Genomic DNA, 56,272 nt, shown 5'->3' on the forward strand with positions numbered 1-56,272 from the left:
TGAATGTCGCTTCCTCGCCATGTCCCGTACCCCTCTCGCGGCCAATGTAATGGCTCAGTTCTAGGGGGGAAGGACACAGGCGTCTGTCTTGTCGGTCTTGTTGCGCATCGCCGACAGCGCGGCATTCACCTGGCGCGCTTCCTTGCAAACGACATCGAAACCAGCTTTCTTGAGCCCAAAGAAAAGGTGCTGTTTCATGGCACCAGACTCAAATCCCACGAGACACCGCCCAAGCGGCACATCGCGCAGACAGGCCTGAATATCCTCTTTCTCACACGCCACAGACCGCTCGAAGATGCGCTTGCCATTCGCGTCTATGGCGCAAGCTGCGACCGACCGAAGTGACACGCACAAACCAACATAGTAATCCATTTCGTTCTCCTCAAATTGCAGAAACCTCTGCAACCATATCAAGAACCTGACCCATCAACCTGGTCAGCCCGATTACCCATGCTTTGTCCCGCATTGTGTGAATTTGCTCACCACCTGATCTTGCGGTTGCGGCGAATGTCGGCAATGCGGGCTTCGGCAGCAGCATTGCCGAGAGTCGATCAATGTCCGGTTGGGGCCGGCTAACCTCGCGACATCTCTTTCACGAGTTCACTAGTTTCTGGTCGCCCCGATTGATGTCGGTATCTGAGCGCTACGACATCTCTTTGAATGTCCATGTCTTTGATCGGCATAGTCTTCAGCGCAGCATCGGCTGGGATCGCTGTTTCAGGTAGTATGACGGCACCAGAGCCTTGGCGTGCCAAATCAATAAGCCAATCGACACGGTTGGAGCGATAGGAGGCGTAAAGCGAATGTCCGAGGTCAGAACAGGTCGAATGAAGAGTGTCCCGCATCTCGCAGTTTGGTCGATCCAACATTGTTGTTTTCGCCAGATCGCCAAGAGTTACGGCGCTTAATTTGCTTAGATCATGACCTTTCTCGACCACCACCCGGTATTCCTCACTATAGAGATGGTCTATTCTATATAGTTCCGGACTTACGACTGCCGCGACCACAACGACATCCAATTGGCCCTCGCGAAGCTGTGCGAGCAGGTCGTCAGTCGTGCCGACAATCAATTCGATCTCCGCCTGCGGCAGACGTACCCGAAACCTTTCCACCGCAGCCGCGATCTTGCTGTTACCTATCGTTTCTCCAACGCCGATGCCTATGGGAACACGCTCCAGTCTTGTGTGTCTCACGGCTTCGGCCTTGGCCTCGCGCGTTTCTGACTGAACCCTTTCCAACCGCGGTTTTACAAGCTGACCCAGCGGAGTGAGGCGACAACCTGCGCGATCCCGAATGAACAACGCACCGCCAAGTTCAACCTCAAGTTTCTTTATCGCAGTCGTGAGCGACGGTTGCGACACGTTGGACGCACTCGCAGCATGCGTGAAGTTCCGGTGTTCGCAAACCGCAAGGAAATAGCGAACCTGGTTCATCTCCATTTTTCACACCCTTTCACGCTTCACCCTCTAAAGCCCACTTCTAACCATAGCTTCTGGCTATCGTAAAATAGAATCTCGGGATTGGAGATGAAGACATTGGTCGTGGGAAAAGAGCGCATCGAAACAAGCTCGGAAGAACTCAAAGCCAGGAGACGACCAATGAAAACGCAAATCCTTAGCAGACTGACCGCAATCGCGTTGATCGCAACAACAACAACTTCTCACGCACAGGAAAACGTCATGGACAACTACACGGCAAGTTACATCGCCATGCCGGCCGCAGATGGGCAAATCGAAGCTTTCGCCGAGTTTCTTGTTAGTGCGGCCCCCTTGGTGAAAGAAACCGAGCCAGGAACCGAACTTTGGTTCGCCCTGCAAGACAACGACACGCTGGCCATCTTCGACGTCTTTGTAGATGAAGGGGCACGCAACACGCACTTCTCAGGCGTTGTCGCAGATGCGCTGAACGAGAACGCCGACGCTCTTGTCGCTGGAGGCTGGGACGCGGGCGTTGTCGCCAACATCAACACCTCGAACGTGCTGTCGGCGAAGGCACCGGTTGATCTCTACAGCGCGACCACAGCCACATATATCTCTATCGAGGCCGCGCCAGGCAAAGCTGGCGAATTGGCAGCGCTGTTGACCGCAGCAGGTCCAATTGTCGCTGAAACAGAACCGAAGACCTTGTTCTGGGTGGCCCTTCAGATCGACGAAAACAACTTCGCAATCTACGACATCTTCGCCGACAACTCAGGCCGCGAAACCCACTTCGCCGGTGAGGTCGCAGGTCTTCTGAAGGCGCAGGCCTCTGACCTGGTCAAAGGGGGATGGGAAGACGGAGTCGTCGCCAATGTGAGAAACTTTGACATTCTGGCGATCAAGTAATTCCTACAGCGAAAGTCATAGGAGCCCGGCCATGGATTGCCGGGCTCCATTTTTCTTTGCTGCTTAAGCGCATGATCAAAGTCCGCTATGGAGAAGCAGCGCTGCGGCGAGTAGCATATTGGCAGGTGTCCGGTTTGGGCCGAGCCCGTTAGATGCGCAAAATCCGATCAAGATGGTCGCGGGGCTCGCGTCTCACGATGGTTTTCGGTGGCGGATCGTCTCCAATATCAATTGCGGGGTTGGCAGACGAACCTGCGTCCCAACCGTTCTTATCAGATCGATCTACCTCCTTCCGATGTCTACTTCACTCCTCACTGATCATGGCGGGAACTCATATCAGGCGGTGGCCTCTAATCTTGCAAGCAATGCCCGCTTCGGTTCCCGAAACGGGCATTGCTGAAAACTATAACAACCAATTCTCCAGACAGAACGGTTGCCCCTGTTTCAATCGGAACTGAACATGCAGCCCAAGGCCCAGAAAGAATAGCAGGAGAATTCCCATCACTGATGTATGCGACACTCAGTGCCGCTGCGATCAGCTATTTCGGAGTGGACCCCTCCAACTTACCTCGCCTGATCATCAGCCGCACGGACGGACATATATCGAAATGCGTCTCCATCTTCTTCTGAGCACGCTTGAGGGCACCGATCGCAATCAAACTCGACTCATCCTGTTCAAACACCACATCGTTCCTGCCGGACCCGTAGGCCCAGAGCTCGGGAGTTGTGCCGATGGGAGAGTCGAACTTTGAGTGTGGGGTCTCATTCTCGATCGGAATCTCGGTCTCGTTTGTACTGACCGCCTTGCCATTCAAACCACGTTGATTGAGTGGGATCGTCAAAATGCTGGAGACCGGGGCGTCGTTTGCCTTCAATTCCTTGGTCAATTCATTGATGAACGCCTTCCCCAGCGCCGAGGCAGCGCCACCCACCGGACCGAGCAGATTCTTAAGCACTGTATCCGCCAACTTTCCTGCTAACGCCTTGGCCTTATTCTCGATCTGAGACATGGCGACGCGGCTCACGAACGGTGTTTTCGTCGCGCCCGCCGGTATTGGCTCAAGGACAAGAAAGGCATCGACCAGATAGTAGCGCAGATCCTCATGGATGTGATTGCCCAACAGGGCCAGGGTCTTCAGACCCTTTGAGCGATCATCATCGTTGACATATTGCTGGCGTTGCGCCTTGATTTCATCCTTTGACAGAACTTCTCCGGATTTTGCCACCGCCAGTGGATCGTACCCGGCAATATGCGTGAAGCGGTGGAAGGTGCCTTTCGCGACCTCTTTTGGAAAAGACTTATGCCGGTCGGAATGCAGGATTGGGTCCAACTTGCCCGGGAATTCACCGTTGACCCGTGTAAATGTATAGTCTTGCCCATCGCTATAGAGCTTCACAGCCCCGGCGTTTTGCCGCCGGATCAGTTGGGCGAAGGGTTCTTCCATTCCCGGAAGCCGAGCCTCAATTACGAAGAACACATGAGCAGAATAGTCACGGTCCTCGATCCATGTCAGGCCTCGCCGATCGGGCGTTACAATGGTGTTCACGGTCGACCTCCACGGAATCGTCAGCCCTGAGATGTGCAGTGCATCCGTGTAGAGTTCAGAGAACAACGAAACGAAACTTGGCGGCCAATAGGCTGGAAGCTCCGGCCAGTTCACTGCGAAGGCGTTGAAGGATTCGCGCATTGCAGGGGCGATTTCCTTGATGTCTTGGGAAACGTATTGCAGGTCCTCGGCCTTCATTTTGGCGAGTAGAGCCATCTGCGGATCGCTCTCGATCAGATCGGGCTCGAGTTCCGCAAGCATACGCACCTGTGCCAAGAGTCCCGCCGCATCGGCCATGGCGACTCGGGAGGCAAAATCGGACGGGGATGGATCGGTCGGGTTCGTCGCGCGCCGCTCCTCTAGGACGGTAATTTCACTGGGATTGATGCGCCGCGGTGGAATAAATGCTTCAGTCATAACTAATATCCTCTTGTTTACAATCGACCCGGACAATCCGAACAAATGTTCTTTCCGGATCAACCAAGTATCGAATGCAGCACCAGAAAAGTTTCAGCCAAGCGGTAACGAATCCGTGATCAACCATTTCTGGTGCAATCAGGCTCTTGCGCTCTGCCTTCTCACCTTTTTCGTGACTTTGGTCGCCTTGGACTGGATCAATTTTGCGAAAGCTCCAATATTGGATGCCTCTTGGGGGTCAGCACCAACGCCGATTGCGATTGACAAAGCGGACCATTGCCTGGCCGTAGCGACCGGCCGCTCCGTCCCATGGTGCGGCTTCCAGACGACATCAAGATTGCGCGCGCGCAGCTAATGTCGACAACGCGGGCTGCACGTGTAGAATTTGAGGACTGTGCTCAAGGTCGACTTTGGACCGTTAATGCCGACATTTGCATTTGCAGCACAAAAGTAACTCAGAGTTCTGGGACTGTATTGTGTTCTGCCCAGAAACGGTCCTTTCCCGCCAACCTTGGGGAAGTTGGGAGTTGGTATGTACTTGTTTGGTTTAAGAATGGCGTGGTCGACGGCGTGTTTGGTGCAACTCGAGACAAGTGCTATTCAAGCATCGTTTGAAACGTATTTGATCATGTCCGTCGTCAGGGTTTTTCAACAAGGTAAGCCCAGAATACATAAGGCAAAATACGCCAATTTGATACTCGCCTGCAGTCTAAACCAATCAGCCTTCGCCAAACACGACGCGGTTCATAGGCAGTTGCACCATCTGCAAGCGCAAAAGCCAGTAATTCTTACGTGCCATCGCTTACTAGCCGAATCACACAACTCACACTTCTAATCGCCCAACCCCAGAGCTTTCTTGCGATCCGATGCCCACTTCAGGATCGTCAGGTCGAATGTCAAAGCCATCAGCGAGACACAAATTCCCAGCACGAAGTTCTTGCCTAGGTCCGTTCCGGCCAGCGTGCGTTACAACTCCTGCCCCCAAATCCTGCGTCCCGATGAAAGCGGCGATGATGACCATGAAGAAGGCGAACTTTCCCGCCGTTTGCTTGCTGGACGCAAATGTCCAGTATAGTATTTTCCCATGGAGAAGCTGGAGCGCGACCCGGTCATTGATGAGCTGCATCACATCATAGCTTCTAGGCTTAGCGCTTTAGGTGAAGCTTCGCCTTACGCTGCGGATGCCAACGAGCCTGACCCACGTTACCTCGGATATGGCGTCAGAGCCCCGGAAATGAAGCGGGAAATAACTGATCTCAAAACTGACTTTGCACTTTTGGACGTAGAACAGAAGATTGAGTTGGCCAAGCGTCTTATCTGCTCCGGATACGGCGAACAAAAGACTGTCGCACTGGCGTTGCTTGAACAGGTGTCGGACTATTTTTCACCCAACCAATTTGGTCTTTTAGAAGAATTGATCAGAGGTCTTCATGGGTGGAGCAAGATCGATGCGTATACCGGGTCACTTCTGAGGCTGATTCTGCAGGCCCATGATGCTGAACTGATTAACCTGCTGAGATCTTGGAACAACGACAATGATCCCTGGCTACGACGGGCAAGTGTCGTCATCTTCACCCGCAAGGTTGCCAAGTCAAGATTGTACAAGGATGTGGCGCTGGCGAACTGTGACTCTCTGATCAACGACCGGGAACATCTGGTACAGACTGGCGTAGGCTGGTGCCTGCGAGACCTTATGCGGTGGGATAAGGAAGAATTGTTAAGCTATGTCGTCGGCCTACGGAACAAAGGTGTAAGCAGTACAATTACGCTTTACGCATTGCGCGATATCAAAGGTGAGGAACGCCAAGCCGTTTTCAATCGACTCATTTAGTAAACGCATTTGACGCTCTACAACGCCGAATAGCAGACATCCACGCCGCCTGAAACATTAGGTCGCAGCATTGGAAAAACCGCATGCGACAATCAGTTATGAGGCTATCAGCAAGAAGGGCAAGTTAAATTAAAGAGCAAAAACAATGTCTTGCCAGAAGGGTTTCGAGGCCGTGAGGCGGCAATGAGAGCCTCAGAGTGACACTGCAAATCACAGGGATGGGATTTGAAAGAATAGGAGCCAATGACTGCTTTCGAGCCAAGCTGTACCTCTACAAGTTGCTCATTTTTTTCTTTCGCTACGTGCGATACGATTAGCGATAACGCCCAAGAAGGTGATCAAATAGAGAAAAAGACCGTCAATTGCGTACCAGACGAAGGATCTAGATTCTTCTTCAGCCAATGTACCAGCGAGCAATAGTAGTGCGAAAGCGCCGCCCACAGCTATGCCTTGCCAAGACGTCTTCCATTCATCGCGGGACGGTGGTTGTAAGACATGAATTAGAAATCTGAGCATTTACGTTTCCGCTGTTTGCCCTACACGGCGACCCCATTTGGAAAGACTGCAAGACTTTAACGTGATTGGATTGGACTCAGGCATGCCTATGAGCGCCTAGCTTTTCAAGTGGGCAAGTTTTTGCGGTGCGGAATGGGAGCTTCTTTGGTGGCTTGTAAATTATCGGAATTGAACGTCGGCTTCCTACCGTTCGCCTGACGCAACTGTCGCTGAGGTGCTCCGTCAAACCAACCATTCGCTGCAGTCGCAAAGGTTAGAACTGGTCGAACTCATGCAATGCTGGACTTAGCTGCCATACTCCGCCCTTGCCCTTATGCCTCACCTGATGCAAACTTGTATGCGTAGGAGGGATGTCTGTTTCACCGCTGGGTCTTTGGCAAACGGACCATCGCGGTGCCATGCTTTGGGAGGAGTGTGTCATGATGTCCAAGACCGCAGGTTCCAAACCACCGGAAAATCTGACGCCGCCGCAGGGAGCCATGCCCAAGGTCAATAAGGTGACCGCGCATGATATCACCGCGTCGCTGAAGGCCGGATTTTCGGACTTTCTGGCGCGCCCCTTCATGAGCGGCTTCTTCGGCCTGTTCTATGCGATTTTCGGAATCCTGTTTGTTTGGTGCCTGGTCTGGCTCGAAAAGATCTGGATGATCATTCCCGCCGTCGTCGGCTTTCCGCTGGTAGCACCCTTCGCCGCCGCCGGGCTTTATGAAATGTCCCGTCGGTTGCAGAGGGGAGAAAGTTTCGGCTGGCCTGAAATCCTCACCGTCATGGCCAATCAACGCAAGCGCGAAATGGGCTGGATGGCCTTTGTCACGCTGTTCATTTTTTGGGTGTGGGTGTATCAGTTCCGAACCGTACTGGTGATCGTCCTGCAGGATTCATCCTTCTCTGATTTCGATGGATTTTTGAACACCGTGTTCTTCACACCACAGGGCTGGACCTTCCTTGCCATTGGCGCCTGCGTCGGCGCACTCCTGTCGGCTGTACTGTTCTCGGTGACCGTCGTCGCCATGCCCCTGTTGCTCGATCGGGAAACCAATTTCGTTTCTGCCATGATAACATCTGTTCGCGTCGTCACGGAAAACCCCGTGGTGATGCTCACCTGGGCGGCGATCATCTCGGTCACCATGCTGTTGTCGCTGGCTCCGGCGTTTCTGGGCCTGATCTTCACCCTGCCGATTCTTGGCCACACAACATGGCATCTCTATCAGCGGGCCGTGCAACCAGCGGAGGGGTGATCAATCCATCACTCCCCTCGAGTAGCTGCGTGTTTTTGTCCGCAGGAAAGTAGAGCTCGGTTTTCAGTCGTCGGAGAGCAAGTCCTTGGTCGTATCGAATTGAGCACCGGCAGCAAACGGCGACAGGTTTACATCGCGGATCCTGAAGATGGCAGGAACAACCGGACCGAGTGTGTCAGAGGTCCCATCCTCCCTGCGGGGCGGGGCCGGGTCGATCCTCCAAGGCGCATGCCCATCCGGTCATAGGCGTCGGTTGCTTTGAAGCGCGCACTCTTAAACCGTTCGAGCGCCTGTTTGGTAAATCTGCTTTCTTGCGACCCCATGACGAAGGATGTGGCGCTTGCTGTGCAAAAATCAGGTCTCGGGATTTCGCCCTCCCGGTCGTCGCGCACAGCCTGCTAAAGACGCCCAACCCATTGCAAAGCTGCTCGGCTTGAATACCTTCTACTTTCAGGTCATTCGAAGGCCCTTCGATCATTGGTTCTGGCTCAAGAATAAGTACCCAGAAGTGCTCGTACGAAGGTGCGATCATCCGTTGCTCGGTCGCTGGGCCAATTCTAATCGGCCTGGGGTTGTCCGCAGTCGGTTTCTGACGCGCTCTCCTAAATCCAGCGGTCGAGATCCAATATCTTCCGGTTATCGTGCGTGCGCAGTAAGAGCTTCTGCTTCATTCCATAACGGATCGGAAGCTTGTAAATGGGTGGCAGGATAGTGTTCATCGCGCGCCAAACCAGCGGATTGCAGAAAGCGGCTGGCAACTCAATTCGTCGGGGGAAATCAGATAATCACCCGCTGTCATCTAATTTTCACAAACGCTTCATGACACTTTAATCACAGTTTTATGACACCCGCAGACATCGACCTTTAACTTCTTCAGGAAGGGCACCCGCATTGTGCGGCGCCGTCAGAAGGAGCGATCGGATGATGATACATGACACCTCGCTTGACCAATTGAGCCCGCGCCCTGCGAACAGCGCCCCCCGCGTCGCTTTGTATTCTCATGACACCCTCGGCTTCGGTCATTTGCGCCGTAACCTTTTGCTGGCCCGCGCTCTGAAGTCGCTGCCATGTCCCCCAGATGTCCTACTGATCGCCGGCATGCATGAGGCAGGGGCGTTTGATATTCCAGATGGCGTCGATCTGATCACCCTGCCCGCCTACGCCAAGCAGAGCGATGGCAGCTACCGGTCGCGCAAGCTGTCTATCGATCTGCGCCATTTGGCCGATATGCGGGCCCGGATGATCCATGCCGCTGTCAAAGGGTTCCGCCCGGATCTGATAATCGTCGACAATGTCCCGCGGGGCGCGCAGGGGGAGTTGGAGCCAACTCTGTCCTGGCTCGCCCGTAAAACGGATGCGCGTGTCGTTCTGGGTCTGCGCGATGTCATTGATACGCGCGACAAGGTGCGTCGCCAATGGTTACGGCAGTGCAATTTCGAGGCGATCTCAGCCTATTATTCTGACATCTGGATCTATGGCGACCCAAACTTCTACAATCTGATCGACGAATATCAGCTTGGCGATCTGATCAGCGCCAAGGCCCGGTTCACCGGATATCTGCAGCGCGACATTGCGCCCGTCGCGGCGCAGGCGGAGGCGTCCCAGCGCCAGGTGATTGGCGACGATGATCGGCCTTATGTGCTCTGCACCGTTGGCGGGGGGCGTGACGGTGTTCCCCTCTGCAGGGCTTTCCTTCAGGCGCGTCTGCCAGACGGGCATCGGGGCATCCTGATCACCGGAACCCAGCTGGATGCCCAAAGCCGTGCAGACATTGCACAACTGGCCAAATCGCACCCAGAGGTGAGTGTTGTCGACTTCTTGTCCGAACCGATGGGCCTGATGCAGAACGCCGCGCGGATCATCGCGATGGGTGGCTATAATACCATTTGCGAGGTCCTGTCGCTGAGACGCCCAGCCTTGATTGTGCCACGTGTCGCCCCGCGACGCGAACAGATCCTGCGGGCCGAACCGCTCGCCGCGCGCGGTCTGATCGACATGATCGCCCCCGACGATCTGACCCCTGCCGCCCTGACCCGCTGGATGGCCCGCGAGACCGCAGCGGGTGCTGTCGCGGGCCGTCTTGATCTGGACGGTCTCTCCCGTTTCAAGGATTTCGCCACGCAGGCGCTCACCCCGGCAAAGGCCCAGTCGGGTCCGCTCGCCGCATAGTCATTAGAAAGAAAACAGATGCTACATCCCTCTCTTTCCGGCAAAAAAATTGCCTATGTCTGCAAACGATATCCACGCTTTTCCGAAACCTTCGTGGTGAATGAAATCCTTGCTCATGAGGCGGCGGGCCTGTCCCTTGAGGTATTTGCCCTGCGCGCGGTCGCGGAAACCCATTTTCAGGACCAGATTTCCCGCGTCCGCGCCCCTGTGACCCATATCCCGACCAAGCTGCGGCATCCGCAAGAATTCTGGAGCCTGATCCGTGCGGTCGAGGCGGAATTTCCCCATAGCGTCATGCCCCTAAGCAGTATGGAGCATGCAGAGGCAAATGATATCGCCCAGGCCATCATTCTGGCACTGGCCTGCAAGGAAAGGGGGATCACCCATTTGCACGCGCACTTCGGCACAGCTGCTACCACCGTCGCCCGGATCGCGGGTGCCATCGCCGGGATCACCTATAGTTTCACGGCGCATGCCAAGGATATCTATCACGAATATGACGACCCGACGCGGCTGGACCTCAAGCTTCGGGACGCGGCCACTGTTGTGACGGTATCGGAATACAACCTCGACCATCTGCGCAGGACCTACCATGCCGATAACGTGCGCCGCATCTATAATGGCATCGATCTGACGCGCTTTGGCTATGCTCCGCCGAAACCCGCCGATACCGGCATATTGGCCGTCGGGCGGCTGGTGGAAAAGAAGGGCTTTCACATCTTGCTGGAGGCCATTTCCCTGATGCGTGAGCGCGGAGAGTCCCCGCATTGCACCATCATCGGCGCGGGGGAAGAAGAGGCGAACCTGCGTGCACAGATAGCGGCCAGCAACCTGTCGGACGCGGTCACCATGACGGGGCCCATGCCGCAGCCGCAGGTGATCGCTGCGATGCAGGATGCGGCCGTGATCGCCTGCCCCTGCGTCGTGGGGCGCGATGGCAACCGTGACGGGCTGCCCACGGTCCTGCTTGAGGCGATGGCACTTGGCACGCCCTGTGTGGCAACCGCAGTCACAGGTATCCCCGAGCTTGTGCGCGACGAGAAAACAGGTCTGTGCGTGCCGGAGGGTGACCCAAGCGCGCTCGCCGATGCGCTGTCCCGTATGACCCATGATCGTGCGCTCAGGTCCAGCGTGTCCACCAGAGCGCGCGCCCTGATCGAAGCGGAATTCGACATTGTGCAAAGTGCGGCGCGCCTACGGGATGTATTTGACAAGGCGATTGCGTCGCAAAGCACGGTCAAAGGGGCGGCATGATGCGGATTGCATATGTCTCAACTGATCCGGGCATTCCTGTGTTCGGGTGCAAGGGTGCCTCTGTTCACCTGCAGGAAATGGTGCGCGCCTTTTTGGCCAAAGGGGCAGAAGTCACGCTGTTTTCCCCGCGTATGGAGGGTGTCCCACCACAAGATCTGACAGCAGCCCGACAGCACTCGCTGCCGCCAGTGCTCAAGGGCGACGCCGACGCGCGCGCGCGCGACCAAATCGCGCTGAACCGCGATGTTGCGCAAACCCTTGAGGCGCAAGGACCGTTCGATCTGATCTATGAACGTCATGCGCTCTTCGCGCATGCCGCGATGGACTATGCCCGCAAACAGCACATTCCGTCCGTTCTTGAGGTGAATGCGCCGCTGATTGACGAACAATCGCGACACCGTTCGCTTGAGCGGATCGATGACGCGCTGTTTTTGGCGTGCCGGGCATTTGCTGCGGCCAAACAGGTCGTCGCCGTCAGCCCACAGGTCGCAGACTACGCAAGAGATATGGGCACACCAGCCGACCGGGTCACGGTTGAGCCGAACGCGGTGAACCCCGCGCGGTTTCCCGACCCGGCCAAGTTTGCCGACGCGTTTTGCGTGGGCTTTCTGGGAACGCTCAAACCCTGGCATGATGTGTCCCTGATCATCCACGCCTTCGCAATCCTTCGGCAAACCATGCCCACGGCCAAACTGTTGATCGTTGGTGATGGCCCGGAACGGCGCAGGCTGACGGTTCAGGCGGACGCGGCAGGCGTCATTGACGCGGTGCATTTTACAGGCGCTGTTCCGGCGGAGCAGGTGCCCTCTTGGTTGGCCCGGATGCATGTGGGGCTTGCCACCTATCGTGGCAGCGATCCTTTCTATTTCTCCCCCCTGAAGCTCTACGAATATATGGCAGCGGGCCTGCCGTCCGTGGTCAGCCGGGTGGGCACTTTGCCGGATGCGATTGAAGAGGGTAAAACCGGCCTCAGCGTGCCGCCCGACGACGCGGAGGCTCTCGCCGCGGCACTGGCCAAATTGGCCAACGATCCTGGAATGGTCCGGGCGATGGGACACACGGCGCGCGCCCGCGTTCTGGCCACGCAGACATGGGATGATGTGGCAGACCGCGTTTTGCTGCGGGCAGGTCTTGCGCCAGCACGCATGGACGGAGCCGCCTGATGGCCAAACGCGGCCATCGCCAGACCTCGTTGCGCAAGACCCTGCCGGGACTGCGCCGCGTCCTGATCCGAATGGCACCTTATTTGCGGCGCCATCGCGGGTTGGTGGCCGGGGGCAGCGCTGCCCTTGTCGCGTCCGTTCTCGCAAAGCTGCTGGAGCCCTGGCCGCTGAAATTTGTGATCGACCAGGTGGTGCAGGTTGGCGACGGGACGGCGGGATCTGGGATCGCCTTTGTGGATGGACTGCCGTTGCAAACACTACTGCTGGGCTGCGCCATCGCCCTTGTCGGGATCATCGCGCTTAGAGCTCTATGCGAATACACCGCCACCATCGCCTTCGCGCTTGCCGGCAACCGGGTGCTCACACGTGTACGCGGGGACCTGTTTCGACACTTGCTGTCCTTGCCCATGGCCTTCCATGCAAAGTCGAAAACCGGCGATGTGACCATGCGCCTGATCAGCGATGTTGGCATCCTGAAAGAAACGGCTGTGACCGCAGCGCTGCCCCTGGCGGTGAATACGCTGATCCTCTTCGGCATGGTCAGCGTCATGCTGGTCATCAACTGGGAATTGACCCTGATCGCTCTGCTACCACTGCCGTTGCTGTGGCTCAGTTCGCTGCGCATGGGCAAGAAGATTCAGACCGTCAGCCGCAAACAGCGCCGCAACCAGGGTGAAATGGCCGCCACTGCCGCCGAGATGATGACCGCCATGCGCACCGTGCAGGCGCTGGGGATCGAGGAGGAGGTCGCGGACGATTTCGCGGGTGATAACGAAAAGAGCATGAAAGAAGGCGTCAAGGCCAAGCGGCTGGCCGCGGGTCTGGAACGTCTGGTTGATGTGCTTGTCGCGGTTTCAACCGCGCTGATCCTGTATTTCGGCACGCTGTTCGTGCTGGACGCTCGGATGACCCCCGGCGATCTGCTGGTCTTCATCACCTATCTGAAAAACATGTTCCGACCGGTGCGAGACTACGCCAAATACGCCGCCCGACTGGCCAAGGCCACGGCGGGCGGTGAACGGGTGATCGAATTGCTGGACGCCCCCGTCACCATTGCCAGCAAGGCAGACGCGAAACCGGCGACGATCACCGACGGGCGGATCACCCTGACGAACCTGACCTTTGGCTATGAGGCCGATGCCGCACCCGTCTTGAACAACGTCTCGACCGTGATTGAGCCGGGCCAGAGCGTTGTGATCACCGGCGCGTCTGGCGCGGGCAAATCCACGTTCGTCAGCCTGTTGCTGCGCCTTTACGATCCCACGCGCGGGGAAATCGCCATCGATGGCACCGATCTGCGCAATCTGAAGCTTGCGAGCCTGCGGCGCCAGATCAGCTTCGTGCCGCAAGAGACGTTGCTGTTTCGCGCCAGTGTGCGGGATAATCTGATGCTAGGGGCCGGACGGCAGGTTGACGAGGGCGCCATTATGGCGGCTGCCCGGCTGGCCAACGCACATGACTTCATCATGGCTCTGCCGCAGGGTTATGACACCGAACTGACCGAACGCGGCGGTTCACTGTCGGCCGGCCAGCGGCAGCGCATCGCGCTGGCCCGTGCCTGCCTGCGGACAAGCCCCATCCTGATCCTGGATGAACCAACGGTCGGTCTGGACAACACCAACGAGGCCGCCGTGTCGCAGGCGATCTGGCGGTTGGCAAAGGATCGCACGACGCTGCTGATCACCCACGATCTGCGGTTGGCGACCAAGGCAGACCGGGTGCTGTGCCTTGATGGGGGCGATATCGCCGAAGACGGCACCCATGCCGATCTGATCCAGCAAAACGGACCTTATGCAAAACTCTGGAACCAGTTGAGCGGAGATGGCCATGTCCTTGCAGCCGAGTAGCTTTGAGCTCGCCCGAGACGACGAATCTCTGCCGGGCCTTCAGCTGTTGCTGGATGAGGCGGCACTGGCGCGAGAGTTAGGTGCTGCCAAGGTCACGCGCACCTATCTGCGATACAAACCCGGTGTCAGCTGTGTCGCGGGGCTGTGCGTCACGGACGCGCGCGGAGAGGAGTCATGGCTCTGCGCCAAGGCCTATCCAGAAGACCGTTTTCAAGAGATCAAAGGGCGAAAGCATTGGCGCTCTGGTCCCTGGCCGGTCGCTTTGCTGGACGACATTTGTGTGGCCTTCATTCCGCCCCAGCGCGACCGGAAACTCAAAACACTAGCGAAACTTCTGGACCCGGACAGAAGCGCCAAGGTCCTGACAAAAATCATGGATCCATCGTTTACAGCGCCAAAGCTGAACATCCTGCGGTACAAGCCGAACCGCCGCCTTGTGGCGCAGGTCGTCGATCATGCCAGCGGGCGGCAGGCGATCCTGAAAATTCAATCCCTCGGTGCCTTTGATGCCGCCAAGCGCGGGGCGGAAGCAGCGATGATGCTGGGCGGTCCAAAGGTCATCGCGACCGACCCCAAGCGTGGTGCTGTGGCTTGCGACTGGATTCCGGGGGCCGCTCTTTGCCTGACAAATGGTAAGGCTGACCCTGCACTTTACAGGAAGGCAGGACAGCTGCTTGCCAAACACCATCTCACATCGCTCAAGCTGCCAGATTTGCCCAGATCTTCGGAGATACGTGCCCTCAAAGATGTGACGGCAGACCTGTCAAAGATTCTGCCGCACCATGCCAGCCGCCTGAGCGTGCTCGCATGGAAATTGACAAAAGCGCTTTTGAAACAGCCAACAACAAGCGGGCTCATCCACGGCGATTTCAGCGCCGATCAGATTGTGCATGGTGCGAACGGTGTCAGCATCATCGATTGGGACAGGGCCGCCACCGGGGATCAGGGCCGCGACATTGGCAGTTTTCTGGCGCGGCTGGATATGCAGGAACTGGCCGGGCTGTGTGATGGCAACACCGCGAAGGCCCTGAGGGCGGCCTTTCTGGAGGGGTACCAAGAACAGCGCCTGCTCCCCGCAAGCTACCCGCTCCAGCACATCTGCCATCTCGCCTTGCTGCTGACCGAGCCCTTTCGGACGCAGACGCTTGGGTGGCAAGGGCAGGTTTGCGCGTTGATGAATGACATCGAGGCCCGGCTCGCCAAGCCTCTGATATCGCTCACCGATCCAGCTCTCCCGCATCTGGCGGATGCGCTCGACAGAGACGCTGCCGGAGCGCTGCTCAAGCAGCAAGCGGGCCTCATCCTGACAGCACCACCGACGCTTTACCGGCACAAACCCGGCAAGCGCGCGATGGTCCGATATGAATGTCAGACGGGTGATGACACAACCCAAACGCTCCTGGGCAAGATGCGCAGTCGGGGCCAAGGTGCGCAGACTCCAGCCCTGCATACCGCTTTCCGGACCGCGGGTCTGGACGGACACGGGCCGGTTGGCGTGCCCCGCGTGATCGATCTGCCCAACGACTGGAACATGTGGTTTATGGAAGAGGTGCCGGGCACATGCCTGCGTGATCTGCAGGACGATCCTCAAACAGATCCCTTCGTTCGGACCGGCGCCGCCCTGGGGCATCTGCATGGGTGCGGTGTCCTGCCCACCCGGCGTTGGACTCAGGCGCAGGAACTGGACGTTTTGACCGCCGCGCTTGGCAAGGCCGGTGAAGCAATGCCCCGCTGGCGACCGCGGCTGCAAGCGCTGGTGACACAGGCCGAGGTGCTACTGGACGCCCTCCCCAATCAAGATCTCACCTGTATCCATCGGGACTTCTATCCCGATCAGGTCATTGTAGATGTGGATCAGGTCTGGGTTGTCGACCTCGATCTTGTGGCACTGGGTGACCCTGCCATCGATGTCGGCAATTTCCTTGCCCATCTAACCGAATATGCGATGCGGACCACCGGATCATCAGACGCGTCCAAGAGGTTGGAGGCGGCTTTCCTGCGCGGGTATCAAAGCACCGGGCCAGACCTTTGCCAACACCGTATCAGGGTGTTCAGAACCATATCGCTTCTGCGTCACATCCATATTTCGCGGCGCTTCAAGGATCGAAAGCACATAACCAAGCTTCTGCTTGAGGAAGGTGAAACACTGCTGGCTCAGCTTTGATAGCGCAGGTTCGCCGACATCCTGAAAACCTCTGTTCATTAAAGCAGTCTCCAACGATGTTCTTGAGCGAATGCAGCGCCCGCCCGGCAGCCAGTTAACGCCTATTTTACAACGCATCGGCAAATTTTTTCTGGTGGCATGACGTGTTCATAAGCTCAAAATGAACAGTCAATGAACTCTGCATTAAGGGAAAATTCTACCCCTGTTGCGCGCCCGTGTTCTCCTTATCTCTCAGGCATATCGACGAAGCCATGATCACGAATTGATCTTGGTCCGTCCACGGATAGCGACACCGTGGCCTTCGGGTCTGCGACCGCCGCCATTGCCGCAACCTTCGCGCGGCCACGGGTTCTGAAGCGCCTTGATGCAGCAGAAAGGAAAGAAGGTGACAACATGGAGATTTTCGAGACGACCTTGAGGGATGGTGAGCAGCAGGCCTTCCTCCACTTTACGGCCCGGCAGAAAGGGGACCTTGCCGTTTTGCTCGAACAGCTCGGCGTTGATGTGATCGATGCCGGGTTTCCCGCCGCCAGCGCGGTGGACATGGACGGTGTCATGCAGATCGCTGATCGGACAGACACCGTCAAACTCAGCGTTCTGTCCCGACCGATCAAGAAGGACATCAAACGCGCCTTTGAGGCCCTGAAAGGGGCAGAGCATCGATCTCGGATCGCGACATCCGCACGGCCTTTCGATCTTCTGTCATCGTCCGCAGGTTGGGCTGGTCGCGCCTACAGCAAGACGATTGATCGCTCTTGTGATCTGATGAGCGAAGCGCGCAGCTACTTTCCGGAAGCGCAATACTATCTGATTTGCGCCGGAAACCGCGATCCGTCTTTTCTCATGGATCTGAGTGCGTCAGCCGCCTACGCGGGGGCCACGAACATTGTGGTTGCCGACACGCTCAGCACCATGGAGCCCAATGGGTTTGCCAAGTTGGTTGGCCGCATCAAGGCTGCCTTGCCCCCCGGTACGACGCTGGGCGTTCATTGCCATAACCTGCTGGGGCTGAGCCTCGCAAACTCGATTACCGGGATCAGGGCGGGTGCGACCCAGGCCGAGGTAACCATCGGCAATACCGGCGATGGCGGCGGCAATACTGCTCTGGAGCAGCTCCTGGCCTATGCCGCCTATTTTGAAGCCGACGATCCGCGGTTCGCCAATGGCTGCAAAACACAGATGATGGCCGAGGTCGTGCAGGCGTTCAAGGAACATACCGGGATGCAGTTTTCGCCGAACAAACCCCTGGTCGGCGATATCAGTTTTCTGGTCGAAACCGGGATCCACCAATCCATTCCGGCAGAGATCATGCAGGATGTGTTCTCCCCAGAAACAATCGGCCGTCGTGCAGAGATCGTCATCGGGCGACATAGCGGCATTGCCGGCATTCTGGATCAACTCGACAGGATGAACCTGCACCCCGCGAATGTGGACCGACAACTGCTCTACCAGCACGTCATGCGCGCCGCTCAGAAGAATGGGTCCGTCCCAAATCGCGAACTGGGTCAGATCGCAAAATCGCTCATTACAGAAACCAACCTCGAAAGACCCTGATCTCTGTCTGATCAGGCGTCGTTACACCGGAGGACCCGACATGGCCAAGAAATCTGCGAAGTCACAAGAACCGGAAGACCTCAAGCTGATGCGCGATCTGCGCCGCTTTATCCGGACCCGGGGCACCGCATATCTGAGGGACCCAAATGTCACGTCGATTGGCATCGGGCGCAAGAATGGTGACGGGGAGATCAGCGTTGTTTTCACCGTGCGCGAAAAGCTTGGCGTGTCCGCATTGGAGAACCTGGGGTCAAAGGCGCTTCCCGAACGGATCGATACAAACGGGCGGTCTGTTCCGACCGACGTCGTGCAGCGCAGCTTCAAACCGGCCTACAGTATCGTCAAGCGTGGCCCTGAATCTGTGCTCAAATCGCGGCTCGATCCCTTGGTGCCGGGGGCCAGTGTCAGTCATCCCGATGGAACGGCGGGGACGCTGGGGGCGATCGTGTTCGACGCGGCCAGCGGCGCAGCCTGCATCCTGTCAAACTGGCATGTTTTGCATGGTGAGACCGGCCAGATCGGCGACAAGATAGTTCAACCCGGCCCCTTCGATGACAACAACACCGAAGGCAACACCTGCGGCACGCTGTTGCGCAGCCATTTGGGGGTCGCCGGGGATTGCGCGCTTGCCCGGATCGCAGAGCGCGACTTTGAACGCACGGTCTACGGTCTTGATACCGTCCTTACACAAATGGCCGATGTCGATCTGGGCGATACCGTTGTAAAGACGGGACGCACCACCGAGACGACATATGGCATCGTTCGGCGGACGGATGTGATCGTTCAGATTGATTTCGGAGATGCCGTTGGCGCTCAGAATATTGGCTGTTTTGAGATCGGACCGAACCCCGATCTTCCCGCCGCTGACGGTGAAATAAGCATGGGCGGAGATTCCGGCGCAGTCTGGATCATCTCTGAAGAGGAAAAAGCGACGGATATCTTCGCGGGGTTGCATTTCGCCGGAGAGGGCGACGCCAGTCCCGATGAGCATGCGCTGGCCTGCTATCCGGCCTCGGTTCAGAGCAAGCTTGGCTTCACGCTGGTCCCAGCGAACGCGCAATCGTCAAAGGATCACGCGCTGCCTCAGGAGGACACCCTCGGCTACGACGCGGACTTTCTGGGGCTTCCCGCGCCGATGCCGGAACTGTCGCTTGCGCTGAAACGCGATGCCGTGAATTTCGGAAAAGGACAGACGATCCCCTACATGCATTTTTCGGTCTGCCTGAGTGCCGCCCGCCGACTGGCACGGTTTGTTGCCTGGAACACCGATGGCGCGCGGAAAGTGCAACTTGGGCGCCATGGTTTTCGGCTGGATGATCGTATTGAAGCGAAATACCAGCTCGATGACACACTTTATGCGGACAACAAACTTGATCGCGGGCACATCGCACGCCGCGCCGATCTGGCCTGGGGAGAGATCGAAGACGCGAAGCGGGCCAATCGGGAATCCTTTTGTTTCACGAACATCGCGCCACAGCACGAGAGCTTTAACCAATCCGGACGGGGCGGCATTTGGGGACGCCTTGAAGATCTGATACTGGAAGAAGCCGATGTTCAGGACATCCGCATTTCTGTTCTGGCGGGACCCTTGTTCGATGATGACGATCCCAGCTACCGCAATGCCCTGATCCCCCGCAGCTTCTGGAAGCTGATCGCCTACCGCGGCACGGATGAGGCTCTTCGGTCAGCGTGCTTTATCCTGTCGCAAAGCGATTTATTGAACGACATCGAAAGCCTCGATTTTGACCCATTTCGGCTCTTTCAGGTTTCTGTTTCAGAACTCGCTCAACAAACTGGGCTGGGGTTCGATGCCTATCAGAATGCAGATATCACGCGTCACCCCGAACGACTGAGTGACGCCAGCGCCGAAACCCTAAGTGATATCAAAATTGGTGTCGCGATGCGGGAAATCAGGCATCAGAAAGATCTGGCATTTTAGGTGTTTGTTCAGCAATTCGGTACCGGAACGCCGCGAGATAGCCTGTCCTCGGCCACCGGACGGCTGCTGCTACGCATCATAGCAAAATGACATCTTTTCCCAGCACCACTACGCTTTGCGATCTGATCGTGGTTAGTGGGTAGTCCGGAAATGTGGAGTTTTACCTCAGACTGATCGAGCCAGAACCAGGGCTTCAACGCCTGTTGATTCAATTTTCCAGCAAGCACAGCAGCCGCGGATTAGGCCTGATCAATTATACTACGGACACTTGCAACCAGATGCACCCGCAGGTCCATGACGCTCATTTACCCATGATCCTCTTGCGGCGTTCCTGCATTTTCTCATTGGCCTGGATCGTGCCGTCATGGAACGACCCGAACCACTTGTCCCAAGGGATCTCAAGGCTGCCATAGTTACATTCGAAATAGCGATGATGCATTTGGTGATGGAAGGTGCCAAGCGCGAGGCGGTTTTTGTCGTTCACCAGCAAACCCTGAAAGCCCGTATGGGTCGTGATGGCCGTCAGGAAGTAATACTGCAGATGGAAGATGATATGCAGCGGGTGAGCCCCGATCAATAGATGGATGAATACCGAACCGAGAAAAATCATCTGCTCAATCGGGTGTTGTGACATCCCCGACCATGGTCCCACGTTGATGTTGCGGTGATGCAGATAGTGAACGTGTTTATACAGGAACGGAATGTGGATCGCGCGGTGAATGATGTAGAAGTAAAAGCTTTCCCACACCGGTATAAAGAAAAAAATTGCCACAAACCAAAAGGGATTGGCGTCCCAGCTGATCATCGAGATATGCCCATTGGCGAGGGCCCAGAACAAGACGGACTCATAGACAGTCCAGACAATCACCCCGGTGCCAAGCGTCCAGAACATGTTGTCCCGCACCTGCCCCCCCAGCGTAAATTGCCGCCCACTCACCATAAGCGGCCGGGGGTCATACTTCAGCTGTTTGCCTTGCGCGGAGTATGTGTAGAACCAAAGATGCAATGATCCCGCGACCAGAAGCGTCAGCAGAAAGTTCCGCACGTAAATCTGTGTAATCCAGCCAATTTCGAACGTTTTGGTGGTTTCGAGTGACGGCTGGAACCACAAGTAACAGGCAACGGCAATCCCGACGATAATCAACCGCTCAGAGATCAAAAACCAGGAATTCCAGAACCAAGTTGCGATTTCGACCGGCTTGGGCGGCCAGACAAACACGGGCGAGACCTTGAGCGGTAATTCGGGCAGATGGTTCCACCCTTTCAACTGTTCCTCGGACATTCGCATCTCGCTTTGATTTACAGGGCAAAGATTGACGGATTTCAGTTCATGCGGCAAACAGAATGAAATGATGAATAACATCTGATTTTCAGAGGTATTATGACGGTTTCCCTACGTAGCATGCGATATTTCAACGCTGTCGTGGCACATGGCAGCATTGCGCAGGCGGCGGCTGAGTTGAACATTGCGGCTTCTGCAGTTTCGGCTGCCGTTGATCAGATTGAGGAGCAGTTCCAACTCAAGCTGCTCAACCGGTTCCGCTCTCGCGGGATTACGGTAACGGCAAGCGGCAAAGTGATGGAACGTAAGTTCGCCCGCCTTCTTGAAGAATATGACGCAGTTTTGACCGAAGGATCAGAATTGAAAAATGCCCTGAAGGGAGATCTTCGGATCGGGTATTACGCACCCGTTGCGCCCGCATTTTTGCCAGAAATCCTGCTGTCCCTTACGCAGTCGCATTTTCAGACAACCATTCATTTGGAAGAATGTGACAATAACCGTGCACAGGAAGGCCAATTGGCGGGCGAATACGACGCAATCCTGTTTGTCTCAGACGGCGCATTGCCGCAAATCGAGTATGATGTATTGATCGAAGCACCTGCATATTGCCTCGTGCCAGCAGACCATCCACTTTCCCAAAAGATATCGGTAAGCCTGAGAGAGCTGGCAAAGTCGAACTTGATCGTTCTCAATCGCCCGTTCGCTGTGGACTATTATCGACAGCTCTTTGGCGTAGCTGAAAATGCGCCGGAAACGATTGCATACGCAAACTCAACAGAAATGGTGCGCAGTTTGGTTGGCGCGGGCCATGGCGTGGCCGTGCTAAACATGTTGCCCTCAACAGATGTGAGCTATGCAGGTGACCAGCTTGTTGCACGACCGATCACCGACCCGCTGCCACCCCTCACTCTCTCATTGGGCTACGACAAATCCAACCCACGTCGGATCGTCGAGCAATTTGTGGAAAGCTGCAAAAGTTACTTTCTCAATGCTGACGGCCGTAGACATATTGTTGCTACCTAGCCGACCGATTAGACTTCGATCAAAATCTGACCATGCACTTCAATCGCTTCAATGCGCATATCGTGGAAAGCGCGGCGTCACAAAGCGCACCGCGCTTTCAGCCCGTCAAAGCATCACTTTTGTGTCGCGACAGCAAAGAATGGGGTTCTGTCTGCTTCCAACAGCACCCAGCATCCACGCAATGCGAATACCGTCCAAAAGAAGATGCCGAAAAGCTTCCCCGAGCCATCCATCATCGGCACATGGAATTGCGTGCCTTCGAGCATATCGCCGACGATGCTGCAGGCAAATCCCAACCCCGACAGAATAAGCAGACCAGCGCCGATGAATGAAATAACAGCGCGAAAAGTTCCGACCCAAAGGCCAACGAGGCAGATGTAAACAGCAAAGATAACGACCTCATCTATCCCGAAACGAGGGTAGACCATCTCATGCATCAACAAGAGATCATCGGCCACCAAAATGCCGGTGATCACACTCTGAGACAGCAGGAACAGACCAAGCCTAATTGCGCGCTTGTGAAACATAACGAGAGAAATAAAACCCGTGACGGCCCAGGCGGCGCACCAAATGACGATCCCTAGGTTTGATACGATGCCCAGGTAGGGCGGGAATTGTCCGGTTCTCATTCTTCTAACGGCTGAGTAGGTGTCGCGGAATGCTTGGCCGCGCATCTCAACCGATTGGTTGGCGAGAATGATGATCACGAAAAGCGGCACGACGGCGGCCAGCACGAACAGCCACAGAGGTGTGACATGGGCTTTCTCAGATGATGATTGAAGGTGTTGTGAAACCACTCGGAATTCGTTCTCCATTGCCTAGGGTGATGAGGAAAAAATAATTTACTTCAAGCAGTTAAGTAAGTCAAACAATGCTCACCGAAACGGGTGAGCGTGCCCGTATGCCACCTCTGATTTCCGGAACGCTTCGGGCTCAAGGCGACAGTCCAATGGAGCCACTCAAATTAGCTCGATAGCGATCTCTTTTTGTGGGTCACTTTACATTTCTTGGGATTTATCTGCCGGGCTTCAACTGACATCCTCATGCTCGAACAACCATCTTGTTCCTTGGCAAACACAAAGTCATCTTGCTGGAAATTTGCCATATCGGCAGTATTAGGGCCATGGATAACTAGCGAATTGTCACCGCATGACACAGTCAAGTCGCCCTACAAGCCTTGCTCGCTCAACCGTTCATAGGTGTTAATTCCCAAAGCGACAGGTCAAGTGTGTCAATCCCGGGCTCAAAATCAAAGGTTTGATCAAACACACCGCCGTCATCAATTGACCCGGAAAGGAACAGGGTCTGAACCACCCCAGAGCTACTGAACCGCCGTAAATCAGTGCGCGCGCATCACAGCTGCACGCCTTTGGTCAGCGCGCCGTCGATCACGAGGTTCGTTCCGGTCGTAAAGCTTGAACAAGGGGCCGAGAGAAAGGCGACGCCGGCGGCGATCTCCTCCGGCGTGCCCATGCGGCCGGTGGGGTTCAGTGACATGGCCTCGGCGAATAGCTCCGGATTACCCTCTTCGATCTGCGCCCAGATACCGCCGGGAAAATAGGTGTTGCCGGGGGAGACGGTATTGGCCCGAATGCCATGCCCCGCCAGCTTGTAGGCCAGCCCTTGCGCATAATGCACCAACGCGCCCTTGAACGCGCCGTAGGCCGGACCGGTGAAATCGATCTCGCGGCCAGAGACGGAGGAGATCAGCGTAATCGCCGCATGATCGGATTTTTCCAGCCAGGGCATCGCGGCATTCACCAGCCGCACCGAATGCATCATGTCCGTCTCGAAGCCCGCTTGCCACGCGGCCTCGTCATCAGCCACCGCCAGGGCGGAGACATTTGCGATCACGATATCGATCCCACCCAGGGCGTCGGCGCTTTCGGACACCCAGGCTTCCAACGCGCCCTTGTCGGCCACATCCACCGCCGCACCAAAACAGGTGGTGCCATGAGCCTTCAACCCTGCCACCACGGCGTCAACCTCCTCTGCCTTGCGCGCGCAGATCGCCACATTGGCGCCCTCGCGCGCCATCAAATCGGCACAGCGCTGCCCGATCCCCTTGCTGCCACCGGTGATGAGGACATTCAGTCCCTTCAATCCCAAATCCATGATTTTTCCTCATTCAAACCAGATAGCGTTTCAGAATGGAGGCCCCGACCGAGTATTTCGGATCAACCATATTGCCCAACCGGACCTTGCCGCACATGGTCAGCAGCATATAGGCCTCCTCCTCCGATTGGCCGGTTTCAGCCGCGACCCAGCGGACCAGCTCGCGATACGCGATGCGCGCGGCGTCCTCCAGTGGGCGGGCACTGCCGATGAACATCATCGCCTCTTCCGTCTCCAACTGCGGCCAGGCATTGCCATGGCCTTTGATCAGGTCGATCTGCAGCACAACCGTTGCGGGGATTTCCAGCGCGACACCGCAAAGCTCTCCATCGCCTTGAATGGCGTGGCAGTCGCCCACGTATAGATAGCCGCCAGGCGTGTTCACCGGCAGGTAGATGATCGCGCCCGGTGCGACATCCGGCAGGTCCATGTTGCCGCCGTAGTAGTCGGGCTGCAGCGAGGAGATCGCCTCGATCTCAGGTGCCGTGCCGATGGTGCCGATAAAGGGTTCATAGGGCAACGTCAGCGTATCAGACCAATGCACGCCCGCCTCATCAACCACCACTTTCTTGACGATTTCGGGCAAGGGCGCGTTCAACATCGCGGTCTGACCGGTTGAGACAAGACCGCCAAATTCCGGGATCAGACAGGTGGTGCCGACAGGCTGCGGCCCCCGCGGGCTGACAGAAATGATCCGTACCGCGAGCGCGTCACCCTTTTCCGCCCCGCGCACGTGGATCGGGCCTGATTGCGGATTGAGAAACGGGAATTGCAGGATTTCTGACGGTTTGTCCGCCGCGCTGAGGATCTTGCCCTCAAAGGCGTCGTGGGTCTCCACCGTGACAACCGCACCGGGATCAACCTCCAGCACGGGATCGGCGTAGGGTCCGTAAACATAGTGAAACGTCTTCTGATCCTCGATGGTTAAGCTGTGTGCCGCCCCTGCGACACCAGCCGCCACGCCCTTTTTGCCCATGAGTGAGTGATCGAGCCAGTCCATATGTCAGCCTCCCTTGATTGATCGTTGTGCCGTCGTCCATTTCATCTGCTGCGAAGAAGGCCTCCCCATGATCGCAGCGCAATCGGGTGCCCGCATTCACGCCACCTCCACGGGAAAACGCTCACCCGCTACCGGTGCGCGCCCGGGCAGCCATGTCTCATGAATATGCGACCAAGCGACGCCAAGCGGTGCATTTTCATCGGCAGTGTAGAGCGCGGTGGAAAGCCTGGCCGAGCTTTCATCGCCCAGATCATGCCTCTCCTCGTAACTCACCAGTGCATGGTCGCCCCATTGGCGCAGCACCAGCGCATTTTCGACGCGGATCACAAAGGCATTGCCCTGCGCAGCAAGTACGCCATGTATGGCCTCGAACTCCGTGAGCAATTCGGCGCGTTCCGTAATCGTCCCGAGCGGGCTGACCACCCGGCACGGATCGGCCAGCGCGTCGGCAAAGGGCGCGAAACCTTCAGCGGTGCGTGGCAGCGTGCCGCGCAGCCAGTCTTGCAACACAACATGAAGCCGGTGCGCCTCTTGCACGCAACGCTCGGCAAAATCATCCACCGGCGGTGACCTCCTGGCAGGTATGCAGGATCGCCTCGCCCTCGATCAGCACCTCAGCTTGCGCAAAGAACCGGGCGACAGCGTCTGATGCGTTATGGACATCCTTGGCCGCCTTCGTGGCAAACCGCTCATAGGTCGTGAAAACAGCTGGGTCATCAAGGCTTTGCGAGACATGAAACCCGAGCGTCTCAGGCTCATGAGCGGCGACGTGGTCTGCCACCTCCAGAAGTGCGCGGCGCAAGGCGGCTTCCTGACCTGATTTGGCGCGGATGATGGCCGTGATGGTGATCATAAGGTCTTCTCTGCAGGTTCTGCCCCGGGCCAATCGCAACGCTGATCGGCCCGGGGCGTTTGCCTTATTGTGCGGGCGTCAATTCGGGCGACGCCGAAGCGGGTTTGGCCACCGTCCCCGTCCAGTCCACTGTCGCCTCAAAGGCCGCGGCCGCGGCATAGATCGTGCTTTCGGTGTAATCCGCACCCGTCAGCATCAGGCCCACTGGCAGACCATCGACCTCACCGCAGGGGATCGACATCGACGGATGTCCCGTCACATCAAACTGCGAGGTATTCGCGATCATCTCAAAGGCGCGGGCGATCACTTCGGAGATGGGCGCGCCCGGTTCCGGCAGTTTGGACGCGGTGATCGGCAGGGTTGGCATCAACAACAGATCGTAGTCGGCAAAGACCGCATCATAAGCCGCTTTGACCTTGCGCGACAGGTTCTGCGCCTTGGCATAGTAGCGCCCGTTGTAATGATCGATCCCGTATTGACCGATCAGCATGCAGATCTTCAGGCTCTCGGAGAGGTCATCCGCCTTGCCGCGCCAACCGGCATGGAAGTCCATCAGACCAACGTCATAGGCGCCTTTCCAATTCATTCCCATGCCGTTGCCCTGCATCATCTGCCACTGCAGCCCTTCGATCGCAATCGGGCCCCAGACGGCAGCGGCCAGCAGATGCTCGGGGATCGAGATTTCTTCGACCGTGGCACCCAATCCGCGATAGGTCTCGGCCGCCTCCTTCACCGCATCTGCCACGCCCGGCATCATGTTGCCCGCGACAAACCCTTCCTTCAACACGCCGATTTTCATGCCCGCCACGCCGCGATCCAGCGCGTCGGTGTAGCTGTCGACCTTCGGCGCGTATTGGCGCGGGTCCAGCCCGTCCGCGCCCGCCAGCACTTCAAGCATCAGCGCATTGTCAGCAACGGACATGGTCATCGGGCCGGTGTGATCGATCGTACTCTCGATGGGCATGACGCCGGTATAGGGTACAAGCCCGTGGGTCGGCTTCATGCCCGCAATCCCGCAGTAGGACGCGGGCATTCGGATGGAGCCGCCCTGATCACCGCCGATGGCCATATCGACCTCGCCCGCCGCGACTAAGGCCGCGCTGCCCGAGGAGGAACCGCCCGCAGAATACCCCATCTTGCGCGGATTATGCACCATGGAGGGTTTCGAGGTGTGGCTGCCCCCCGAAAGGCAGAAATATTCGCAAACGGCCTTGCCTTCGATGGTGGCACCTTCGTCCAACATCCGCGTCACAATGGTCGCATCCGCCACCGGCACGAAGCCTTCGAGTGTCGAGGCGCCGTTCGTCATCGGTACGCCCGCCAGCGCCACATTGTCCTTGAGCGCGACCGTCTTGCCCTTGAGCTTGCCGTCCGCCGCGCCCTTCACCTCGACCCTGCGGGCCCAGGCGCCGAAGGGGTTTTCGGCGGCGGATGGCGCATAGCCGGAAGTCCGAGGATAGGCCACGGGCGGCGTGAAATCAGGCTCGGCATCAACAACATCATAGGCATCCAGGTTGGGCTGCATCAGCGTGTGATACTCCTCCGCCTCGGCCCGCGTCAGGGTCATCCCCAGCCCCTCCGCTATCTCTAGAACCTTTTCAACTGTGGGTCTCGTGATGGTCATGGATTGTCTCCTCTGGGTCAGTTTCGGGTCGTCATGGCGGCTGGTGCACCGCCGGATCAGATGCTCAGGCCGTTGTCATCCCGACGAATTCGGCAACGGTTTCCGGGTTCTTGAGGTCGTGTGGCATAAGCTCGCCGGTGATCGCGCCTTTCTGGATGATCAGCACGCGGCCGGACAAGGCGGCGATGAAATCGAGGTTTTGCTCCACCAGCACCAGCGACAGCCCGCGGCTGCGCAGCGTTTTCAGCGTCTCCACGATCTCCTCCAGGATTGAGGGCTGAATGCCCTCCGTCGGCTCATCGAGCAGCATCAGTTTTGGCCGGGCGCAAAGACACCGGGCGAGTGCCAGCAGCTGCTGTTCTCCGCCTGACAGCGCGCCGCCTCGCCGGTCGAGCAGCCGCTGCAGGCGCGGAAAAAGGCTCAGGATGTCATCGAGCAGAGCGGGGTCTTCCTCCGAACTGCCCGCCATGCCCATGCGCAGGTTTTCGTGCACGCTGAGGTCTGGGAAGATCTGCCGCCCCTGCGGCACCAGCCCCAGCCCTGCCAAGGCGCGTTTGTGCGGCGGCAGCCCCGTGATGTCCTGTCCGTTGAACCGGACCGTCCCGCCCGTCGCAGGCAAATGGCCCATCAGCGTGTTCATCAGCGTGGTCTTGCCCATGCCGTTGTGGCCCAGAATGCCGAGGAACTCACCCTCAGCGACATTCAGCGTCACACCTGCGAGGATCGGAATGCGGCCATAGCCGGACCTGAGCGCGTCGACGTCCAAAATCATGCCGCCAGCCCCTTGCCCAGATAGACATCGCGCACGCGAGCGTCTTCGAGCACGCGCGCCACGTCATCTTCGATCAGCACCGCTCCCTGATGCAGCACCGTCACCGTCCTGGCGATCATCTTGATGAATTGCATGTCATGCTCGACCACGATCAGCGCGCGCGACTTGTTGATCTCCAGGATCAGCTCGGCTGTCCGCTCCACCTCCTCGTGGGTCATGCCGGCTGCTGGTTCATCCAGCAGGATCAGCTCCGGCTCGCCAGCCAGAACGGTCCCGATCTCCACCCATTGCCGCTGCCCGTGCGCGAGTTGGCCAACCTCTTTGGTCGCGATCCCGGTTAGGTGCAGTTGGGTCAGGATCTTCTCCGTCAGCTCGGTGGCAAATCCCGGCGTATGTTTGTGACGTGCGGCAATCCACAGGTTTTCCTGCACGCTCAGCGCGTTGAAGACATTGGGCACCTGGGTCTTGATCCCCACGCCCTGACGCGCGATTTCATGTGGGCGGGCGCCGGAAATATCCTGACCGCGTAGGTGCACATGCCCTTCTGACGGATGCAATTGACCGGTGAGAAGTTTGAAGAAGGTGGACTTGCCCGCGCCATTCGGCCCGATCAGGCAGCGCAGCTCGGATTCCTTGAGGGTGAAATCCACCCCATCGACCGCGGTGACCCCGCCAAAGCGGATTGTGAGACCGCTGGTTTGCAACAACGGCGCGCTCATGTCTTCACCTTCACGCTGACCTCGGGCGGGGCCGTTTTTTCTTGCCCCAAGCGCAACATCACCAGATCGCGCAGGGTCGGCGCGATGCCCTTGGGCACAAGCAATACAAAGACGATCAGGATCGCCCCAAGGATGAAATTGGCATCCAGCGCCTGTTGCGCGCCGATCTCGGTGACCATCCATTGCAGCAGCAAACAGCCGATGACCGGTCCGATCAACGTACCGCGTCCGCCGATGATGACCCAGATGATGATCTGCGCGGAGAGGCCGAGAGCAAAGATCGTGGGGCTGACGAAGGCACCCCAATTCACGTAGAGCGCACCAGCAAACCCGGCGATGGCCCCGCCGATCATGAAGGTGATGAGTTTGTAGATGCGTGGGTCATAGCCCAGCAGCGCCGCCCGGGTCTCGTTTTCACGGATGGCGATGATGATGCGGCCAAAGGAGCTGGCGATCAGCAGACGCAGCCCCAGATAGACCAGGATCAGCGCGATGCCCGTGACCATCCAGGCCTGCTCCGGCGTGAGGATGTAGCCCGGGTTGCCCGGCAGGTTGAAGGTCGGCACCCCCGGCATGCCGTTGAATCCGCCAAGCCGCGCATCCCCGATCTTGTAGAAATCGCCCGCCGTGGAATTAACCAGATTAAACAGGATCAATGAGACCGTGAGGGTGATCACCCCTAGATAGACGTCACTGATCCCACCGTAGATCATGAAATAGCCCAGAAGCGCCGCAAAGATCACAGGCACCAGAATGGCCAGTAGAATCGCAGGCGTGCTGTCGCCGAAATTGATCGCCGAGACCGCGTACGCGTAGGCGCCTAGACCAAAAAAAGATGTCTGACCAAAGCAGAGGATGCCGCCGTAGCCCCAGATGAACCCGAGGCTGAGCGCCAGGACGGCCATGGCCGCAAAGACGGTTAGCTGCATGATCTGGAAAAGATCGACGTAGAGCGGCGCGGTGAGGATGAAGGCCGCAGCCACCGCGGATCCGACAAGTGCCCCGATCATGCCGTTGAGAAGATGCATCACAAACGTCCTTTGAAAAATCGGCCTGAAATGCCGGTGGGCAACATCCGGATCAGGATCACAGCAGCGATGAACAGGATCACCTCGCCAAAGACCGGTGTGGTCAGGAAGGCCGCGATCTGGTTGATGAAGCCGAAAAGGCCAGAGGCCGAGATCAACCCCCAGAGGATCGAGGTACCGCCGCCGACAACGGTGATGAAGGCCTTGGCGATATAGGCGGCCCCCATGGTCGGGACCACGCCTGCGACCGGGGCAAGAAGACCGCCCGCAAGCCCCGACATCGCCGCCCCGGCGCCGAAAGTGGCCATATAGATCCGGGCCGGATTGACCCCCAGCGTCGCCGCCATATCGGGGTTCTGCATCACCGCGCGGGCGATGAGACCAGCTCGGGTATAGCGCATGACGGCCCAGACAGCGGTCATCAGCAGGATGGCCATAAGCGCCAGAAACGGCGTGTAGAGGCTCGATTGATAGGCCCCGACCTGGAAACCGCCCAAGGGTGAGGACACCCCCACGATCGTATTACCAAAAATCATCGTCGTGCCGCCGACGATCACAAGACTGAGACCCCATGTCGCCAGCATCGTATCCACCAGTCGGCCATAGAGAAACTGGATCAGGCATCGCTCGACGATCACACCGACAAGCCCGACGAAAACCGGCGCGATGACCAGCATCGCAAACCAGATGTTCACCCCCGCCGAGACCGACAGCACCGTGGCATAGGCCCCGAGCATGAGGAATTCCCCATGCGCGAGATTGATGATTTTCATCATGCCAAAGATCACCGCAAGACCAGCGCTGATCAGCACCAAGGAGGCAATGCCACTGATGACGTCGAGCCCGACGATGATGGCGATGTCCATAGCCCGCCCCTCAGATATCGATGATGTAGTGGGTGGTGTCGTTCGGATTCGCTTCGAGATCGCAGACTGCCGCAGTATCCAACGGCTCCTGTTGCTCAAAGGTCTCCAGCACGTTCCACTGGCTGTTTTCAACTTCGGCGAGGAAGGTATTCCGCGTCACGTGGTGGGTCTTGGGATCCACCACCACCTTGCCGCTCGGCCCGTCGAACGAGAGCCCCGTTTCCAGTGCTTCGATCACTGCCATCCGGTCGACCGAGCCCGCCATTTTGACCCCTTCGGCCCAGAGGTGCACGCCCTCATAGCTCGCCGCCGCCAGTTCACTGACATAGGGCGTCTGTGCGCCATGCCGGTCTTTGATCGCTGTGACGAAGGCCTGGCTTGCCGGTGTCTGCAGCTCTTCGAAATAGCCGTAACTGCCCAGCACACCCTTGCTTTCGGACGCTTCCAGTGTCGCGGGCTCGTTCACCAAACCGAAGGTCGTAGAGGCAATGGGAATCTCATCCTTCAGTCCCGCAGCAGCCCACTGACGATAGAACGCGGTGTGGTTGCCGCCGACCATCGCCGACAAGAGCAGGTCCGGTCCGGCCGCCTGGATCCGCGAGATCGACGGTCCGAAGTTGGTCACGTCGAGCGGGAAGAAATCGGTTGAGAGCACCTCGCCGCCATGGTCTTCGACGTATTTGCGCATCCACTTCGCGGTGATCTGGCCATAATTGTAGTCCGCCGCGATGATGTAGGCTTTCTTGCCCCAGAGGTTCATCGCGTAAGGCACCAGTTTTTCCACCGTCTGGGCGGGGGTCGTGCCAGTGTTGAACGTGTTGCGGTCGCAGACGCCGCCCTCATAAAGCGTGTTGTAGAAGTAGAGGGTCCGGAACCGGCTGAAGATCGGACGGATCGCTTCGCGCGAGGCGGAGGTAATGCCGCCGTGGATCACATCGACCTTGTCGCGTACCGCAAGCTGCTGCGCGAATTGCGAGTATAGCTGGATGTTGGATTGCGTGTCATAGTTGATCAGCTCGACCTCACGCCCCAGCAATCCGCCTGCGGCATTGATCTCCTCAACCGCCAGCATGATGGCATAGACCATGGGCTCGCCGGTGGCCGCCAGCGGCCCGGCCAGATCGTGCAGGCTGCCCAGTTTGATGGGGCCATCCTGCGCCCGCGCCATGCTGCCGATGAGCGAAGGCGCTGCGAGCGCGACCCCACCAGCGGCAGAATTCCGGATAAATTTACGGCGTGAGAGTGTCATCTACGTTTCCCTTTTGTTGGTCGGCGTCTCTTGGTCTGCTGAGACTGTTCTGTGATGGATCGTCCGCCCTGCGCCGGGAGCAGACCCGTTGGCGCAGGACCGTTTCAGCGGCGGTGTCACTCCGCCGTCATTTTTTGAAAGGAGAGCTGTTCGACCGCAGCAGCGGCCCGGTAGAGCGTTTTTTCCTCCAGCTTGCGCCCGATGAACATCGCACCGATGGGCCGCCCGTCATCGGTGGTGCCCGCAGGAACGGAAATACTCGGGTGCCCTGTGGCGCAGGAGGGCGCGGTGTTCGGGATCATTGCAAAGGCGCGCTCGACAATCGTCTCACGACTGGCCTCCGGGCCGGGCAGCGGGTGCGTCGCCATTGGCGTTGTCGGCATCAGCAGCACATCGCATTTGGCAAGCAGATCGTCATAGGCCGCAGTCAGCAGCCGATTGAGGTTCTGGGCCTTGCCGTAGTAGCGCCCCTTGTGGCGCGACGACATGTAGTGCCCCATCAAAAGCCCCAACTTCAGCGTCTCCGACATCTCATTGGCCCGCGCTTTCCACCGCGATTGCTTCTCCAGCAGGCTTTCCAGAAACACCCCTTTCATGTTGGTGCCATAGGCGTTCTGACGCATCATCAGCTCTGTCGCACCTTCGAGGAAAATCGGTGTCCAGATGGCAGCCCCTGCCGCGTGCAGCGGTATGGAGACCTCTTCAACCTCGGCACCCTGCGTCCCAAGCCGCTCGGCCACCTCGTGAATGCGGGCATCAACTTCCGCCTCGCCACCCGGGTGACCGAAACCTTCGGAAACCACCCCGACCTTCAGGCCGCGCGCGGGCATCCCCATGCCTTCGGAATAGGCTTGGCTGGGCGCGCCGGTCTGGCGTGGATCAAGCCCATCCGGGCCTGCCATGACCTCCAGCATCAGCGCATTATCGGCCACGGTCCGGGTGATTGGTCCTGCGTGATCGACGGTCAGTTCGACCGGGAAGATGCCGGTATAAGGGACGAGACCATGGGTTGGTTTCAGCCCCACAACGCCGCAGAAAGACGCGGGAATACGGATTGACCCACCTTGGTCACCTCCCGTCGCCATATCTACGATTCCCGCGGCAACCAGCGCTGCCGAGCCCGAGGAGGAACCGCCCGCGTTGTGGCCAGGCACGACCGGGTTTTCCACCGGCCCGCTGGCCGAGGTGTGGCTGCCGCCAGACGCGCAATAGTATTCGCAGACCGCCTTGCCGTGAATATCCGCACCGGCCTCCAGCAGGCGGGTGACAATGGTCGCATCGGTTTCGGGCACGTACCCCTCGAGGATTGTGGAGCCGTTTTCCATGGTCACGCCGGCAACGTTCACATTGTCCTTGATGGCCACGGTCTTACCCGAAAGCTTGCCACCAGGCGCGCCTTTGATCTCAGTTTTGACGACCCAGGCGTTGAACGGATTGTCGGCAGGATCGGGTCTGACACCTGGCGACCGCTCATATGTCACCGGCGGCAGCGGGCTTTCCATCTCATCCACGAGATCGTAAGCCTCAAAAAGCCCCCCCATCAGGCCCAGAAAAGAGGCGCTATCCTCAGCACTCAGCGCCAGACCCAGCTCGGCTCCCGCTGCGCGGACATCTGAGGCTTCCGGACGGTCTATCATCCTAATGGCTCCCATTCTTTCAGCGCCGCCCAGACATGCGTCTTTGGCGGCTCAATCCGTTTTCGCTGCGTCCAAATGATAAGCATTTGACGCGTAATACTCTGACTTAACTAAATAAAATGAAACAGTCGCATCTTGTCGCGCGCCTCTGCCTCATGCACTCCCGCTGTCCAGAAACAACTATTAAATGAAATTAGTTGAATTGGAAACTTAATTTTGGTTAACCTTTGAAATACTCAGCTGCAACAGATCGCGGACAGAAAATTTGTGATTTTTCGCTGCACACCGAAAAAGTGCCCGATATTTAATCAGTTGCCATGTCAGTTCCGATCCCGTTTTGTCTGCCGGATGGTGGGCACCGGATCCGCCCGAACGACACCGGTTGGACGACAGCATCGCCAATCGCAAACGGGGACCGGCAAGGCACTGGACCATCCGCATGACAAGGAGAAAAGACGATGCCTCATGACCACCCTCACCCGCACAACAAGCCGCTGTCGGATGTGGAATTGCGCGTAAAGGCTCTGGAGTCCATCCTCACTGAGAAGGAGTTGATCGACCCCGAGGCGATCGACCTGATTGTCGAGACCTATGAGACCAAGATCGGCCCGCGCAACGGCGCCCGCGTCGTCGCCAAGGCGTGGAGCGACCCGGCCTATAAGGAGCGCTTGCTGAGCGATACCACCGCAGCGATCAGTGAGCTGGGCTTCTCCGGTGTGCAGGGCGAGGACATGGTGGTGGTCGAGAATACCGAGGACGTGCACAACATCGTCGTCTGTACATTATGCTCCTGCTACCCGTGGCCGACCTTGGGCCTGCCGCCGGTCTGGTACAAGGCCGCCCCCTACCGCGCGAAGGTGGTCAAAGATCCCCGCGGGGTGCTGGATGAGTTCGGTGTCAGCCTGCCGGAAGAGACCGAAATCCGCGTCTGGGACAGCAATGCAGAACTGCGCTATCTGGTGCTGCCGAAGCGGCCGGATGGCACCGATGGCATGTCCGAAGAACAACTGGCCGAGATCGTCACCCGCGATGCGATGATCGGCACCGATGTACTGGCGGCGCACTGAACGCCGTAACCCGATAGAAAGGACAACCCCATGAACGGCATACACGATCTGGGTGGCATGGACGGTCTTGGCCCGATCAATCCGACCAAAGACGAGCCCCGTTTCAAAGACGATTGGGAACGGCGGATGTTCGGTCTTTTTGTCTCCTGTTTCGCGGGCGGGCATTACAACGTGGATGAGTTTCGCCATGCCATCGAGCGCATGGGTCCGGCGCATTATCTGGAGACCAGCTATTACGAGCACTGGCTGGCCTCGCTGGAAACGCTGCTGACGGAAAAGGGGGTCATCACGCAGGAAGAGCTGGACGCCCGCAAGAAGCACATCGCGATGGAGGACGCCTGATGCCCACATTGACACCAGACATCGTGCCGGGCCTGATTGCCACTGGCGCCTCAGCTCGGCTGGATGAGGATGTCGCGCCGAAGTTCAGCATCGGTGATGCCGTGGAGATGAAGAACATCAACCCGGTGACCCATACCCGCCTGCCCCGCTACGTCCGCGGCAAAAAGGGGATCGTGGAGCGGGACCATGGTGTTTTCGCCTTTCCCGATACCGGCGCGCATGGGCTGGGGCACAAGGCGCAACATGTCTATTCGGTGAAGTTCTCGTTTCGGGAGCTTTGGGGCGAGGACCATGCAGAGAATATGTATCTCTACATCGACATGTTCGATGACTACATGAGGCCCGCGCCATGAACGATCAGATCAAAGGCTCCGACCTCAAACGCACGCCGCACCTGCCCCATGACGAGGGCGGGCCCGTTTTTAATGCGCCATGGGAAGCCAAGGCCTTTGCCATGACGGTGGACTTGCACAAACGCGGTGTCTTTGCCTGGTCAGATTGGTGCGAAACACTGTCGGAAGAGATCAAGCTGGCGCAGGCGGCGGGCGATCCCGATCTGGGCGACACCTACTACAAACACTGGCTCAGCGCTCTGGAAAAGCTGATCACAGCGAAGAAGGTCACCGATGCACAAAGCCTACTGGCGGCCAAGGAAGACTGGCGCGCGGCGGATGAGCATCGTGGCTTTGGCGAGGCACCGGTGCTTGTGAAAGGCGCGGCTGGCGCAGGTACGTGAGTGGCGTCGAAGGCATCACGGTCCGGGGCTTAACAGAGAGCGGCACCGACGGTATCCTGATCGGGCTGGATCAACCTGTCTATGACACCGGTGACGAACGCGATCACATCAGGCGCCCAACCCTACGTAAGCGTATCCAACGCCTCTCGCAGGAGCTGCGCTTTTTCCAATCCGATTGTCTCGATGATCCGGTCGTTTTGCGCTTCGACGTGGAGTGCGATCTTGTCAGCGAGTGTGACGCCCAGATCGGTCAGCGCCAAATGCACACGTCTTTGATCCTCTGCGGCCAGCTGCCGCTGTACCAACCCGTCCGCCACCATCCGGTCCACCAGTTTGGTCAGCGTCGGCGGGTTCATCAAAACAATTTCAGCCAGCTCCCGCATTGTGATACCCTGCGAGGCACGCAATGACTGCAGCACGCGCCAGGTTTCAACCTGCACGTTCAGCGCCTTGAGATTCTGGCTCAATTCGATGTGAAGCTTTCGATGGGCCGCAGCAAGTGCATAAGAAATATACGAATCTACTGTTTTTTGAGGCTCTGACATCCGACGACCGACAGTTCAATGGTAACAAAGTTGACGTTGCGGACACCAAGTACCACCGTCTTTGAATTAAAACTAGCAAAGAAAACGGATCGATGGCTTCGACGCACATACATCTTTGGCGAAGTGAGGACACGACCTCTTTTCCGTATGGCATGCCGGGTGCGCGATCAAATGCACACGCGGATCAGCCCTACCGTGTCGCGCTGCTGATCCCGATGTGCGGGGCGGCGGGCATGTGGGCACCGTCCTGCATTGCCAGCGCTGAGGTGGCGCTGAACGAGCTCAACGCCAGCACAGGCATCGCCGGGTGTCCGGTCGAGGTCGTGGTAATCGATGCAGCCGTGGAAGCGGAAACACCCGTCGAGACCCTGATCGATGATCTGATTTCGCAAGGTCGGATCGACGCGATCGTGGGCATGCACATCAGCGCGGTGCGGCAAAAGATCATCGGGACCGTCCGGGGCAGAATACCGTTCATATACACTCCGCTTTACGAAGGCGGCGAAGCCTCTCCGGGCGTTTTTACAATCGGCGACATGCCCGCCCGGCAGTTGGGCCCGGCCATCGGATATATGAGCCGCCGGTTTAAGCTGAAGAAATGGGCGCTGATCGGCAATGATTACATTTGGCCGCGTGTCTCGCATGCCTACGCCAAGATACAGCTGCGCCGCCACCATCGTGAGCTGGTTTTCGAGAGCTACCTGCCCTTCAACTCCAAAAGGATTGCAGATGCGGTGGAGACAATCGGCAAATCGGGTGCCGATGCGGTTCTGATTTCCCTGGTGGGTCAGGACGCGGTTGCGTTTAACCGCATCTTTGGCGCCATGAAGCTGCACTTGACCACGTTTCGCCTGTCCTGCGCCATCGAGGAAAACGGTCTGCTGGCCAGCGGCGAACAGAACCTGCATCGGCTCTTTTCTTCGGCGTCGTATTTTGCCGGTCTGGATACGCCAGGAAATGCGGAGTTTCGAGAGAAATACCACAGCCTGCATCAGGAGCGCGCGCCCATGCTGAACGCCCTCGGCCAGTCCACCTATGAGGGGCTGCATTTTCTGGCCAGTCTGGTCGACCAACCTGACCAGGATTGGCGGGCCCATCGGATGCCGTCATCGCGCCCCATCGCCTACAAGAGCGCCCGGCGCGGGCTATATGTTACAAACGCCGACAACAAATCTCCCGTCTTTCTCGCCCGCGCCAATGGATTTGTCTTCGATGACCTACAACGGCTCCCCTGACTGGTTGCACGATCAGCTGTCACGACGAGATCAGATCGCAGAGACCTCCAACGCGCGCCCCAGGCATTCGCCGGTCGCAGCGTTGGGATCGATACGGGTAAGTTTGGTGGACTTCTTTCAACCCTCTGTGGCGGACCGCGCCTTTGCCGCTCACCAGCCCTCTGCTCGGGTCAGAGCAATTGTGGCGGGACCGCTTGAGAGCGTGACCTTCGGGACAGGTGTACTGATCGTTCTCTGAAGCGCAACTTAGCCAATTCGGCAAGCTTACGGGCCACCCCCTGGCAAAGCAAACTTGCTCAGGTTTTCGTAGCGCGTCTGCGCCGCATCGCACCGAGCCCGCTGAGTGCCAGCCCAAGCAACCAAGCCGATGCAGGCAAGGGAACCGGCGTTGGTGACGCGGCCAAGACCTCGTACCGCAATCCCTCCGCGGTGCCTTCGCCGAAGCCTTTCCAATAGGTGTGATCTTCCCGGAGGGTCCCATCCTCATTCACAGACCAGACGCCCTCGCCCCCGATGTCCAGTAGATCGAGATACGCGCTTTTTTCGGTTTCGCCTTTCAGCTCAACATCCAGCCAGGAAGTTACGAAGTGCTGGCCAACATTGTTCATGAATACCGAGTCCCAAACCGCATCCATATAGTGTTCGGACACGTTGAACCCCAATCTGTCATTGAAATAGAAACTCTCTTCCGGCGCGGGGATGGGGGCGACCGTATTGTGACCGCCACCGTCGAACGTCAGCAGGGCACGGTCCACGCTGGTTGCGCCCTCCCAGATCTTGCGCACGCCGTCCTCATAGAGGGAGGTGGCGTCCTCCGATCCGGCAATAAACAGCATCGGAATCTCAATGCCCGCCAACCCTTCGGCGTCCCAGAAGCCAGTGTTCATGCCCCAGGGGCCGATGGCGATGGCTGTCTTGATCCGCGGGTCAGGGAGCGCTTCATGCGTTTCGCTGCCCGCCTGATGGATGCCCAGCGTCCCTTGCGGCCCGCCCCAGGGATAGGCGACCGAGGTTTCGGTCACGCCGCCGCCCGCAGTGACAATCGCACCATAGCCGCCCATCGAATACCCCAGCAGACCAGTGTTATTTGCGTCAATAAGCCCGGCCAGGTCGGAGGTTTTATCATCGTTCATCTGCGCCATCTGCTCCAGTACGAACAGCTGATCCAGAGATCGGTTCACCAAGGTCGATCCGAACGCCGCCTGCGTGCGGTAGGTTGAATCGGTATGATCGATGGATGCGACGACATACCCCTTGGAGGCGAGGTTTTCAGCCAGATGCGACATCAAAAACCGATTGCCGGGATATCCATGGCTCATCAGCAGCAATGGGAACGGATCTGTGCTTTCCGCTGGTGCCGCATCACGCATTGCGCGACCTTCGAGGGTTACTTCCGTGGTCCCATCTCGCAGAAAAGTGTTAAAGGACGTATCGCCCGTCGCCCCTTCGGCCGCAGGGTACCACATTTCCACCGTCAAGGGCCGGTCATATCGCGGCAATTCATCTGACCCGTCGCCCGCAGGATCAACGGACAGAATGTCGATCTGGTCCTTGTTCAGCAACTCGATCTGACGCACGCCGACAGGCAGATCGCCATAGGCCGCCAGTTCCGGTGCATCGGTCGATTGCCCATCGATCCTGTTCTGCGCCGTAAGTGGTGTTGCAACCGCTGATGCGATCATGGCCGTTATCAGAGCGATATGCCTCATGCTTAGTCCTCCCAAGGGTGATGAACCCGATAAATCTTCATCGTCGAGGTATAGCTTGCTACCACCCAGCACCCTAAGCAGACTTTCGAAACGATTATGTGACTGGCGGGTTTAAGCCGAGCCCGCCCGGGCTGGTCGCGCGCATCTTTTGGATCTCAACGAGGCTCCGGCGGAGCCCAAAGGTGCCCTGCTAAGCCGCGCGCCTTTCACCGTCAAAGTATCGCGCCAGCCTCTCAAAGGAGGCGCTCCAGCCCGCCTGGATGACTTTGCTGAGCTCGCTGGGCAGAACAGACTGGGTCAACTTCACCTCGGTCCCGTCGCCACGCGGGATAAACTCCACGTCCACCTGCATGGTCTCGCCCTCTGACATCCCCGGCATTTCGTAAGCAAGCCGTGCTGGCGGTTCAAAAGCAGTGAATTTCCCCAGGATCGGGTAAAGCCCCGCGCCAGTGATTGTCATCGCGTGCTCATACTTACCGCCCACCTTCGCCTCGATCTCCGATTTGACATGCGTGGTGTTTTCGCAGCCCCACCATTCCTGTGTCTGCCCCGCTTCGACCCAAGCGGCAAACACATCCGCTTGGGGCATTTCATAAAGACGCGAGATCGTGAGAACGCCATTTTCGAATGAAGTCTTAAGGGTCATCTTTCCTACTCCGTTTTTCGGCCAGAATTTCGTCTACTGCGTCAAAATGCTGTTTCCAGAACATAGTATACTGTGTGATCCAGGCCGCCGCCTGTTCCGCTGCATCGGATCGGGCGCGCACATGGGTTTCGCGGCCAATCTTCCACCGCTGCACCAACCCTGCCGCCTCAAGAACCTTCAGGTGCTTGGTGATCGCCGGCTGCGACATGTCATAGGGTCGAGACAGTTGCGCGACATTCGCGTCCCCCTCCAAGAGCTGCGCCAGAATACCACGCCGCGTTGCATCGGAGAGCGCCCCAAAGACGAGATCAAGCTGTCTCGAATCCATAACCATTTGGTTATGATAATCGATTCACTCCTACCCGGCAAGTCGGTCACCCGGAAGCCTGAAGATCAGCTTCAGCGCTCTTCCGTTTGGAAATAAAGCGATACCCAATCGCTTTCGAGGTCGCTGTAAGCCCCCTCAAGTTCAATGATGACCGCGTTCAGCAAGCACTGCGATGCAGGGGGCAGCGGGAGAAAGATCTTTCCCTGCCCATCTGTTGTCACCTCCTGCCGAACCACTGCAGACGCGCCCTTTGGGGAGCGGCAATAAATCTGCACAGGGTGGTTTGCGATCACGCCGTGACGATCATGCAGGATAAATCCGTCTTCCACCGCGACCCATTCCTGATCCGATCCCACGCGCCTATCCGCACCGCGCATGGTCCCGAAGTGAACCAATAACTTGGAAGACCGGCGATAGTTCTCGGTGATTTGCGCGGCGGGCAGGGTTTTCGCAGCAGGCGAGGTCAGAAGGGCCTCCTGCCCAACCGATTTCAAAAACTGCAACAGCTTGTCTTGGGAGGGATACGTCAGGGATTGCTCAAAAGATGAGACCGTCAGACTGTGCAACCCCGTACCGAAAGCTTGCAGCTTCTGCAAACTGCCGCGAACGGATTGCCCGTTCAAATCCGCCCGGCCCTCGGGACCGGACCACACAGCGTATCGATAGGCGCGCGGATCAAACGGGTACGAGCGACCCTCAAGATTTTCGCCGATGCGCACGGTTACAGAAAGTGCCGCTTGTGGATCGAGCGCGAACGCATCCGGCTCAAGCCAATACTCATGCGCATTGGCAACCTGAGACATGAGACACAGCAGCGCCAGGCTCATCACCCTAAACATCCTTGAAAACACCCGCAGATAGCACTGGCCCCGTTGGCGCACCGGTCGGGGACCCGCCCGGCGGTTCAAGGCTGATGGCCAGGGTTACGCCTTCTGAAATCAGAACATTGCCCTGCACTTCAATCTGGCCGTTTGGCGGGAGAACGCCAAGAGAAACCGGCACGCCGGTCTCGCCGATGGCCCAGACCTCAAAATCGCGATCTGTCGGCGCGCGCGCTTCCAAAACGGTCACAGTCAACCCCCGATCATCTTGATCAAAGGTCGCTTCAAAAGCGTATCCCGTTTCCACGGCATCCAGGCGGGCGACATATTCAGGCGCGTCCGGGGGAAATCCAAAGCCGACAAAAACCGCTATGATCGCAGCGGCCGCCACCGCACCAGACCAGATCGATATGCCGCGCCACCATGTTTTACGGACCTTTTCCTGGCCGAACAACCGCATATCAATTGCGTCTTTCACCCTCGTTGGTGGCGTTTCGGGATGATACGCCGCGTCAAACGGCGCAAGCCTGTCCTCCCATTCCACGACAATCCGCGCCAGCTCTGGCGATCCATTCAGTTTATCCACAAATGCTTTCCGCTCCGCGTCTGACATCAGGCCGATGACATATTCTGCGGCCTCCGCGTGTTGTGTTTCAGTATCCGTCACAGCGAATTCTCCTTCAGACACTCACGCAATGACAAAAGACTGCGGCGCAGCCAGGTCCGCACGGTATTCAAAGGCATCTGAAACCTGTCGGCCAATTCCTGATAGCTGTATCCCTCGACGTAGGCAGATGTCACAGCTTCGGCCTTGCGCGGGCTTAACTTGTCCAGACACCGATCCAGTTGCTGTCGCTGCATCGATTGTGCTGTCATCGCTTCGGGTCCCGGTGCGGGATCAGCCACATCGCTGGCATCCGTGATCGGCACCGCCGGAGGTTTGCGCCGCCTCAGACGGTCAATGGACAGGTTGCGCGCAATCGCGATCAACCAAGACATCGGTTGCGCCTGCCCGGGACGAAAATGATCCGCCTTTTGCCAGATACGTACGTAGATATCCTGTATCGCGTCCTCAGCTTCACCGGGGTCTTTCAGCATCCGCAGGGCGACCCCGAAGAGCTTGCGAGACGTCAACTGATATAATGCATCAAACGCGACGCGGTCTCGCAGCGCCACGCGGCAAATCAGGTCTGACAGGTCTTCCCCGATCTGCGTCTCAGAAAATGCCTGTACCTGCCCATCGGTTGCAATCGTATTTTTCATCAATAGAGCCCTCCAATTTCCAGTCGCACCGGCGCGCGGGTGACTTTTGCCTTGCCCCTTTGTTCTGCCCGCGCACCACTTAGCGCCTTGAGGCGTGCGTCGTAGGTTTTGCGAATATCCGGCGCGGATCTCAGGATTGTGGGCTTCAAGAAGACGAAAAGTGTCCGTCGGTTCCGGGTGGTGCTGCGTGATTTGAAAAGATTGCCCAAAATCGGAATGTCCCCTGCCCCCGGCACTTTTTGCAGGCTTTCCAGATCGTCTCGCGTGATCAATCCGCCCAGCACGATGGTCGCGCCATCATCCGCCAGAACGCTCGTTTGAATGGATCGTCGATTGGTGATCAGGTCGGCCGCACCCTCCAGGTTGGCGTTGACCAGCGAGGAGACCTCCTGGCTGATGTCCAGACGTACCACATCGCCTGCATTGACCCGTGGCAATACGTTCATGGTGATGCCAACATCACGCCGCTCGATCGTCGTGAAAGGCTGTACCGTGTTGCCATCGGTCGCAAAAGACCCGGTTCGAAACGGGACATTCTGACCCACCACGATGGAGGCGGCCTGATTGTCCAGCGTGGTGAGGGATGGCGTCGACAGCAGGTTGGCCTTGCTGGTCTGATTCAACGCCTGAAGCAAAAGTCCGAAATTGTCGTTGCCGATGCTGAATGAACCGCCCGGTGGCGCCAGCGAGGCGTTTGGCACACCGATGGCGGCAAGTACGGAGCCAAGAGAAACACCACCGTTGCTGAACGATGTCGCCGCCAACCCACCCGGTGGCGCCAGATCGCCAAAGCCAAGCTGCGCGCTCAGCCGCTGTGCCACATCACCCGAAACCTCTACAATGGCGGCTTCGATCAGGACTTGTGCCCGACGTTGATCCAATCGCCCGACGAGGGCCACAACTTCGCGGATCTGCGCCGCCGTTCCACGGACCACAACCGCATTCAGCTCGGTCGAGGCCTGCACTGAAACCTCTGGCGTGTCTTCGCTGGCGACGGTGCTTTGCAGGCTCGCGGTTTCAAGGCTTTCTGCAACAGGGTTGGTCAGACCCGCCGATCCGGCCAGCGTCGCCCGGACGAGTTCCGCCACCTGCGTCGCCTCGCCAAACCGCAAGCGGATCACTTCGGTGTTCAGGGCAACCTGGGGGTTCTCCTCTGGCGGAATGTCCATCGAGCGCGCGAGATCCCCTATTTCCGCAAGGTCTTCGGCGGTGCCGCGCACCAGCAGCGTATTCGACACCGGGTCAACCGACAGGCGCGCCCCGGTCGGGTCAGGCCCCAGGACCTCGGCAATTGCAGCACCAATGATCGCAGCCTGGGTGTGTTGAAACCGCAAAACACGAGACTGCCGCGTATCCTCCTGATCCAGATCGGCAACCAGTTGCATGATCCGCGCGGTGCTTTCGAAGGTATCGGTGATCAGCACCGCATTGGGGTCTTCCAGCGCCTCGATGGACCCCGAGGCCGCGACCAGCGGGCGCAGCACGCGAACGGCCTCAGCGGCGGGCAGTCGTTTCAACGTCACAAGACGCGTCACAAAATCCTGACTTCCCGGCTTTTGAGCTCCGTTGACCCGCGACGCCGTGCGGGCGGTCTCCAGCGGCAGCACCTGCCAGATTGCGCCGCTTTGCACGGCCTGAAATCCGCGAACCCGCAGAATGGACTGGAAAAGCTCCCAGGCGCCTTCTGCATCCAGCGGCTCCGCCGATACGACGCTGATCTCCCCCCGCAGGTCCGGATGAACGATCAGCGTTCGACCACTGATCTTTGCCACCTGTTCTGCCAATACTGTGATCTCGGTGTCACGCAGATTGATGACGAATTCTTCTGCCGCTGTTTGTGCCTGCAGCGGCGACGCCATCAGCAGTGCGGCGAAAATCGTTGATTTGATGAGGCGCATCGCGGTCACCTGAGCGGAAATGAAAATGTGAGAAGCTTGTCGCCGCGCTGCACCTCCAGACGCGCCTGACCAGCGGCGGCAATTTCGTCATAGGCCTGGCGATCCTCATCCGGGTTTCCGACGGCTTTGCCGTTGACGCTGCGCACCAAATCGCCTGCGCGCAGGCCAGCCAGTCGCACGCCGGGATTGTGTTTTTGCGCAATGCGGTAGCCCTCGTCCGCAGGCTCAAGCCCAAGGTCTTCGAGCACGGCCTCGGGGTTTTTGCGAATCTTCCGCCGCCAATAGGCGATGTAGTCAGACGTGGTTTCCGGCGCATCGACCTGCGGTTTTCGGTCTGGTACAACAACAGCGGCGCGCAACCGGTCGTTTATCGACGTAGCGGTCGCGCTTTTGTCAGAGGTTTCGGTGCCGCGGGCGGGTGCCTCGTCAAAACGCAGGATGACCTGCCCCTTTCCTGTCTGCACCACGACGTGATCGGCGGCCAGCGTCGCAACGCTTAGGTACTCCGAGATCGCTTGCCCTTCTGCGTAGAGACCCTGTAGACCTGCGACAGCGATCAAGGCAACCGAAGCCTCGGCATTCGCCGCTGAAAGAATGCCCTTCAGCTCCAAATCCGGCAATGTTTTGGTCGACGCCCCGGGTTTGGCAATCTGCGCAACGGCGGGACGTCCAAAAGGTGCCAGTGCAAGCACTGCGGAGAGATCCAGTGTTTCCACGGGTGCATCCGCGCGATGCACCTCTGCCACGGCTGTTTTCTCCTCAATGAAGATGCCGAAAGAATGCCGGACCACGGCCGGCGCCTGCCATGTGAACGAGGTGATCAAGGCTCCCGCCAGCCCCAGTTGCGCCAGATGCCAGATGTCGAATTTCATGTGCCATTCGCCTTTCGGACGTCGACAAAGCCGGTGAGCAAGGCCAGCACGGCATCGGACAGCCCATTTGCGCGCGCAACCCGGATATCGACCCGCGCCAAATCAGGGTCTGCGGTCGCGGACCTGTCTGTTGTCACGGCCCAGAGCCCCCCCAGTGCGGTGACTTCGGCGGGCAATTCAGTCATGCCCAATTCCAGTTCGACCAGCCGGTTCTCCGCGACCCAGAGCGCCGTTCTGCGATCCGCGATCTGTCCGACGCGCGCCACATGGGTCTGTGTCGCGACAAGCAGGAAAACAGTGGCAGTCGACAGGATGCCAAGAGCTACAAGCGCTTCGATGAGGGTAAATCCCGCGTCTTGAACCCTTTGCATCCTGTCTAGTCTCCGCCTGTCTGAACCCATTGCGCGGTGACCCCGTCAAAGGTCACCTGATGCGCAAAAGGCCCCTGCCTCAATGTTACCTGCCAGGGTGTGCTGCCTGCGGGCACCAGATACCGTGACACGGCAAAGACCATGTCTTCGTGGTCCTGCACCGAGATACGCATGGTGTCCGGAAAAGGTTTCAATCGACGCAGAGACGGATCAGCATGAGGCTCCCAACCACCCGCACCGATGGTCCAGAAACTATATCCCTCCGGCCCCGCCTTCACGCCAAAGCCGCGCTGATGGTCAATCGCGAACTGCACGGCAAGACGCAGATCCGCAACCAGCTTAAGCGCGGTCACCTCCGGCGCTGTGCCGGAGGTCTTTGGGCGAAACGACATCGCAACTGTGCTGGCCATGATGCCAATCACGACAAGGACCACCAACATCTCGATGAGCGTCACACCGGCATCGCCCGCCCGGTGCCTCATTGCGACAGCCCCGTAGCCTGCCGATCGCCCAAGGCAATGTCCGAGGCAGGTCCGTCCCCGCCAGCCGCGCCATCAGATCCCAGCGACATGAGGTCAAACGCGCCCACGGTGCCCGGCGATTGATAGACATACGCGTTTCCCCAAGGATCCTGCGGCAGGCTTGTCAGGTAGCCCCCCTGCACCCAGTTGCGCGGGAGGGGCGGGCTGATGGGCGCCTCAACCAAGGCGGCCAGCCCTTGTGTGGTGGTCGGATAGGTCTGGTTGTCCAGCCGATAGAGCTCCAGCGCGCTTGCGATCGAACGCAAATCTGTCTGGGCAACGCTGGCGCGCGCCTCGTCCGGTCGACCGATCACATTGGGCACAATGATCGCGGCAACAACCGAGATCATTACCAGCACCACCATCATTTCGATCAGGGTTACGCCTGCATTGCCAGAGCGGGTGGGGAGATGTTTGCAGCTAAGTTGTGTCATGAAACCTTTTCCTTCTGAGTCTCGTAAATCTGAGTACATAGGCACAAAAAATCGTGCTGAAAAGACTTTTTATTGTGGAAAAACAAATGTTTACACAAGAAGATGGTGGCTGCGCTGAAATCACTGATAGGGGTGCGATTGCCCCATCACGCGCCCTCGTCCCGTATCCTCAGCCCCCCGTTGCTCCGGCTGTCTGCACCGCTCTGAAAGACAGGTTGGTGCAAGCTGCCACAGCTGCCCATCTTGCCGCCCCCATTGTGGTGCCAAGCGCAAATGTCAGCCTTTTTTGCGTGTCTCTGCCGGTCAACACCCATCGACAGCGCATGAAAGCGCTGAGGTTCGCATTGGTGGATCAGCTGTGCGAGGCACCAGTCACATCACAGTGTGTTCTGGGCCCGCTGATCGGTGACGATCATTACCTCGTGGCTGTCTGCGACGAAACCGCGCTGGCGCAGGTGGCGGTCGATCCCGAGCAAGCTGGTGTTGCCCTGCCCGACATTCTGGGTATCCCGCGACCAGATGCAAAACGCCCTGCCTGGAACCTCTGGCGCGCGGGGAATGTGATTTACGTCCGCGCCTCTGATGGCACCGGGTTCGTGTGCCGTGCCGATGTTTTTGCGACGTGCTGGACCCTAGCCGATAAACCTGAGCTCTTTTCCCTAACGCAGGCGCTACCGGATGGCGTGGAAGCAGCGGATATCTCTGCAAACCCACCGCCGCCCGACCCGCAGGATTTGCAATTGGACCTGCGACATGGCCGGTTTCGACACCGCAAAAAAGGGCCACGCCGGTTTTTGCGATTTGCCGCCGCTGCTCTGATCCTCGGTGTTTTTGGCCAGATCTCCCTACTCGCTGCAGATGCACGGGCATTGTCCAACATCGCAGAGCAGCGCATCGCGGATGTGTCAGACAGGCTCGCCCAGCGCGCCCCCGGTCTTGCGCCAGATCAGCCGCTGCGCCTGATCACTGCGCAGCTGGTCAACAAAAGCACCCCCAAACAACAGGATCGATTCATGGCAACTCTGACCCATGCCTCCGCGGCGCTGAAACCTCAGGCCGATCAGATCACCTTTCGGGAATTGCGATACGGTGCGCGCGAGGGGGTTTTGACGCTGCTCGTACAGGGCAGTGAATTCGGGGCACTGCAGGCCGCCGAAGCAGCCCTGATCGATGCTGGATTGCGCGTCACCAGCGGTACGGCAACCGCGACGGAAAGCGGCGCAGAAGTATTGCTTCAGATCAGGGCCGCATCGTGATGCGAGACCTGACCAATCGCGAAAAAGGCCTGCTTGGCCTGGCCATGCTGCTGACGGTGGTGTCTGCAGCATGGGTGTTGATCGTAATGCCAATGATGACCGCGAGAGCGGCAAGCCTCACCGAAATTCGCAAGGCCGATGCGATTGCGGATCTGCTTGTCACCTCCGTTGGTGAACAAACCCGCCCTGTCGCACGCCAACCTCTGCAGACCATCATTACGCAGCGGGCCAAGGCCGCCGATCTGACCATCCGCCGTTTGGACCCATCCGAAAACGCGATGTCCATCACGCTGGACGACGCCCCCTACAGCGCGGTGATCGGATGGATGGCCGCCCTGACCGAGCAGGAAGGTCTGCGCATCGCATCCGTAGAGATCGGACGCCGCACCACACCCGGAATCGTAGCCACACAAATTACGGTGGAAACAGATCAATGACTGCGCGGCTTCCCTACGCATTTGCACGCGACCATAACTTGCTTGTCCTGGAGGACGGCGAGACCTGTCTGGTGACCAACGACACACCGCTGACGGCCTTTGTTGAAGCACAGCGGCATCAGGCGAAGTTACTGAGCTTGCGCAAGGTCTCCGCAACCATCCTCGCGGACCATATCGAAACCCAGTACCGCGACAATGCACATGAGGCTGCGGGCGCCGCGGCGGAGGCCGATTTTGGCGGGACAAATCTGGCGGAGTTGGCAGATAGTGCCGCGGCGGTCGATGACTTGTTGGACCAGCGCAACGATGCGCCTGTTGTGCGCTTGATCAATGCGCTGCTGCTGGAAGCCATCCGTGAAAATGCATCAGACGTACATGTCGAGGTCGAGGAAAAACGTCTCGTCGTGCGATTTCGGGTCGATGGCGTCATGCGCGACGTGTTGGAGCCATCGCGCGCGCTGGCCCCCTTGCTGTCCAGCCGGATCAAGGTGATGGGCAAGCTCGACATATCCGAAAAACGTGTTCCCCAGGATGGGCGCGTGTCCCTGCGCGTCGGCGAATACGAACTGGATATGCGCATTTCGACCTTGCCCGCGCAATACGGCGAACGGGTGGTCCTGCGCCTGCTTGATCGGGGTCAAACCCGTGCCGGGGTGTCCAGCCTCGGGATGGGTACAGAGGCAGAGGCCGCTTTCAAAAGAATGCTGAAGCGACCGGATGGTATTATCCTTGTCACCGGTCCGACGGGATCGGGCAAAACCACCACGCTCTATGCCGCGCTGGATGCGCTCAATGACCGTCAGCGCAACATCATGACCATCGAGGACCCGATTGAATACGCCCTCGCCGGGGTGGGTCAGATGCAGGTGAACGCCGCCACCGATCTGACCTTCGCACGTGGCTTGCGCGCCATTCTGCGGCAGGACCCCGACGTGATCATGGTCGGTGAAATTCGTGATGGTGAAACCGCGCGCATCGCTGTGGAAAGCGCAATGACAGGTCATTTGGTGCTGTCCACGCTGCACACCAACACCGCGTTGGGCAGCATCGCAAGGCTGGTCGATCTGGGCGTGCAGCCGTTTCTACTGGCCCCGATGATCCGCGGGCTTATTGCGCAACGCCTAGTGCGCCGAACTTGCGCGGAATGCGCCGTGCCTGTCCCGATCAGCGCCTTCGAAGCGGCCTCACTGGGCATTTCACCGGAGGCAACCGTGCAGTGTGGCGACGGATGCATGGCCTGTGGGCAAACCGGCTATCGCGGACGGGTTGCGCTCTACGAAGTGGTCGAAGGCAGTGCGGTTTTGGAACGTGCAATCACCGATGGGCTGTCCGAGGCCGAGATCCAAGGGATCTCGCGCAAACAGTCAAAAGGCCTGATCGACGACGGTTTGGAAAAGATCCGTGCCGGTCTGACCACCCCGCAGGAAGTGCTGCGCGTCACATATGAGGGCGAGGCCTGAGGATGCCGTTCTTTCACTACGTCGCAGCGACGGAAAACGGCCGCACCCAGCGCGGAAAAATCGAGGCCGCCAGCGCGCAGGCCGCGACACAGGCCCTGCGCGCGCAGCGACTTCTACCGGTGGAGCTTAGAGCAGCGGGTCCGAAGGTGACATTTTCCCTGCCCGCCAGGAAATCCCTGTCATCCAGAGAATTGGCCGCGTTGACCCGTCAGATGGCCACCCTACTCGAAAGCAGCGTGCGCATCGAAGACGCGCTGACGGCGGTCGCCTATCAATCCGGGGCCCGCACCGCCCGGATCGTCCGCAGTCTGCACGAAAACATCCTGCAAGGTCAGAGCGTGGCCGCCGCACTTGAGCAGCACTCGAAATCCTTCGACACGTTCTACACCTCGTCCGTGCGTGCTGGCGAACGTGCCGGACGACTGGGCGCAGTCATGGCCCATCTGGCGGATCACGTGGAGACGAGATCAAAAAACCAGGGCAGTGTGCAGCTTGCGCTTATCTACCCGGCAATCCTTGCGCTTGTGTCGCTCGCGGTGGTCACGGCGCTGCTGGTTTTTGTTGTGCCCGATATCGTGCGGGTTTTTGCGAGCCGTGGCGCCGAATTGCCGGGCCTGACACGTGGGTTGATCGCCCTGAGCGAAGGCATCCAGGTGTGGTGGCCCTGGATCGCCCTCACGCTCGCGGCCGCCTCCGTCACAGTCTGGCAAATGATGCGCCTGCCAAAATTTCGTATGGAATGGCACCGTTTTCTGCTGAAAACGCAATTGAACCGGCAAATCGCTGCAACGCAGTTTGCCGGCACGCTCGCGACCCTTACGCAGAGCGGTGTGACACTGAATGACGCGCTTGAAGCCGCCAGTGGCACCGTTGGCAACATCGCATATCGGGACATCGTCCGCGAGGTGGCCAATGCCGTGCGGGATGGTGCGGCTCTGTCGCAGGCCATGGCTGGTCACCGTGTTTTCTCCGCAATGATGATTACGATGGTTGCAAGCGGCGAGGCGGGCGGGACCTTGCCGCGCACCCTGTCCCGTTACGCCGACGACAGTGCGCAGTCGCTCAACGCGATTGTGAAAGCCCTGATGGGTCTGGTCGAGCCGCTGGTCCTGCTGGTCATGGGCGGTATCGTAATGCTGCTTGTGCTCGCGATCCTGCTGCCGATCGTAAATCTCAACAATCTCGTTGGTTGAATACCCCCTGAAACCTCAGAAGGATATCACGCAATGCACGCCTCTTATTCTCGTCGCCGGTTCTTGTCGCGCCTCACGGCATTGGGGGCCATGCCAGCACTGGCTGCCTGTGCGCAGACAACCGCCCCCCGGGGCGCACCAACCATCCAACCTGCCCGCACCGCGCTGTTGCTGCCACTCTCGGGTCCAAAAACCGACCTGGGCCAAACGATGGCCAAAGCAGTGTGGCTCGTCGAGGACAGCAGAGGGCTGCCGCAACGTGTTGAAATTTTCGACACCGGGCCAACCCCGAAGGGTGCCGTTGCAGCAGCAGACCGGGCGGAGGGCGAAGGCGCAGAAGTCGTTATAGGGCCGCTGTTTTCAGATCACACCGCGGCGGTGATGGCATCGCCCCCCAAAGCGCAGGTGGTCTCACTGTCCAATGACGACCGCCTGGCCGCCACCGGGGCATGGGTCTTTGGCGTCACCCCTGCGCACTCCGCAATCGCCGCAGCGGGGTTTGCCAAGAAAAACAGCTGGGATTCCATCGCACTGATGCAGCCTGGTGGCGACTTTGGCGCACAATCTGCAACTGCACTGGCGGCCGCCGCAAAGACCCACCGCCTGAAACTGATGCCGCCGGTCCCAATGGCAGCACCTGAGGGTTTGCTGGAACGGCTGAAAGAGGCAGGGGGCGGCCAATTGCCAGACAGCCTCTATCTGCCATCGGCCGATGCCAAAAGCAGGCGCGCGGCGCAGATCGCTGAACAGGCTGGCCTGGGCGTTATCGGATCGCTGCAGTGGGCGGATGTCCCGACAGGTGACTTGGCCCCCCTGAAAACACTGCGGTTTGCCGGACCGGATCCGCGGCTTTTCAATAGCCTGTCCTCCAGCTACCAAAGCCAGCTGGGGGAGGAGATGGGCATTCTGTCAGGCCTTGCGGTGGATGCGGTCATGTTCGCCAACAGCCTCCCCAGAGACCGGAACGGACGGGTGCAAATGACCGGCATGCCCCCGCGCGAGGGCCTGCTTGGTCAATGCTCGTTTCGCAAAGATCGAACCTGCGCGCGCCAGCTTGCCATTCTCCAGCTCAGGGACGGGCGGGTCAGCAAAGTCGCATGACCGACCGCGACCTCCAAGCTGGCGTCACGTTGATCGAAATGCTTGTGGCGCTTTCTGTGTTTTCCATGATCGGTCTGGCCAGTTTTACCGTGCTCGACACAATTCTGCGCACCGACCGCCAAACCGGTGGCCGGTTGGAAGAACATTCCGATCTCGACCGCGCGTTCCGGATTTTCGAAGCAGATGTCCTTCGAGCGCAACCGGGCCTTTCGCTCGGCGAGGGTTGGGTCAAGCTGACGACGGCAGAAAGTCAGGTAATCTATCAATCACAACAAGAGGGCCTGGTCCGTAGGATCGAGCGCCCAGGCATGCCTGCAGTTGCACAACAGATACTGCCCCTGCCCGCATCGGCCTCCTGGCGCACCTTATCTGAAGACAGCGCTGCTGCCATCGCACCCGGCGTCGAAATGACCCTCTATCCTAATGGCGCGCGTTCCGCGGCCATTCGCAAGCTGGTCCGGCTTGCGCAAAACCTCCCGTTGCCTGAATGACGCGGCGCCAGGATCAAGGTGTTGCGCTGGTCAATGTCTTGCTGGTCATGGCGATCTCCGCAGCCCTGGTTCAGACCATGCTGCTGTCACAGGAGAAGGCAATATCCGAAACGCAAAAGGCGTCGGATCGGGCGCAGGCCTTTGCCCTTGCCAAGGGCGGCGTAGCATCGTTGCGCACCGCGTTGGCGCGGGATCTGCGCGCGGCCCCGGAAAGCGATCACCTGCAGGAGGCGTGGGCGCGGGTCGCGCAGGAGCAGGTTACCTATGATTTCGGCGGCTATTCGGTGTCCATCGATGATGCACAGGCGCGTTTCAATCTCAACAGCCTGAGCCGCAGTGCCATTGCGCAACAGCGGGTATTTTCTGCGTTGCTGACGGCTTTGGAACTGCCGGCTGAACTTGCTCCGCAAATCACCGACGTCATCGCCCGCGAGGGGCCGTTGGTCTCTGTGGCAAAACTGCGCGCGCATGGCATAAGTGACCGGTTTGTGGAAGATCTTTCCCCCTACGTCGCCGCGCTGCCAGCGGGTCAGTTGATCAACCTGAACACCGCGTCGGAACCTGTGCTGGAGGCGGTTTTTGCAAATCCGATTGTGGCACGCAACCTGAGCGCGCGGCGCACGGCCCAAGGCTATCTGACTGGCAAGGATCTCTCTGACCTGGGGGTTGTGCAGCCTGCGCTCGCCGGGTGGCGGTCGGACAGCTACGATATCGAGGTGCGCGCTGCGGTGGGCACGGTGGATCTTTCCTACAAACGCAGAGTGATACGTGATCCGGAAAGCGAGCTGGTCATCGATATGCCGCGACATTGATGCCGGACACAAAGAAGCGCCGCCGGAGGTTTCCGGCGACGCCCTGTGCTTACAGTCTGTTCTACAGACAGATCAGAATTCGAACGGTTCTGCCGTACGGTCCAGAGTCAGGGTCACGAGATCGACATCGATCGGCGTATCGTTGCGCCCCTGATTGAACGCCATCTGGAAATCGCTGCCAAACGCGGCAACTGCTGACGCAACGCCAGCCTCGCCGCTCGCGCCTTCCCCGTCGACGCAGGCCACAAGGCCAACCGCGACGAGGATGAGGCATCCGGTGCGAAAAGAGAAAATCGTCATGTGTTTATCCTTTCCATGCAGCGGATCAATTGGGCGATCCGGGGATCGGCGCGTTCAGATAGGGAAAGCGGTTCTGCAACTCTGTTGCCGCAATCGGCGCGCCGTCGGTAAAGGCGACGGTCCCCACGGGCGCATCCCCTTCCGCGCAAAGCCCCAGATTGATCAGATCGCTGGCATCATCCTCAACCGCACCGTCAACACCCAGTTCCGCGCCAAGCGGGACGGGGTGGCAGAGTGCCCCCATTGCAACGCGCAACGACACGTCGATGATGTCATCCCCCGGACGACGGCCGTTCGGGAAACCGGCCAGATCCTCACCAACGACACCCAGCGTGTGCTGTTCTGCGCGCGGCGTGGGCGCAATGGCCGTATTCAGACGCAGCATTTCACCCTGCTGCACATTCGCCGGCTGATTGAGCCCCGGAAAGCCGGTCAGGTAAGTTGTGACAAGGTCCTGGCGGGGGAAATTGGACGGCGCGATGTCATCGGCCGCGCCAAGTGGCGTGCGAAAGAGAATATCGACAAGTGCCGGAAACGTCGGATTGGTGACATAGGTGGCCAGATCGACATCGTCGATGGGCTCGGAGCCGTTGAAGCGATCCTTGTCCGGGATACCAATGACAATCTCGTTCACCAACGGCGTGGAAATCCGCGACTGCTGCACCCAGGCGCCACCGATCTTGGAGGTGGCCTCATAGCCCGGTGTCGCATCTTCCAACTCGGCCTGCGCCAGGCTCGACGTGGTCCAGCCCCCGATCACCGTTTCATCACCCGATGTCAGGCAGGAAATCGGCATCTCTAGCGCAATCGTGGAGACGTTGACCTTGCCAAAGACATCATCGTTGTCGCGGCTCTGCGTGATGCCGCCGTCCTGACCGCCGCCATCACCCGCGCCGGGGGCGCTGTCCCCCTCGATGGGGACCAGATTGATGAGGTCAAAAACCTCGCCGAGGTTCAGCGCAAAACCATCCGCACGCTGACCGACAAAAACCCGACCGGGTGTTTCACAGCCCGGCACATCGATGTCGTAGATGTATTGATCTGCATAAGCATCATAGTCCGGCAGCGTGTTCAGGCCGACGTGATCCAGCGGTTTTGTGAAGGATGCGCTTGCTGAGCCAGCGCGGGTCACCACGCTGCGCGTGCCACTCCGCCGGTCCCCGCGGACCAGTGTAACACCATAGCTTTCAGATTCGTTCAGCAACGACTGGTCGTTGGGCAAGATTTTACCCGCATATTTCAGCGGAATGGCAACCTGTTCGCCGTTGATATCGAGCCCGATACCAGCGCCGCCATTAGCCAGCTGATTGTCAAATTCGAACTGGAAGGTCAGATCTTCGATGGCATCGCCGTCGTTGTCGATGTGGATCTCATAAAGCGCATCCGCATCCATCGTATAATAGCTTGGGCCTCCGTAGTTCACCTGCAGGGGCTGATAGTTGGCCAAAAAGGTTACGTAGTCCTCGCGGCCGGGTTCATAGCTGCGGAAGATGTAGAAATCGGTGCCATCCACCTTGGGGTGTTCGGTGATCGCAGGGGCTTCGCGGTGCGACGAGGCCGTCACAGGGGCTGCGGCCGCCATCAGCGCCGCGGCAAGCAGACTGCTCATGGCAAGGGGTCGTTGGGTCTTCATGGTTTTTCCTCACGTTTTGTTTCACGCAAAGCTTCTCCGTTGGCAAAAGATGCATCTTTTGCCTGGGCTCTGCGCGACAGCGGTTTCGGTCCTGTCGCGGGGTCTCCGCTGCGGGATTGTTCAAGCTGTATTCACTAAAACGGGCGCTTCCGAGAATTAGTTTCAGCCGCTGCAACAAATACCGAGGGCGCCTCGTATTGCTTGATAGACAGGGTTGTTTTCGGGAGAGAATGCTATGATTGCGTCACCTGATGCGGTGCAGGTCATCGCCACCTTATGGCTGATGGTGATCCTTGGCTGGATCAGCCTTTGGGACATTTCCCATCTGCGCATTCCCGACCTGGCCAATGGCCTGCTGGTGCTCTCAGGACTTGGGATCGCCGCGGTGACCACGGGCGGCTGGCCAATATCACAGCTCATTGGACTGACGATAGGGTTCGCCGTCTTTGCAGGCCTCGGAGAGGTCTATTTCCGCCGCACAGGCGTCGATGGCCTGGGCCTGGGGGACGCCAAACTGCTCGCAGCGGCAGGGGCCTGGCTGGGGTGGGCGGCGCTACCCGGGCTGGTCGCCCTCTCCGCCCTGTCGGCGCTCAGCTATGCGCTGATCCTGAAACGTCAAAAGCTGGCCTTTGGCCCGTGGCTTTCGGCCAGCTTTCTGCTGCAGTGGTGC

Annotated in this window: 57 protein-coding genes and 1 pseudogene (1 of these 58 cut by a window edge); 25 read left to right on the forward strand and 33 right to left on the reverse strand. The window is 58.6% G+C overall.

Features of this window, described 5'->3' with window-relative positions:
- Positions 1-60: 60 nt before the first annotated feature.
- A complete protein-coding gene (locus tag Q1A63_RS23980; RefSeq protein ID WP_298976380.1) occupies positions 61-372 on the reverse strand; it encodes a transposase in 312 nt (103 codons plus the stop codon).
- Positions 373-572: 200 nt separating this feature from the next.
- Positions 573-1,439 carry a LysR family transcriptional regulator gene (locus Q1A63_RS23985; RefSeq protein WP_298976382.1) on the reverse strand — a complete coding sequence of 289 codons (867 nt, stop codon included), beginning with the start codon at positions 1,437-1,439 and terminating at the stop codon, positions 573-575.
- Between the two features lie 87 nt (positions 1,440-1,526).
- Between Q1A63_RS23985 and Q1A63_RS23990 the strand changes: the two genes are divergently transcribed.
- The gene (locus Q1A63_RS23990; RefSeq protein WP_298976476.1) at positions 1,527-2,324 is read left to right on the forward strand and encodes a hypothetical protein; all 798 of its coding nucleotides are present in this window, start codon (positions 1,527-1,529) and stop codon (positions 2,322-2,324) included.
- 539 nt (positions 2,325-2,863) lie between these two features.
- Here the strand turns inward: Q1A63_RS23990 and Q1A63_RS23995 are convergent.
- Complete coding sequence (locus Q1A63_RS23995; protein ID WP_298976384.1) at positions 2,864-4,288, reverse strand: hypothetical protein; 1,425 nt, start codon at positions 4,286-4,288, stop codon at positions 2,864-2,866.
- Between the two features lie 13 nt (positions 4,289-4,301).
- Between Q1A63_RS23995 and Q1A63_RS24000 the strand changes: the two genes are divergently transcribed.
- Positions 4,302-4,643: a hypothetical protein gene (locus Q1A63_RS24000; RefSeq protein ID WP_299632639.1), complete on the forward strand. Its 342-nt coding sequence runs from the start codon at positions 4,302-4,304 to the stop codon at positions 4,641-4,643.
- Between the two features lie 476 nt (positions 4,644-5,119).
- Here Q1A63_RS24000 and Q1A63_RS24005 read toward each other — a convergent pair.
- A pseudogene (locus Q1A63_RS24005) lies at positions 5,120-5,321 on the reverse strand (hypothetical protein); the annotation flags it as partial.
- Between the two features lie 51 nt (positions 5,322-5,372).
- Between Q1A63_RS24005 and Q1A63_RS24010 the strand changes: the two are divergent.
- Positions 5,373-6,119 (forward strand): DNA alkylation repair protein, encoded by a 747-nt coding sequence (locus Q1A63_RS24010; protein ID WP_299409750.1) that lies wholly within the window; start codon positions 5,373-5,375, stop codon positions 6,117-6,119.
- A gap of 935 nt (positions 6,120-7,054) precedes the next feature.
- Entirely contained in the window at positions 7,055-7,873 is an 819-nt protein-coding gene (locus Q1A63_RS24015; RefSeq protein WP_299632640.1) for a DUF2189 domain-containing protein, read from the forward strand.
- Positions 7,874-8,001: 128 nt separating this feature from the next.
- Here Q1A63_RS24015 and Q1A63_RS25705 read toward each other — a convergent pair whose 3' ends face one another.
- On the reverse strand, positions 8,002-8,265 hold the full coding sequence (locus tag Q1A63_RS25705; RefSeq protein WP_366524397.1) for a hypothetical protein: 264 nt from the start codon (positions 8,263-8,265) through the stop codon (positions 8,002-8,004).
- Between the two features lie 529 nt (positions 8,266-8,794).
- Here Q1A63_RS25705 and Q1A63_RS24020 point away from each other — a divergent pair.
- From Q1A63_RS24020 to Q1A63_RS24050, 7 genes are all read left to right on the forward strand, one after another.
- Positions 8,795-10,042: a glycosyltransferase gene (locus Q1A63_RS24020; protein ID WP_299632641.1), complete on the forward strand. Its 1,248-nt coding sequence runs from the start codon at positions 8,795-8,797 to the stop codon at positions 10,040-10,042.
- Positions 10,043-10,060: 18 nt separating this feature from the next.
- Positions 10,061-11,296, forward strand: coding sequence for a glycosyltransferase (locus tag Q1A63_RS24025; protein WP_298976389.1), 1,236 nt, complete (start codon positions 10,061-10,063; stop codon positions 11,294-11,296).
- Positions 11,293-12,459 carry a glycosyltransferase family 4 protein gene (locus Q1A63_RS24030; RefSeq protein WP_298976391.1) on the forward strand — a complete coding sequence of 389 codons (1,167 nt, stop codon included), beginning with the start codon at positions 11,293-11,295 and terminating at the stop codon, positions 12,457-12,459. Before Q1A63_RS24025 ends, Q1A63_RS24030 begins: the two co-directional genes overlap by 4 nt.
- A complete protein-coding gene (locus Q1A63_RS24035) occupies positions 12,459-14,306 on the forward strand; it encodes an ABC transporter ATP-binding protein (RefSeq protein WP_298976393.1) in 1,848 nt (615 codons plus the stop codon). Before Q1A63_RS24030 ends, Q1A63_RS24035 begins: the two co-directional genes overlap by 1 nt.
- On the forward strand, positions 14,287-16,470 hold the full coding sequence (locus tag Q1A63_RS24040; RefSeq protein ID WP_298976394.1) for a phosphotransferase: 2,184 nt from the start codon (positions 14,287-14,289) through the stop codon (positions 16,468-16,470). Before Q1A63_RS24035 ends, Q1A63_RS24040 begins: the two co-directional genes overlap by 20 nt.
- A 294-nt stretch (positions 16,471-16,764) precedes the next feature.
- Complete coding sequence (locus tag Q1A63_RS24045) at positions 16,765-18,024, forward strand: hypothetical protein (RefSeq protein WP_298976396.1); 1,260 nt, start codon at positions 16,765-16,767, stop codon at positions 18,022-18,024.
- 40 nt (positions 18,025-18,064) lie between these two features.
- Positions 18,065-19,963 carry a DNA/RNA non-specific endonuclease gene (locus Q1A63_RS24050; RefSeq protein ID WP_298976397.1) on the forward strand — a complete coding sequence of 633 codons (1,899 nt, stop codon included), beginning with the start codon at positions 18,065-18,067 and terminating at the stop codon, positions 19,961-19,963.
- Positions 19,964-19,971: 8 nt separating this feature from the next.
- Here the strand turns inward: Q1A63_RS24050 and Q1A63_RS25710 are convergent, their stop codons facing one another.
- Positions 19,972-20,190: an oxidoreductase C-terminal domain-containing protein gene (locus Q1A63_RS25710; RefSeq protein WP_366524398.1), complete on the reverse strand. Its 219-nt coding sequence runs from the start codon at positions 20,188-20,190 to the stop codon at positions 19,972-19,974.
- A gap of 74 nt (positions 20,191-20,264) precedes the next feature.
- The gene (locus Q1A63_RS24055; RefSeq protein WP_298976399.1) at positions 20,265-21,245 is read right to left on the reverse strand and encodes a sterol desaturase family protein; all 981 of its coding nucleotides are present in this window, start codon (positions 21,243-21,245) and stop codon (positions 20,265-20,267) included.
- Positions 21,246-21,365: 120 nt separating this feature from the next.
- Between Q1A63_RS24055 and Q1A63_RS24060 the strand changes: the two genes are divergently transcribed.
- Positions 21,366-22,268 (forward strand): LysR family transcriptional regulator, encoded by a 903-nt coding sequence (locus Q1A63_RS24060; protein WP_298976400.1) that lies wholly within the window; start codon positions 21,366-21,368, stop codon positions 22,266-22,268.
- A gap of 113 nt (positions 22,269-22,381) precedes the next feature.
- Here the strand turns inward: Q1A63_RS24060 and Q1A63_RS24065 are convergent, their stop codons facing one another.
- The 12 genes from Q1A63_RS24065 to Q1A63_RS24120 form a co-directional block, all read right to left on the reverse strand.
- Positions 22,382-23,083, reverse strand: a complete 702-nt coding sequence (locus Q1A63_RS24065; RefSeq protein WP_298976402.1) for a hypothetical protein — start codon at positions 23,081-23,083, stop codon at positions 22,382-22,384.
- 538 nt (positions 23,084-23,621) lie between these two features.
- Positions 23,622-24,383 (reverse strand): SDR family oxidoreductase, encoded by a 762-nt coding sequence (locus Q1A63_RS24070; protein WP_298976404.1) that lies wholly within the window; start codon positions 24,381-24,383, stop codon positions 23,622-23,624.
- Positions 24,384-24,396: 13 nt separating this feature from the next.
- The gene (locus Q1A63_RS24075) at positions 24,397-25,383 is read right to left on the reverse strand and encodes an acetamidase/formamidase family protein (RefSeq protein WP_298976405.1); all 987 of its coding nucleotides are present in this window, start codon (positions 25,381-25,383) and stop codon (positions 24,397-24,399) included.
- 96 nt (positions 25,384-25,479) lie between these two features.
- Complete coding sequence (locus tag Q1A63_RS24080; protein WP_299632643.1) at positions 25,480-25,944, reverse strand: hypothetical protein; 465 nt, start codon at positions 25,942-25,944, stop codon at positions 25,480-25,482.
- Positions 25,937-26,236, reverse strand: a complete 300-nt coding sequence (locus Q1A63_RS24085; protein WP_298976407.1) for an antibiotic biosynthesis monooxygenase — start codon at positions 26,234-26,236, stop codon at positions 25,937-25,939. The genes Q1A63_RS24080 and Q1A63_RS24085 overlap by 8 nt, the downstream gene beginning before the upstream one ends.
- A gap of 64 nt (positions 26,237-26,300) precedes the next feature.
- Positions 26,301-27,860 carry an amidase gene (locus Q1A63_RS24090; RefSeq protein WP_298976409.1) on the reverse strand — a complete coding sequence of 520 codons (1,560 nt, stop codon included), beginning with the start codon at positions 27,858-27,860 and terminating at the stop codon, positions 26,301-26,303.
- 64 nt (positions 27,861-27,924) lie between these two features.
- Positions 27,925-28,632, reverse strand: coding sequence for an ABC transporter ATP-binding protein (locus Q1A63_RS24095; protein ID WP_298976410.1), 708 nt, complete (start codon positions 28,630-28,632; stop codon positions 27,925-27,927).
- The gene (locus Q1A63_RS24100) at positions 28,629-29,351 is read right to left on the reverse strand and encodes an ATP-binding cassette domain-containing protein (RefSeq protein WP_298976412.1); all 723 of its coding nucleotides are present in this window, start codon (positions 29,349-29,351) and stop codon (positions 28,629-28,631) included. Before Q1A63_RS24100 ends, Q1A63_RS24095 begins: the two co-directional genes overlap by 4 nt.
- Positions 29,348-30,379 carry a branched-chain amino acid ABC transporter permease gene (locus Q1A63_RS24105; protein ID WP_298976414.1) on the reverse strand — a complete coding sequence of 344 codons (1,032 nt, stop codon included), beginning with the start codon at positions 30,377-30,379 and terminating at the stop codon, positions 29,348-29,350. The genes Q1A63_RS24100 and Q1A63_RS24105 overlap by 4 nt, the downstream gene beginning before the upstream one ends.
- Positions 30,379-31,245 carry a branched-chain amino acid ABC transporter permease gene (locus Q1A63_RS24110; protein WP_298976415.1) on the reverse strand — a complete coding sequence of 289 codons (867 nt, stop codon included), beginning with the start codon at positions 31,243-31,245 and terminating at the stop codon, positions 30,379-30,381. The genes Q1A63_RS24105 and Q1A63_RS24110 overlap by 1 nt, the downstream gene beginning before the upstream one ends.
- 10 nt (positions 31,246-31,255) lie before the next feature.
- Positions 31,256-32,494, reverse strand: coding sequence for an ABC transporter substrate-binding protein (locus Q1A63_RS24115; protein WP_298976416.1), 1,239 nt, complete (start codon positions 32,492-32,494; stop codon positions 31,256-31,258).
- A 116-nt stretch (positions 32,495-32,610) separates the two neighbouring features.
- On the reverse strand, positions 32,611-34,131 hold the full coding sequence (locus tag Q1A63_RS24120) for an amidase (protein WP_298976417.1): 1,521 nt from the start codon (positions 34,129-34,131) through the stop codon (positions 32,611-32,613).
- 458 nt (positions 34,132-34,589) lie between these two features.
- Between Q1A63_RS24120 and nthA the strand changes: the two genes are divergently transcribed.
- The 4 genes from nthA to Q1A63_RS24140 are packed head-to-tail and all read left to right on the forward strand — an operon-like array spanning position 34,590 to position 36,276.
- Positions 34,590-35,198 carry a nitrile hydratase subunit alpha gene (gene nthA / locus Q1A63_RS24125; protein ID WP_298976418.1) on the forward strand — a complete coding sequence of 203 codons (609 nt, stop codon included), beginning with the start codon at positions 34,590-34,592 and terminating at the stop codon, positions 35,196-35,198.
- Positions 35,199-35,228: 30 nt separating this feature from the next.
- Positions 35,229-35,540, forward strand: a complete 312-nt coding sequence (locus tag Q1A63_RS24130; RefSeq protein ID WP_298976419.1) for an SH3-like domain-containing protein — start codon at positions 35,229-35,231, stop codon at positions 35,538-35,540.
- Positions 35,540-35,893, forward strand: a complete 354-nt coding sequence (locus Q1A63_RS24135; RefSeq protein ID WP_298976421.1) for an SH3-like domain-containing protein — start codon at positions 35,540-35,542, stop codon at positions 35,891-35,893. Before Q1A63_RS24130 ends, Q1A63_RS24135 begins: the two co-directional genes overlap by 1 nt.
- Positions 35,890-36,276 (forward strand): nitrile hydratase accessory protein, encoded by a 387-nt coding sequence (locus tag Q1A63_RS24140; RefSeq protein WP_298976423.1) that lies wholly within the window; start codon positions 35,890-35,892, stop codon positions 36,274-36,276. Before Q1A63_RS24135 ends, Q1A63_RS24140 begins: the two co-directional genes overlap by 4 nt.
- A gap of 122 nt (positions 36,277-36,398) precedes the next feature.
- Here the strand turns inward: Q1A63_RS24140 and Q1A63_RS24145 are convergent, their stop codons facing one another.
- Positions 36,399-36,743 (reverse strand): MarR family transcriptional regulator, encoded by a 345-nt coding sequence (locus Q1A63_RS24145; RefSeq protein ID WP_298976424.1) that lies wholly within the window; start codon positions 36,741-36,743, stop codon positions 36,399-36,401.
- A gap of 230 nt (positions 36,744-36,973) precedes the next feature.
- Between Q1A63_RS24145 and Q1A63_RS24150 the strand changes: the two genes are divergently transcribed.
- On the forward strand, positions 36,974-38,056 hold the full coding sequence (locus Q1A63_RS24150) for a substrate-binding domain-containing protein (protein WP_298976426.1): 1,083 nt from the start codon (positions 36,974-36,976) through the stop codon (positions 38,054-38,056).
- A gap of 296 nt (positions 38,057-38,352) precedes the next feature.
- Here Q1A63_RS24150 and Q1A63_RS24155 read toward each other — a convergent pair whose 3' ends face one another.
- The 11 genes from Q1A63_RS24155 to gspG form a co-directional block, all read right to left on the reverse strand.
- Complete coding sequence (locus Q1A63_RS24155; protein ID WP_298976429.1) at positions 38,353-39,765, reverse strand: VPLPA-CTERM sorting domain-containing protein; 1,413 nt, start codon at positions 39,763-39,765, stop codon at positions 38,353-38,355.
- Positions 39,766-39,955: 190 nt separating this feature from the next.
- Positions 39,956-40,411, reverse strand: a complete 456-nt coding sequence (locus tag Q1A63_RS24160) for an SRPBCC domain-containing protein (protein WP_298976431.1) — start codon at positions 40,409-40,411, stop codon at positions 39,956-39,958.
- Entirely contained in the window at positions 40,401-40,745 is a 345-nt protein-coding gene (locus Q1A63_RS24165; protein ID WP_298976433.1) for a metalloregulator ArsR/SmtB family transcription factor, read from the reverse strand. Before Q1A63_RS24165 ends, Q1A63_RS24160 begins: the two co-directional genes overlap by 11 nt.
- Before the next feature lie 65 nt (positions 40,746-40,810).
- Positions 40,811-41,566 carry a DUF4198 domain-containing protein gene (locus Q1A63_RS24170; RefSeq protein ID WP_298976435.1) on the reverse strand — a complete coding sequence of 252 codons (756 nt, stop codon included), beginning with the start codon at positions 41,564-41,566 and terminating at the stop codon, positions 40,811-40,813.
- A gap of 4 nt (positions 41,567-41,570) precedes the next feature.
- Entirely contained in the window at positions 41,571-42,227 is a 657-nt protein-coding gene (locus Q1A63_RS24175) for an anti-sigma factor (protein ID WP_298976436.1), read from the reverse strand.
- The gene (locus Q1A63_RS24180) at positions 42,224-42,823 is read right to left on the reverse strand and encodes a sigma-70 family RNA polymerase sigma factor (protein ID WP_298976438.1); all 600 of its coding nucleotides are present in this window, start codon (positions 42,821-42,823) and stop codon (positions 42,224-42,226) included. The genes Q1A63_RS24175 and Q1A63_RS24180 overlap by 4 nt, the downstream gene beginning before the upstream one ends.
- Entirely contained in the window at positions 42,823-44,721 is a 1,899-nt protein-coding gene (gene gspD, locus Q1A63_RS24185; protein WP_298976439.1) for a type II secretion system secretin GspD, read from the reverse strand. The genes Q1A63_RS24180 and gspD overlap by 1 nt, the downstream gene beginning before the upstream one ends.
- 5 nt (positions 44,722-44,726) lie before the next feature.
- Positions 44,727-45,593: a type II secretion system protein N gene (locus tag Q1A63_RS24190; protein ID WP_298976441.1), complete on the reverse strand. Its 867-nt coding sequence runs from the start codon at positions 45,591-45,593 to the stop codon at positions 44,727-44,729.
- Entirely contained in the window at positions 45,590-45,964 is a 375-nt protein-coding gene (gene gspI / locus Q1A63_RS24195) for a type II secretion system minor pseudopilin GspI (protein ID WP_298976442.1), read from the reverse strand. Before gspI ends, Q1A63_RS24190 begins: the two co-directional genes overlap by 4 nt.
- 5 nt (positions 45,965-45,969) lie before the next feature.
- A complete protein-coding gene (locus Q1A63_RS24200) occupies positions 45,970-46,446 on the reverse strand; it encodes a Tfp pilus assembly protein FimT/FimU (protein WP_299632644.1) in 477 nt (158 codons plus the stop codon).
- Positions 46,443-46,919, reverse strand: a complete 477-nt coding sequence (gene gspG / locus Q1A63_RS24205) for a type II secretion system major pseudopilin GspG (protein ID WP_298976445.1) — start codon at positions 46,917-46,919, stop codon at positions 46,443-46,445. Before gspG ends, Q1A63_RS24200 begins: the two co-directional genes overlap by 4 nt.
- A 218-nt stretch (positions 46,920-47,137) precedes the next feature.
- On the opposite strand from gspG, the gene gspL reads away from it, so the two are divergent.
- The 7 genes from gspL to gspK are packed head-to-tail and all read left to right on the forward strand — an operon-like array spanning position 47,138 to position 53,669.
- On the forward strand, positions 47,138-48,175 hold the full coding sequence (gspL, locus tag Q1A63_RS24210) for a type II secretion system protein GspL (RefSeq protein WP_299632645.1): 1,038 nt from the start codon (positions 47,138-47,140) through the stop codon (positions 48,173-48,175).
- The gene (gene gspM, locus Q1A63_RS24215; protein ID WP_299632646.1) at positions 48,175-48,612 is read left to right on the forward strand and encodes a type II secretion system protein GspM; all 438 of its coding nucleotides are present in this window, start codon (positions 48,175-48,177) and stop codon (positions 48,610-48,612) included. Before gspL ends, gspM begins: the two co-directional genes overlap by 1 nt.
- Entirely contained in the window at positions 48,609-50,072 is a 1,464-nt protein-coding gene (locus Q1A63_RS24220; RefSeq protein ID WP_299632648.1) for an ATPase, T2SS/T4P/T4SS family, read from the forward strand. The genes gspM and Q1A63_RS24220 overlap by 4 nt, the downstream gene beginning before the upstream one ends.
- Before the next feature lie 2 nt (positions 50,073-50,074).
- Positions 50,075-51,265, forward strand: a complete 1,191-nt coding sequence (locus tag Q1A63_RS24225) for a type II secretion system F family protein (protein WP_298976452.1) — start codon at positions 50,075-50,077, stop codon at positions 51,263-51,265.
- Between the two features lie 33 nt (positions 51,266-51,298).
- Positions 51,299-52,366 carry a penicillin-binding protein activator gene (locus Q1A63_RS24230; protein WP_298976453.1) on the forward strand — a complete coding sequence of 356 codons (1,068 nt, stop codon included), beginning with the start codon at positions 51,299-51,301 and terminating at the stop codon, positions 52,364-52,366.
- Positions 52,363-52,857 (forward strand): prepilin-type N-terminal cleavage/methylation domain-containing protein, encoded by a 495-nt coding sequence (locus Q1A63_RS24235; RefSeq protein ID WP_298976455.1) that lies wholly within the window; start codon positions 52,363-52,365, stop codon positions 52,855-52,857. The genes Q1A63_RS24230 and Q1A63_RS24235 overlap by 4 nt, the downstream gene beginning before the upstream one ends.
- Positions 52,854-53,669 (forward strand): type II secretion system minor pseudopilin GspK, encoded by an 816-nt coding sequence (gspK, locus tag Q1A63_RS24240; RefSeq protein ID WP_298976456.1) that lies wholly within the window; start codon positions 52,854-52,856, stop codon positions 53,667-53,669. The genes Q1A63_RS24235 and gspK overlap by 4 nt, the downstream gene beginning before the upstream one ends.
- Positions 53,670-53,741: 72 nt before the next feature.
- Here gspK and Q1A63_RS24245 read toward each other — a convergent pair whose 3' ends face one another.
- Together Q1A63_RS24245 and Q1A63_RS24250 are read right to left on the reverse strand one after the other, a co-directional pair.
- Positions 53,742-53,969, reverse strand: a complete 228-nt coding sequence (locus Q1A63_RS24245) for a hypothetical protein (protein ID WP_298976458.1) — start codon at positions 53,967-53,969, stop codon at positions 53,742-53,744.
- Between the two features lie 25 nt (positions 53,970-53,994).
- Positions 53,995-55,602, reverse strand: a complete 1,608-nt coding sequence (locus Q1A63_RS24250) for a DUF4331 domain-containing protein (RefSeq protein WP_298976459.1) — start codon at positions 55,600-55,602, stop codon at positions 53,995-53,997.
- 235 nt (positions 55,603-55,837) lie between these two features.
- On the opposite strand from Q1A63_RS24250, the gene Q1A63_RS24255 reads away from it, so the two are divergent.
- On the forward strand, positions 55,838-56,272 hold the 5' portion of the coding sequence (locus Q1A63_RS24255; RefSeq protein ID WP_298976461.1) for a prepilin peptidase. The gene runs 18 nt beyond the window's last position; 435 of the gene's 453 nt are visible here — the first part of the coding sequence; its start codon is at positions 55,838-55,840; the stop codon falls past the right edge of the window.

Source organism: uncultured Roseobacter sp. (genome assembly GCF_947499265.1).
Taxonomy (GTDB): domain Bacteria; phylum Pseudomonadota; class Alphaproteobacteria; order Rhodobacterales; family Rhodobacteraceae; genus Roseobacter.

Coding starts and splice junctions, on each gene's coding strand:
- Q1A63_RS23980 (WP_298976380.1), bottom strand. CDS start 372: ATGGATTACTATGTTGGTTTGTGCGTGTCACTTCGGTCGGTCGCAGCT.
- Q1A63_RS23985 (WP_298976382.1), bottom strand. CDS start 1,439: ATGGAGATGAACCAGGTTCGCTATTTCCTTGCGGTTTGCGAACACCGG.
- Q1A63_RS23990 (WP_298976476.1), top strand. CDS start 1,527: ATGAAGACATTGGTCGTGGGAAAAGAGCGCATCGAAACAAGCTCGGAA.
- Q1A63_RS23995 (WP_298976384.1), bottom strand. CDS start 4,288: ATGACTGAAGCATTTATTCCACCGCGGCGCATCAATCCCAGTGAAATT.
- Q1A63_RS24010 (WP_299409750.1), top strand. CDS start 5,373: ATGGAGAAGCTGGAGCGCGACCCGGTCATTGATGAGCTGCATCACATC.
- Q1A63_RS24015 (WP_299632640.1), top strand. CDS start 7,055: ATGATGTCCAAGACCGCAGGTTCCAAACCACCGGAAAATCTGACGCCG.
- Q1A63_RS24020 (WP_299632641.1), top strand. CDS start 8,795: ATGATGATACATGACACCTCGCTTGACCAATTGAGCCCGCGCCCTGCG.
- Q1A63_RS24025 (WP_298976389.1), top strand. CDS start 10,061: ATGCTACATCCCTCTCTTTCCGGCAAAAAAATTGCCTATGTCTGCAAA.
- Q1A63_RS24030 (WP_298976391.1), top strand. CDS start 11,293: ATGATGCGGATTGCATATGTCTCAACTGATCCGGGCATTCCTGTGTTC.
- Q1A63_RS24035 (WP_298976393.1), top strand. CDS start 12,459: ATGGCCAAACGCGGCCATCGCCAGACCTCGTTGCGCAAGACCCTGCCG.
- Q1A63_RS24040 (WP_298976394.1), top strand. CDS start 14,287: ATGTCCTTGCAGCCGAGTAGCTTTGAGCTCGCCCGAGACGACGAATCT.
- Q1A63_RS24050 (WP_298976397.1), top strand. CDS start 18,065: ATGGCCAAGAAATCTGCGAAGTCACAAGAACCGGAAGACCTCAAGCTG.
- Q1A63_RS24055 (WP_298976399.1), bottom strand. CDS start 21,245: ATGTCCGAGGAACAGTTGAAAGGGTGGAACCATCTGCCCGAATTACCG.
- Q1A63_RS24060 (WP_298976400.1), top strand. CDS start 21,366: ATGCGATATTTCAACGCTGTCGTGGCACATGGCAGCATTGCGCAGGCG.
- Q1A63_RS24065 (WP_298976402.1), bottom strand. CDS start 23,083: ATGGAGAACGAATTCCGAGTGGTTTCACAACACCTTCAATCATCATCT.
- Q1A63_RS24070 (WP_298976404.1), bottom strand. CDS start 24,383: ATGGATTTGGGATTGAAGGGACTGAATGTCCTCATCACCGGTGGCAGC.
- Q1A63_RS24075 (WP_298976405.1), bottom strand. CDS start 25,383: ATGGACTGGCTCGATCACTCACTCATGGGCAAAAAGGGCGTGGCGGCT.
- Q1A63_RS24085 (WP_298976407.1), bottom strand. CDS start 26,236: ATGATCACCATCACGGCCATCATCCGCGCCAAATCAGGTCAGGAAGCC.
- Q1A63_RS24090 (WP_298976409.1), bottom strand. CDS start 27,860: ATGACCATCACGAGACCCACAGTTGAAAAGGTTCTAGAGATAGCGGAG.
- Q1A63_RS24095 (WP_298976410.1), bottom strand. CDS start 28,632: ATGATTTTGGACGTCGACGCGCTCAGGTCCGGCTATGGCCGCATTCCG.
- Q1A63_RS24100 (WP_298976412.1), bottom strand. CDS start 29,351: ATGAGCGCGCCGTTGTTGCAAACCAGCGGTCTCACAATCCGCTTTGGC.
- Q1A63_RS24105 (WP_298976414.1), bottom strand. CDS start 30,379: ATGCATCTTCTCAACGGCATGATCGGGGCACTTGTCGGATCCGCGGTG.
- Q1A63_RS24110 (WP_298976415.1), bottom strand. CDS start 31,245: ATGGACATCGCCATCATCGTCGGGCTCGACGTCATCAGTGGCATTGCC.
- Q1A63_RS24115 (WP_298976416.1), bottom strand. CDS start 32,494: ATGACACTCTCACGCCGTAAATTTATCCGGAATTCTGCCGCTGGTGGG.
- Q1A63_RS24120 (WP_298976417.1), bottom strand. CDS start 34,131: ATGATAGACCGTCCGGAAGCCTCAGATGTCCGCGCAGCGGGAGCCGAG.
- nthA (WP_298976418.1), top strand. CDS start 34,590: ATGCCTCATGACCACCCTCACCCGCACAACAAGCCGCTGTCGGATGTG.
- Q1A63_RS24130 (WP_298976419.1), top strand. CDS start 35,229: ATGAACGGCATACACGATCTGGGTGGCATGGACGGTCTTGGCCCGATC.
- Q1A63_RS24135 (WP_298976421.1), top strand. CDS start 35,540: ATGCCCACATTGACACCAGACATCGTGCCGGGCCTGATTGCCACTGGC.
- Q1A63_RS24140 (WP_298976423.1), top strand. CDS start 35,890: ATGAACGATCAGATCAAAGGCTCCGACCTCAAACGCACGCCGCACCTG.
- Q1A63_RS24150 (WP_298976426.1), top strand. CDS start 36,974: ATGCCGGGTGCGCGATCAAATGCACACGCGGATCAGCCCTACCGTGTC.
- Q1A63_RS24155 (WP_298976429.1), bottom strand. CDS start 39,765: ATGAGGCATATCGCTCTGATAACGGCCATGATCGCATCAGCGGTTGCA.
- Q1A63_RS24160 (WP_298976431.1), bottom strand. CDS start 40,411: ATGACCCTTAAGACTTCATTCGAAAATGGCGTTCTCACGATCTCGCGT.
- Q1A63_RS24165 (WP_298976433.1), bottom strand. CDS start 40,745: ATGGTTATGGATTCGAGACAGCTTGATCTCGTCTTTGGGGCGCTCTCC.
- Q1A63_RS24170 (WP_298976435.1), bottom strand. CDS start 41,566: ATGAGCCTGGCGCTGCTGTGTCTCATGTCTCAGGTTGCCAATGCGCAT.
- Q1A63_RS24180 (WP_298976438.1), bottom strand. CDS start 42,823: ATGAAAAATACGATTGCAACCGATGGGCAGGTACAGGCATTTTCTGAG.
- gspD (WP_298976439.1), bottom strand. CDS start 44,721: ATGCGCCTCATCAAATCAACGATTTTCGCCGCACTGCTGATGGCGTCG.
- Q1A63_RS24190 (WP_298976441.1), bottom strand. CDS start 45,593: ATGAAATTCGACATCTGGCATCTGGCGCAACTGGGGCTGGCGGGAGCC.
- gspI (WP_298976442.1), bottom strand. CDS start 45,964: ATGCAAAGGGTTCAAGACGCGGGATTTACCCTCATCGAAGCGCTTGTA.
- Q1A63_RS24200 (WP_299632644.1), bottom strand. CDS start 46,446: ATGAGGCACCGGGCGGGCGATGCCGGTGTGACGCTCATCGAGATGTTG.
- gspG (WP_298976445.1), bottom strand. CDS start 46,919: ATGACACAACTTAGCTGCAAACATCTCCCCACCCGCTCTGGCAATGCA.
- gspM (WP_299632646.1), top strand. CDS start 48,175: ATGCGAGACCTGACCAATCGCGAAAAAGGCCTGCTTGGCCTGGCCATG.
- Q1A63_RS24220 (WP_299632648.1), top strand. CDS start 48,609: ATGACTGCGCGGCTTCCCTACGCATTTGCACGCGACCATAACTTGCTT.
- Q1A63_RS24225 (WP_298976452.1), top strand. CDS start 50,075: ATGCCGTTCTTTCACTACGTCGCAGCGACGGAAAACGGCCGCACCCAG.
- Q1A63_RS24230 (WP_298976453.1), top strand. CDS start 51,299: ATGCACGCCTCTTATTCTCGTCGCCGGTTCTTGTCGCGCCTCACGGCA.
- Q1A63_RS24235 (WP_298976455.1), top strand. CDS start 52,363: ATGACCGACCGCGACCTCCAAGCTGGCGTCACGTTGATCGAAATGCTT.
- gspK (WP_298976456.1), top strand. CDS start 52,854: ATGACGCGGCGCCAGGATCAAGGTGTTGCGCTGGTCAATGTCTTGCTG.
- Q1A63_RS24245 (WP_298976458.1), bottom strand. CDS start 53,969: ATGACGATTTTCTCTTTTCGCACCGGATGCCTCATCCTCGTCGCGGTT.
- Q1A63_RS24250 (WP_298976459.1), bottom strand. CDS start 55,602: ATGAAGACCCAACGACCCCTTGCCATGAGCAGTCTGCTTGCCGCGGCG.